The sequence below is a fragment of the Paenibacillus sp. PastF-3 genome (assembly GCF_029893135.1).
Lineage (GTDB): Bacteria > Bacillota > Bacilli > Paenibacillales > Paenibacillaceae > Paenibacillus_AQ > Paenibacillus_AQ nitricinens.
The window spans coordinates 1-43,979 of record NZ_JARXWM010000032.1 but is presented as its reverse complement, the minus strand read 5'-3'; the positions used below and the strand labels follow the sequence as shown (position 1 = coordinate 43,979).

The window sequence follows — 43,979 nt, the reverse complement described above, 5'->3', positions numbered from 1 at the left end:
CCACGCGTACCCATCCCGAACACGACCGTTAAGCCCTCCAGCGCCGATGGTACTTGGACCGAAGGGTCCTGGGAGAGTAGGACGTTGCCAAGCACGCAAGACCACTGTTGAGTCATCGACAGTGGTCTTTTTGTTGTATTATTGAAGAATTCATTAGGGTTTATTTTGAGATACTACATTAGAGATAGGTGTAAGCATTGGTGATGGGTATGGTGGACTGTATAATTTCACCACTAAATGTCCACTCTGTGCGGACAATAGTCCAATAATTCGCTTACGCGGGAGTCGTTTTTTGAATACCTACTCTGATGATGTAATGTTCTTGACAGTCCAAATGCCCTTTGCTAAGATGGCAATAATATATTTTTGGATAAGCATCTCAAACCTAAATTGAAGATATGAACTTGTTCAACTTCCAGATGTACAGAGTTGTCTGTCGTGAATGGACTTAAAGTCGAAGGTTCTTCTTTTATAAAGTTTGTAGGCGGGTATAATTTAAAAACAACCGAGGAGGAATGACCCAGGTGTGGAAAGATAAGTTTGGTAAAGAAGGTCTGACTTTTGATGATGTGCTGTTGGTTCCGCGTAAATCTGAGGTACTGCCGAAGGAAGTAGATTTGACTACAGTTCTAAGTAAGAATGTGAAGTTGAACATCCCGCTTATGAGTGCAGGTATGGACACAGTCACAGAAGCGGCTATGGCCATTGCTATTGCTCGTGAGGGTGGTATCGGGATTATTCACAAGAATATGCCTGTAGAGCAGCAAGCGGAAGAAGTGGATCGTGTAAAACGTTCCGAGAGCGGAGTTATTACTAACCCATTCTCTCTTTCAGCAGAACATCTGGTATCCGATGCTGAACTGCTGATGGGTAAATATCGTATTTCCGGAGTACCGATTGTAGACAGTGACAACAAACTGGTCGGTATTCTAACTAATAGAGATTTACGTTTTATTCATGACTTTAATATTCCAATCAAAGAAGTTATGACACATGAGAATCTCGTGACTGCTGCTGTAGGTACGACACTTCAAGAAGCAGAAGGCATCTTACAACGTCATAAAATTGAGAAATTGCCGCTGGTGGACGAGAATAACGTTCTTAAGGGCCTAATCACAATTAAAGATATCGAGAAGGCGATTCAGTTCCCTAACGGAGCGAAAGATGCACAGGGTCGCTTACTAGTTGGAGCAGCTGTTGGTATCTCTAAAGATACATTCGAGCGTACTGCAGCGTTAGTGAAATCAGGTGTCGATTTGATCGTCGTCGATTCTGCACATGGTCACCACATTAATATTATTGAAGCGGTTCGCCAAATTCGTGAGTTGTATCCTGATCTTACGATTGTTGCTGGTAATGTGGCTACAGGTGAAGCAACCCGTGAACTTATTGAAGCTGGAGCTTCTGTAGTTAAAGTAGGTATTGGACCTGGATCTATCTGTACAACACGAGTTATCGCTGGTATCGGTGTGCCGCAGGTTACAGCCATTTATGATTGTGCAACGGTTGCTCGTGAGTACGGAGTTCCTGTCATCGCTGACGGTGGAATCAAGTACTCCGGTGAAATCACTAAGGCTATTGCCGCTGGTGCTCATGCAGTAATGATGGGAAGTATGTTTGCGGGCACAGAAGAGAGCCCAGGAGAATCGGAGCTTTATCAAGGCCGTAAATTTAAAGTATATCGTGGTATGGGCAGTATGAGCGCCATGAAACAAGGCAGTAAAGACCGTTATTTTCAAGATGACGATAAAAAGCTTGTTCCTGAAGGAATTGAGGGACGTATTGCATTTAAAGGACCTCTTTCGGATACAGTTCATCAATTGATCGGGGGATTGCGCTCGGGTATGGGTTATTGTGGTACGAAGTCTTTGGAAGAACTTCGCAATGATACTTCTTTCATTCGCATCACAAGTGCTGGACTTCGTGAAAGCCACCCACATGATGTGCAAATTACGAAAGAAGCGCCAAACTATTCCGTATAATGGACTAACCGTACTATTTTTTGGACAGACAGGACTATTTCGTCCTGTCTGTCTTTTTTTGCGTGTACCCCTGTGTTAGAATAGAACAAGCTATTGATATGAGGTTTAAAAGGAGAGTAGTAATCATTGAAGCACAAGCAGAAATTTAACGGTAAGCAATTTATGATTAAGACAGCGACAGTAGGTCTGCTTTTAAATATGTTAGTTTCCACTCCACTTCCGGCATTCGCAGAGGAAGGTACGACTACGACCATACAAGCCGGAACTGCAACTCAGACGACTCAGAAAGCAGTAAAGATCCCTTCTGTGGAATCACTGGGGCTAAATTTGAAATCAGCGGTTCTAATCGAACCAACAACAGGTGAAATTCTTCTATCTATGAATGCAGATGAGGCTTTGCCTCCAGCAAGTATGACTAAGATGATGACAGAGTATCTTGTAGCAGAAGCGGTGAAGACTGGACAGATTTCATGGGATCAAAAAGTCATAGTAGGGGAAAATGCGTCTAAACAGGTTGGCTCACGTATTTTTCTAGCGGAAAAAGACGAGCATACGGTTGAAGAGCTCTACATAGCAATGGCTGTCGGATCTGCAAATGATGCTACAGTCGCTTTGGCAGAACTAGTATCCGGGTCAGAATTGGAATTCGTAGAGCTAATGAATCAGACTGCCCAGAAGATGGGTATGAAAACTGCCTATTTTGTTAATTCTACTGGACTAGACAAAGCTGACATGCCTAAGAAGTACCGCTCAACTGATAAGAAAGAAAACGTAATGTCAGCGATGGATGCTGCTATTCTAGCCAAATATATTGTTACTGATCATCCTGATTTTAATAGATTTACAACGGTTCAGTCTTATAAGTTCCGTGAACGCGATACTGCTCCAATGATTAACTTTAACTGGATGTTGGAATCGAATAAGAATATACAGAATTTTAAGGCTTATGCTTATGAGGGACTGGATGGTTTGAAAACAGGCCATACCGCTAGAGCTAAATATTGTTTTGCAGGTACAGCTGAACGTGATGGTATGCGTCTGATCAGTGTAGTAATGGGGGCTAATACAGAGCCACACCGTTTTACAGAGACGAAGAAAGTACTTGATTTCGGATTTAATAATTTTGAAATTAAACAGGTTGTAGCGCCTAAAGCAGTGTTAGCCGGCAACGAAACCGTGCCAGTTCTTAAAGGGAAAAATAAAAAGGTGTCTGTAGTTACGGATGAAGCTGTTTCGTTTATCGTCCCTAAGGGAACAACCTCTCCTCAAATTAAAACAACCGTTGAAATCAATGATCCAGCAACCTTAGTTGCTCCTATAGAACAATCTGCTAAAGTGGGTAAGGTTACTTATTCCTACCAAGTTGAAGGCATGTCTGATGTTCAGCAGAAGACAGTTAATCTGATTACTGCCGAAGAAGCGGAAAAAGCCGGTTGGTTCAGTTTATTCCTTAGAGCCATTGGAGATTTCTTCGGCGATTTATTTACAGGGATCAAGAACTTGTTCTAATGAATATAGCATTGAAATTGCGTTAATCCGAGTAAGTGGATTGTATATTTCCCTTCATTGGGGTAAAATTACAAGTTAGATTAAGATAGATCATTCGGGGGGCTAGGACATGGAAACTGGAACATCGCGCGTTAAAAGAGGCATGGCAGAAATGCAAAAAGGCGGCGTCATTATGGACGTCATGAATGCAGAACAAGCAAAAATTGCTGAGGCTGCGGGTGCAGTAGCTGTTATGGCATTGGAACGCGTGCCTTCTGATATTCGCGCAGCTGGCGGTGTAGCACGGATGGCCGATCCTACAATTGTAGAAGAAGTTATCAAAGTGGTAAGTATCCCTGTTATGGCTAAGGCTCGTATTGGCCATTACGTAGAAGCAAAGGTTTTGGAATCCTTGGGTGTTGACTATTTGGATGAGAGTGAAGTTCTTACTCCTGCTGATGAAGTCTTCCATATTAATAAACGTGAGTTCACTGTTCCGTTCGTATGTGGAGCTAAAGACTTGGGTGAAGCCTTGAGACGTATTAATGAAGGTGCATCCATGATCCGTACGAAAGGTGAACCAGGAACAGGCAACATTGTTGAAGCAGTGCGTCATATGCGCTTTATCAATAGTCAAATCCGCAAAGTAACTAATTTGTCCAAGGATGAGCTATATAATGAAGCTAAGAACCTGGGAGTTGCTTACGAGCTACTGCTTGAAGTGCATGAGCTTGGTAAGCTGCCGGTTGTTAACTTTGCTGCTGGCGGTGTAGCAACTCCTGCCGATGCTGCCCTAATGATGCATCTAGGTGCGGATGGTGTGTTTGTAGGCTCAGGTATTTTTAAATCGGACAACCCTGAGAAATTTGCCCGTGCGATCGTTGAAGCCACTACACACTATACGGATTACAAACTGATTGCAGAAGTATCTAAGAACCTTGGCGCACCCATGAAGGGGATTGATATTGCAACTCTAACCCCGGCTGAACGTATGTCGGAGCGTGGCCGTTAATAGAGAGAAGGTTGCCGGATGAAAATAGGAGTGCTGGCGCTTCAAGGCGCAGTTACGGAGCATATTGTTAGTATAGAGAAGACCGGAGCAGTGGGCGTACCTATCAAGCGGGTAGAGCAGCTTGAGGAGGTTGATGGCCTAATTATTCCTGGTGGTGAGAGTACAACGATCGGTAAACTGATGCGAAAATATGGCTTCATCGAAGCCATACGTAATTTCTCCAATCAGGGCAAGCCGATTTTTGGAACATGCGCGGGTATGATTGTTCTGGCCAAACAAATTGCCGGCGGCGAACCAGGGCATTTGGAGCTAATGGACATTACGGTGGCTCGGAATGCATTCGGTCGTCAACGGGAAAGCTTTGAATGTGATCTGGAGGTTAAAGGAATTGATGAGCCAGTTCGTGCTGTTTTTATACGTGCACCGCTTATCAACGAGGTAGGCCCGGGTGTAGATGTACTTACAGTCTATAATGATGAGATTGTAACTGCACGGGAGGGTAACCTGCTGGTGTCTTCCTTTCATCCAGAATTGACCGATGATTTCAGACTGCATCAATATTTTGCTGATATGGTAGAGGCTACTAGGCAAGTGCAACAACAGAATCGCATATAAGAACATCCTGACTCTTTCAAAGCTGTAAGCAGCAATTTGAAAGAGTTTAGGCTGTTTTCAGGAGGGAAACTTTGTGTTAGACGTAAAAGTATTACGCAGTGATTACGCTCGAGTTGAACAAGCTTTAGAGAAACGGGGTAAATCACTGGATTTAATTGCTGATTTTCCACAACTTGATCTACGCAGACGTGAATTACTGCAAGAAACAGAAGGTCTTAAGAACCGTCGTAATACGGTGTCTGGTGAAGTAGCTAAGAAGAAAAAGATTGGTGAGCCTGCAGATGACCTAATTGCAGAAATGCGTACGGTATCTGACCGCATTAAAGAGCTTGATGACGAAGTGCGTGAATTGGAAGTTCAGATTGCTGAACTTACTATGAGTATTCCGAATATTCCGCATGATTCAGTTCCAGTTGGTAAATCTGAGGATGATAACGTAGAATTGCGTCGCTGGTCGGAGCCAAAAGAATTCGGATTTACTCCGAAATCACATTGGGAGCTTGCGCAGCAGCTCGATATTATTGATTTTGAAGCTGCAGCGAAGGTTACGGGATCACGGTTTGTTTTTTATAAAGGACTGGGAGCACGTTTAGAGCGGGCGCTTATTAACTTTATGATGGATCTGCACAGCGGGGAGCATAACTATGAAGAAATGCTGCCGCCTTACATTGTGAATAAAGACAGCTTGTACGGAACGGGACAACTTCCTAAGTTTGAGGAAGATCTGTTTAAGTTACGTGACACTGAATACTATTTGATTCCGACAGCGGAAGTACCTGTAACCAACTACTATCGCGAAGAGATTTTGACTGCAGCAGATCTACCTAAGTATCATGTAGCATACAGCTCTTGTTTCCGTTCTGAGGCGGGTTCGGCTGGCCGTGATACTCGCGGTCTGATCCGTCAGCATCAATTCAACAAAGTAGAGCTGGTAAAACTTACTACACCTGAATCCTCTTATGAGGAGTTAGAGAAAATGACAGCAGATGCTGAGCGCGTCCTGCAGCTTCTTGGATTGCCTTATCGCGTACTTGGGCTATGTACAGCTGATATGGGCTTTACATCGGCTAAGACGTATGATTTGGAAGTATGGCTGCCTGAGAGTGGAATGTACCGTGAAATCTCTTCTTGCTCGAATACAGAGGACTTCCAAGCGCGTCGGGCAAATATTCGTTTCCGTAAAGATCCGAAATCTAAACCTGAATTTGTTCATACACTGAACGGATCTGCTTTGGCTGTTGGGCGTACTGTTGCAGCGATTCTTGAGAATTATCAGCAAGAGGATGGCAGTGTTCTGATTCCAGAATGTCTACAACCGTATATGCGCAATGTGAAATCGATCCAACCTAAAAATATTTAAGAGAACAGTTGCTTTTAATCGCACTCTAGGTTACAATTACTAATGCATGTGAAATTTATATGCATTTGGAGAGGTACCGAAGCGGTCATAACGGGGCGGTCTTGAAAACCGTTAGAGTGCAAGCTCACGTGGGTTCGAATCCCACCCTCTCCGCCATTCCTTTATGAAAATATAAGAAATAAGCAGATAGAAGCCGTCTCCTTTGGAGGCGGTTTTTTGTTGTGCTTGAAATGGTGCAGTTTCAGGCATTGTTTGATGAACCTAGTTCCATTGAGAATAAAAAGATTGATTTCTCCGCAATGTATTAGGGAAGGAGGATGATCATAATTATGGACAGACAATTGGAAGTAGATCAGCATAATCTTGTCTCGGCCTGGCAAGAACGCCTGCCTGCGTTAATGGAGGATGGGGACAGTTTCAATGTACTAGCGGATGAAGGTGATCCGAATAGTCTGCTTATTCATTTTAATGCTGCGGGACGTCAAGGGTACTCACTTGATTTTCGCTGCAGATATGTAGATAGCAGGGAGGTCGCTGTTGATCTGCTTGATGTGGAGCAGAGTGGAATTCATATTGATGAGCACAATGATGCAGTACAGCTATTAGCACAACAGTATTCACGACAAATTCACGAGTGTGCTCAGGCGCTACAGAGTATAACTAATCCTTAGGAGGAATGAACAATGTCAAAGCCGAAAAGTATTCCAGTTCCCGGGGCACAGCCTAACGATGGCGAGCGCAGAAAGGAGCATAATTCTTCTGCACCAGAGCCACTTTCTGGCTCTAAAAAGGTGAAGCAGGCTAATCATGTTGACCATCATAATCCGCAAGGATAATAAATAAAAACAATAACAATTATAAAGAAGTGTTTCTTGATTTTTACAAATAGTTTATCATAAGGGGGGGAGATTTTTTTTACATGGGAGAGGAGAAAAATAATGAACAAAAAATGGGGTTTATCCGCCGCGGCACTGTTGCTTACAGCAGCGGTAATTCTGCCGGGATGTGGAAGTAAACAGGAGGCGCCAAAAGAGGCCTTAAAATCAGCCGCTACAAAAGCGACTGCGATGTCTTCATATGAAATGAAGAGTAAATTCTCGATCAACGATCTAACCATCGAGACCGCTGACGCTGAATCTGCTGCAATGACCACACAGGTACTCAGCATGCTTAAGAACGCTGATATAACTATTGACGGTGTTTACCAGGCTGATCCAATGCAGACAGAGCTAACTATGGTTCTGAATCTTAAGGGAGATATGAGCATGAGCTTCAATGTCCCTATGGTGATGACCACTGAGAAGCTGTATGTTAAGATTCCATCGATTCCGTTCTTTCCGATTCCGGAGACCATCGTCAATAAATTTGTAGAAGTGGATCTAAAGGCGTTGGCAGAGCAAGAGGGTGCTGAGTTTAATCCCAGCTCTCTTGATACACAGAAAATGCAAAAGTTCTCTAATGAAGTAATGGACACTGTATTAGCGGAATATGATGAAGGAAAATATTTTAATGAGCTTAGTCCAAAGGATGCAAATTTACCAGAGGGTGTAGAAGCTAAACAGGTCGTTCAGTTCCAAGTGACGAACGATAATGTTAAAGAAGCAATCACTATCTTCGTGAATAATGCCCTGCCTAAAATCATTGATATTGTGAGCAAGGAAGAGTACAAGGATATGCTGCAAATTAATGATGCGGATCTGGCTAAGGCTAAAGAAGAGATCACATCGAGTGAGACTAGAACTGAATTCGATAAGAGCTTGGCTGATCTTGATAAGTATCTTACGATCAATCAGTTCCATTACAATACGGCGATCAATAAAGACGGATTTGCTGTGTATCAGGATTTATTGATGGACATTAAAGTAAATGATCCGGAAGATGGTACGAACGTAGCCTTCTCTATAAACGGAACAGGTCAATATGACAAGATTAACGAGAAGCCAGTGTTTAAGATTGGCATTCCTCAAGGTGATGATGTAATTACAATGGATCAACTAGAGGAACAATTCGGTAGCTTGGGGACTTATTAATTAAGAAGTTACGAGAGAAAGACCCGCATGCCAGCGTATGATTTACGCCCATGCGGGTCTTTTTTTATTAGAACAATAAGATTATTAATCTTGAACGGGTCAGTAGAAAGTTATTTGTGTTCATCCGGCAGCATATCTTCGGCTAATATTGCGTAGGTTTGATGATCCTGCCAATGGCCGTTTATTTTGAGATACTGGCGGGCGATACCTTCAGGTTTAAATCCGCTCTTCTCCAGCACCCTCCGAGAAGCCTCATTATGCAATAAGACGGCTGCCTGAACCCTATGAAGACCTAAGGCTCGAAAAGCGTAGCCTAGAACTAATCCGACTGCAGCGGTCATGTAACCTTTTGCCTGCATCCGATGATCCATTAGATAGCCTAAATCAGCATACTGTGCTACACCTCTTGAGACATTAGACAGCGTGATTTGACCTATTAATTGTCCATCAAGCAGATAGACACCGAACATATAGGCTCTGTCCTCCAGAGCATCCTCCAGACGCTGATTAATGATCCGTTGTTGACTCTCCAAAGTGTAGAATTGCTCATCGCGTTGTGGTTCAAATGGTTCATGTGTTACCCGATTATTCAAACGCAGCTCCAGTAAGTCCTCTGTATCCTTTAGCTCTAGTGGAGAAATATAGATGCCATGTGAGGTATGATATAAAGTAAGGGTCATTTCAGGTCTCTCCTTTGTCTTCCTTCGATGGTTTTTGACGTAAACGGCGAAAGAATGAGGTTAGTAGGTCTGCACAATCTTCTTGTAAAATCCCCTGAATCACTTCGGTGCGATGGTTAAAACGCGGTTCTTCTAACAGATTCATGAGGGTCCCAGCACATCCAGCCTTAGGATCAGGCGTGCCATACACAGTGAGTGGTACTCTTGATTGTACAATCGCTCCTGCACACATCGGACAAGGCTCTAAAGTAACATACAGCTGGCAATCCAATAGACGCCACGAGTTCATGACATTGCTGGCCTCACGAATGGCAACCATTTCTGCATGAGCTGTAGAATCCATTGTAGTTTCTCTTAAATTGTATCCGCGTCCGATAATTTCACCATGCCGTACGATCACTGCCCCAATGGGAACCTCCCCTAATGCTTCAGCTTTGCGGGCTTCTGCTATCGCCTGCCTCATCCAATGTTCATGAACCGCTCGCATATCATCTAGCGATTCACCTGCTTTAATATTCAAGATCATCTTCCCTTCCTTTATATCCATTGTACAACGAACAAATATTCGTTCTTAACAAAATGTGCATAACTCTGTGGATAACCGCCTACTTATGCACATTTTTGTACACATCGTTTTATAATAAAATGTTTATATGTGCATAAGTTGTGGATGGTTTCTTAGACGCTTTCTATTCTTATTAGGACGCCGAAGGCATTTATATTTGTATATTGTAGAGAAAGACCTTTTAAATTTCAATATTTCTTGAATTGTAACGCTTCATTGAAATGTCTTTTCAAATGTGAGGGCAAAAGGTATGATGTTTATTGTAGGCCCCGCAAGGATTTACCAGTGGATAAGAGGTGAACAAACAGTTTGTCCATAAAGACAAAACTATCTGCTATTATTTTTGGGGCGGTGTTGCTAATTTTAGCACTGAACCTGACATTTAACCTTTATGCCGCCCAAAACAATCTACGGAATGAAAGCATTAATAATATGCAACTAACCGCTATGCAAATGGCCGTTTCTGTAGAACAAAGTAACTATAGCTCTAACTATGTAGAATATCAAATTGCGCATAATTTAAGGATGGCGGCTATCTTTGCCTCCGAGGAGCTGGATCCCGATTATAAGAATATCACGAATGAAGAACTTAAGGTCCTAACTTCCAAGGTGGGCGTGTCTAATATTTCAATTCTGGTAAAGACTGATAACGATATTGTAATAGCAAGGTCTTCGGTGCCTGGTGATATTGGGGTGTCCACAAAGGACTGGGGGTACTGGCACCTGGCCTTTTTGGAGTTGTTCGATAATCAGGAGGTATCCGTGGGTCAGGGGCAGGCCTTGGACCATTTTTGGTCAGGCCCATTTGATTATTCAACCTACAATCTCGATTTCATTGAGAAGTGGGGATATTATCATGATGAAGCAAGTAACTACATCATAAACCCTGTTATCCTCAATAATGCAGCCAGCGACTATGTCAAAATTACCAATCCTGATCAAATTGCAGCGCTGACCAAAGAAGCTAATCCAGGGATCTTAGAACTCACAGGATTTAACCCAGTGACATTTGGTTCGGCGAGTATGAAGGCTGACGGAAGTGACGCATTGAATAAGAATCTTGGTAACCGCCCCATTAAGTATGGTACTTATACTTATGGTAATCTGGAGCGGGATAGAGCGGCGATTCTATTAGCTCAAGAGAAGCAGAAGCCGGTTACACTTGAGATGAAGGTACATGGGGAAAGAGTGCTCAAAAGCTATATCCCTATCGAATCTCCTGGACTGAAGGCTTATGTGATTGGAGTCGTATTGGATTACTCCGTAATTTCATCAGTGGTTCATGAACAATTAATTAATAATCTGACAACATCTCTGTTATTACTTACATTATTCTTGTTATGCAGTTACATACTGTCTGGATTTGTTACTCGTCCGATTCAGGCGATACTTGCCAAAGTGAACGATGTGGCCAAAGGGAAATTCGAGCCTCCACTCAAGGTAACTAGCCGGGATGAGTTAGGGCAATTGGCACTACGAATCAACGCTATGACAGCTCATCTCATGCAGCGCACCAATCGGCTCAAACAGACACTGGAAGAGAACCGAGCAGTTAAGGAACATTTGGAATCCGTCATTAATGGGACCTCTGATGCGATACATACAATCGATATGGACGGCCGAATTACTAGTACGAACAGAGCCTTCGAAGAACTGTATGGATGGAGTGCCAAAGAGGTGCTAGGGAATAAGCCTTACCTTGTGCCTGCGACAGCGCTTAAGCAGGAGGAAGAGCGGCTTGATGCGTTAAAGAGTGGTGCGGTTCTACCACCAATTGAAACCGTAAGACTTAAACGGGATGGAACAATTGTTGAAGTTAGTGTTAGTACCTCAGTGATCCGTGATGAAGACGGGTATCCACATTCCTTTATTCACGTCTCACGTGATATGACGGAACGTAACCGTATGGAAGAACTGCTTAGACGCTCTGAGAAACTGACTACAGTAGGCCAATTAGCCGCTGGAGTTGCACATGAGATCAGAAATCCACTTACAACGCTAAAAGGATTTCTGCAGCTTCAACAAGAAAAGCAGATTTTGGTCCCCCTCCATATTGAACTGATGTTGTCTGAGCTCGAGCGGATTAATCTGATCGTAAGTGAATTTTTGATTTTGGCCAAGCCTCAAGCTGTTCATTTTCAGGAAAAAGATGTACGGGATATCCTTGGGGATGTGGTTTCTCTTTTAGACAGTCAAGCTCATTTGTTTGGGATTCAGTTTAGTACTACGTTCTCTGAATACCCATCTACCGTACATTGTGAAGTGAACCAGCTCAAGCAGGTGTTTATTAACATCGTCAAAAATGCTATTGAAGCCATGCCTGATGGTGGTGTGATTTCAATGGAGTTAAGAAATACCCTGGATTCTGTTTTCATTCTTATTTCAGATCAAGGCGAAGGAATTCCTAAGGATATGCTGCCTAAGCTGGGTGAGCCCTTCTTCACCAATAAGGAATCGGGAACAGGCTTAGGGCTAATGATTAGTCAACGTATTATTCAGGCTCATAAGGGTCATTTGGAAATACAAAGTGAAGTGGGTCAAGGGACAACTGTTATGATCAAGCTGCCTGCAGCTGGTACGGATACCTCTTGGCTTAATATTAAGGATGAACGGAGTGAAGGACAACGTGAGAATCAATAAATTCATCAGTGAGACAGGATACTGTTCACGCCGTGAAGCAGATAAGCTGGTGGAAGGTGGTAGAGTTACGATCAACGGACAACCTGCTGTGCTTGGCAGTCAGGCCGTTCCAGGCGATGATGTAAGAATAGATGGTGTTGCGCTTGAAACATCAAGCCAGACGGTTTACATTGCGTTAAACAAGCCAGTGGGTATCACTTCAACTACAGAACAGCATATTAAGGGTAATATTGTTGATTTTGTAGGTCATCATGAGCGAATCTTCCCGATTGGGCGGCTCGATAAGGATTCAGAAGGCTTAATTCTGCTTACCAACGATGGGGATATCGTTAATAAGATTTTGCGGGCTGAAGGTCGGCATGAAAAAGAGTATGTTGTTACTGTAGACAGACCGATCACGCCATCATTTATTACCGGTATGTCCAGTGGCGTAAAGATATTGGGTGAAAAGACGCTACCTTGTGAGGTTACTCGTATTACAGAGCGTGTATTCCGTATTATTTTGACGGAGGGTAAGAATCGGCAGATCCGCCGTATGTGTAGCGCTTTTGGCTACGAGGTTAGAAAGCTGCAACGCATTCGGATTATGAATATTCGTCTAGGGGCATTACAAACAGGAGAATGGCGTGAGTTGTCTGCTGAAGAGAAGCAAGAACTTGGGGCTACATTGAACTACCAACTTCTATAGCTTAAAAGATCCTAGATTTGAATAAGATTTTGTCAAAAAAGAGCTGCTCCATCGGTCTAAGACCTTGGGGCAGCTCTTTATGCTTTGTGTTAAGGCAACCATTATTCATCAGTAGGAGCTATACCTGAGAACTCTTTGGTTTCTTGATATTTACGAATAATGGATACTTCAACCCGGCGGTTCTTACTTCTTCCAACAGCTGTAGTATTTTCAGAAATCGGGTGGTATTCTCCGTATCCAATCGCACTGAATTTCCGTGGATTCAGGTTCGTATTTGTTAGCAAGATCTTCATGAACTGAAGGGCGCGATCGGCGCTCAGGTCCCAGTTGGAAGAATAGTCGCTATTAGAGATAGGGATATTATCAGTATGCCCTTGCACGACAACATCATAATCCGGGAATTGCTGCAGCATGGTTGAGATGGACTTTGCTAATTGCCGAGAATCATCTTTAACTACAGCCTGTCCGGAAGCGAACAACGCGTTATCGCTTATCGTAATCATAAGCTGAGACTGATTGAGCTTAGTACTGAGAAGATCGGTTAGACCGTTCTTGCTGATATATTGATCAAACTGCTTTTTAAGCTTCTCTAAATCCTCTTGTTCCTTTTGCCGCAGCTTAGCCATTTCTGTTTGTTCGGTTTTCTTGGCTACTGATTTATCCATTTGATCATTTTTTCCTAAATCCTCTTGAGTCTTAGATGGCATTGCCGCCCGCTCTTCAAGAATACCTGTACCGCCATTAAGAGCGGAACTGAAGGCTTGACTCATCTCTTCGAATTTTTTGGCATCCGTTGCACTCATAGAATACATTACGATGAACAAGGCTACCAGAAGGGTCATGAGATCAGAATAAGGCAGTAGCCACGATTCATCGGCGTGTTCTTCATGCTCTTCGTGTCGTCTAGTCTTTTTGCTCACCCGATCCACTCTCCTTCTCAGCATTTAACTTAGCTCGTTCCGAAGGTGTTAGGAAGACAGCAAGCTTCTGATTGATGGCAATAGTGGATACACCGGATTGTATGGACAAAAGACCTTCGACCATCATCATTCGAACTTCAATTTCACGTTTGGAAAGTCGTTTTAGCTTATTGGCAATAGGATGCCATAATACGTAACCTGTAAAGATACCGAGTAGTGTTGCGATGAAGGCAGCCCCGATTGCTGCAGCCAATTTGTTCATATCACTCATATCAGCCAGAGCGGCGATAAGTCCGATAACGGCCCCGAGTACGCCAAGTGTAGGAGCATACATACCTGCTTGTGAGAAAATGAGTGCGCCTGCTTTATGTCTATCCTCTGTGGCGTGGATGTCCTCCATAAGAACATCGCGGACAAAATCCTGATCATTTCCATCAATAATCATCCGCATGCCATTTCTGAGGAAGTTATCTTCTATTTCATCGACTTTCGACTCAAGAGCCAGCAGACCTTCACGCCGTGTAATAGAAGCCCACTCCATGAACATAGTAATTAATTCGGGTTTACTGATTAATTTCTTTTTGACAAAAATCATTTTAAACAGACTTGGAATCTTCTTGACCTCTGAGAACGGAAAGGCCATAAAGATGGAAGCTGCCGTACCCACTAAGATAATAACGTAAGCAGCAGGTGTGGCTAAAGCGTGAAGAGGAGCGTGCTTGAGGATCATACCCCAAATAACTGCAACTAGACCAAAAATTAAACCAAGTATTGTTGAAATTTCCATTATGCACCTCGTCCATGAGATTATAAGATGTGTTCCGACAAAGCCGCGTATATCATCCTTGAAACAGCGGCAAGGCACTCTGTGCGAAACCGAATAACGTATATTCTTATTTATCGACATCATTCCGTTTTTTGTGAAGTCATTTTTTCGGCTATAATGGATAAGGTAAGTAATTATTCATCTGTGGAGAAAACGGAGTGATACATGTGGGTGTAAAGCATGGTAGAGATTACGGTGAAATCCTAACGGATTTGACTGAGGCTGTCGGCAGAATTTCCGATGGGTACTTATTTTTTGAAATGGATCCGGAAGAGTGGCAAGAATTGCCGCAGGAATCCAAGATGGAGGTATGGGAGGCACTGGCTGAGGATCTTTTCTTCGCGCTGGGTAATGAACCTATGATTGAGGTGGGGAGCGGCGTTATCATTTATGATAAGGACACGCACCGCATTAATATTTTAGTCGGAGAAGAGGATTTAGCCTCTGTTGTTTTGATTTAAGAAGAGGGGGCGACGGGGCGTAATTTGCCCGTAGTTAGTAGCCCGTGTTAAAATTGGTGTAGCCGAGTTATAATCGCTGGGATTCTTGAATACATTTAATCGAAAATATTGCCTTTATCCTGGCACATCCCTTGGACCTCAGAAGCTAAGGGATGTTTTGTTTAACGAATAAGACGAGTAATGGGACCTGCGGATTTTACTGCAATTTTTAGTAAGGGAGGAAATGAATTGTTATTTACGGAAGAAGAACTGCGTGAGCAGATCAGCAAGCTGGAAGGTTGGAAGCTGGAAGAGAATACCATGGTGCGAAAATATATGTTCAGCCAATATATGAAGGGTATTGCTTTCGTTGATGAAGTAGCCACCATTTCAGAAGCCTTTGATCACCATCCACATATTACAATTGATTATAAGACAGTGACTTTACGGCTGAAATCAAATGAGGAAGACGGTATTACAGCTCTAGATATTCGAGAGGCACATGAATTTAATGAAGCCTTTGAGAAAAATCGTTAGTGTCACCCAAACTCATAAATAAACGCCCGTGCGCAGATAGTGAACTATCTTCAGGCACGGGCGTTTTTAGTTGCTTTGGTAGTTACTTTTTCTCTGCGAGCCAGAGGGCGACGTTTGCAATCTCCTCAGGGGCTAGCTTTTCTTTAAAGGAAGGCATTTGACCGCGTCCTTTAGTTACAATACTGTAGATTGCTTCAGCATCATGTTGACCGCCTTCGTTTTGAAGACTGGGTCCAACTCCACCTTGAAGCTGATCGCCGTGACAGGTAATACAGCTGGCTTTCACGGTTGCTTCCGCCTTTGCTGCATCCAATTGGACTTCCGGCATCGTCGGCTTATTCTGTTCAGCTACCTCTTCTTTACCTGGAAGTGTAAACATAAGTACTACCGCAAAGGCACAGGCGGCAAAAAACAAACCGCTCATGATCCATTTCTGCATCCCAGTTCGTCCCTTCTATGTAAGCTGCTCCCTACATTATAGCTCAAGGTGAAGCGTTATCATAGGGTTTGTGACAAAAAAATGAACGACAATGCCATCAAATCATTGAAAAATATGGAATTTAATATTATTTGTCATAGACCATGCAATAAAAAGGTTTGTTTCCTGTGGGGGTTAGGCGCTCATACGTATCGGTAATCGTAAATCCACACTTTTGGTAAGTTCGGATCGCCCGCTGGTTCCAGGTCAATACCTCTAGATCAATCTCACGCTCAGGATAACGAATTAAGGCTGCTTGCACGATTGCATCCATGAATGTTTTGCCTAGACCTTGACCGCATAGATCAGGGCGCATGCCAATTCCCAAGCGAACAACACCTTCCATTGGAAACAACTGCGCGAATCCACATAAAATCCCTTGCCCATTTAATATGGAGACATATTGCTCATTACGTAGCTGAGGGTCACCGAACTCGATTCCAAGAGCCTGCATTTGCTCCCATGGCATCCAGCCGTAAATATTATAAGGGGCAGTGTAATCCCAGTTGCAAATCTCTTCCGCGTGACTGGTCTCCATAGGCGCTACATGAAACGTAACAGAGGAATTTATCATAAGGTTAAGGACCTCCTTTCACGGGGGTTGCTTTAAAATATAAGAAAGTATACTAATTATATACAAAAATAGGCTTGGTCGACTCAGAAATTTATGAGATTATTGTTTTACAAATTCTGAGAGGGGTAAATACTAAATAAGACAAAAAACAAGCTCTTCCCCAAGAATCAACATCTTGGAAAAGAGCCTATGTACGATTTACTTATTGAACATCATCATTATCTTCTGTCTCAGAAGCAACAGAATGATAAGCATCCGTGCTCATAATGCGTTTAGCGCCGATGTAGCGTTTCACGTAGTAGCTATCACTCAGGGAGCTAATCGTTACACCGCGTGAGGAAGATGCGTGTGCAAACTTGCCTTCACCGACATAAATACCGACATGGGAGACACCCTTGCCACTTGTATTGAAGAATACAAGATCTCCAGATCTTAAATCATCTTGGGAGATAGCAGTACCCATTTGAAACTGGGAACCTGATTGGTGTGGTAGGTTAATACCAATTTTATCAAATACATACATTGTAAATCCGGAGCAATCAAATCCATTTGTGGAGATGCCGCCGGATACGTACTTAGTTCCGATGGTCTTGTCGATCACTTTATCCATTTTGGAATCCGCGAAAGCGCTTCCTGCTCCAATGGTGAAAATAATGGAAAAGCTAAGTACTGCTGCTGCTAGCTTCTTCTTCAAAAGTTTATACCCCTTCCGGATGCCTACGAGGTTAGCTTAAGGGTTCGGTTGAAGGTCCCCTATGACCCCTCTAAAAATGGAGGTCAATTCACCCAAAGTTGGTTCCCCCGTTTTCCTAATAGTCAGGAAACTCGGCTGATACTGTTGATTAGGAATAGCTTGTAATCAATACATGACAAAACCTTTGTAAATAACAACTTAATGATTACAAAAATGTTACTAAAATCTTACTGCAGTTATTGTAACAAACAGAGTGCCGCTTGGCAATCGTTTTTAACATAATCATGCAGAAAAATTCGTTTTTTTAAAGACAAAATGCATATGTAAGCGATAATATTAAACTAATTTTTATATTTATTGAAATTTTTATCAAATAAAATTGTTTAAAGTCTGTTCTAGAGGTGTAAAGAATATAATGAGGCAAAAGAAAACCTGGATTCGATTAAGTCAATAATCAAACCCAGGTCCTATATAATGTAATTGTGTGGTTTAGTTGTGGCGAAGTATTAATCGTAGGCTACAGCTTGATATGAGGAAGTACTCATTACTCTTTTAGCACCAACGTAGCGATTGGCCCAGTAGGACTGGCTAAGTGAAGTGATGGTTACGCCATATGAAGATGATGATTGTGCGAATTTTCCGTTTCCAACATAAATGCCGACATGGGATACGCCGTTGCCCAATGTGTTAAAGAAAACTAGGTCACCTGAACGCAACTTGCTTTTGGCTACAGGAGTTCCAACATTATATTGAGCTTTTGAAGTACGGGGCAAAGAAAGACCCACCTTCTTGAATACATACGTAGTAAATCCAGAACAGTCAAACCCGGCAGTGCTAGTGCCTCCGGTTTTATAGGCAACTCCAATTGTCTTTGAAATAACACTGTCCATCTTAGAATCTGCAAAGGCACTTCCTCCACCAATAGAGAACGCCATCACAAGTCCTAGCGCCGCAGCGACGCATGCTTTTCTTAAATTCTTCAAAAAAATTGTACCCCTTCCAATGCCTGTGAGGTTAGCTTAAGGATTCGGTAGAAGTTTCCCTATGATCCCTGCAAAGCGAGATCAATTCACCCAAAATATGGTTCCCCCACTTCCTGGTGCCAGGAATTCGGCGTTTTATGCACCAGATAGTGACTTATCGACAAAACTACGATAAATACATGAAGTTATGTAGAAATCGTTTCAAATGATTACAAACTTGTTACCAATGGAACAGGACTTATTGTAACAAAGTCTTTATGATTTTGCAAATCGACATAATTTTCTATAACGCGAAAGAGTCCCGGCTCCTGATTGAGGAACCGGGACTCTTATATTATGTGCTGTAAGACCTTGAATTATTGTGGGAATGCTTTACTGTGCCATAGATGATATTGTGCTGAGATTCCCCACATTTTGAAGAGTGTAGAAGGCAGGGGTGAGATTTGACGGATAATCAGCGCCGGTAGGCCAGGGCAGAAGAGACCCGTTAGTCCGCATATTAGCAAAAGAACCAGACCTGCTGCACCAAGTAGGATTGAAATGCCTATTGCTGGAATCAGCGACTTCAAGCAAATGAATAGGGAGGAGAACATCCCCGTGCCGCTGGTATAACCAAACTGCATATATAGAAGGAACAGGCGTACGATAAAGATGTATATAAGCCATGCCAATACGTATGGAATTAGATGAAGTAACAAAGAGTAGTTCAAAAAGGAGGACAAGAATAGCCCGTACATTTTTGGAGCGAGCCAGTATAACGGAAGTAGTGCGAGCACCCATTCGATTAGACTGAAGATAAACACAGGAAATCCATAAAGCTTCATACCGGGAAAAAAGAACAGGCCACGCTCTCCTTTTCGCTCCTGATGGAGTTCATGCAGTAATCCTGACCTTATGAAGGGGGAGAGCAGAAGTCGAAAGACAACAAGTCCTAGGAACATCCATAACCAAGTACGTATCGCAGGATCTGTGTTCAAGCTGAACTGTCCTTCGACATAATAGAGTAGTCTGCCCATTCCGCTGCCTCCAGCGTCTTTATCTGGATAGCGCAGCAGAATAGGAACGATAGCAGACCGGATGAAGCCGTACATAAAGTAGCCCCAGAGCAGTCGGTAGATGAAGAGCAGAATCAGAATATAAAATTGCTCCTTCATGCTTTGCCAGCCGCGGGTTATCGATGTTCTCACAATCATTCACCTCACCAGACAAGAGTTCCGAGCACGGTTTCAACTAGTTTAGTTACACTTAATGTCCAGCGGGAGAGTGTTTTGGGCTCTATTTCCGCCAGTCTGAAGTTGTTCAGATGTTTGCTTTCTAAAAGAACGGTATGCTCAGGATCAACCTCAGCAGAGAGGAGAAGCTTATCGCTTAACAATTGGAATGTAGTCTCTGCCCCTTCACCGCTCCAGACCCGCTCTGTCGCAGAGCCATCGTCGAATGTGAATTTAATGGGAACGTCAACATAATGGCTCCCTTTGTTTGTAATCTTTACTATGGATTCATAGCTCTGAGCATCGCTGTTGCCATTCTTTTTAATCGTAATCGTATCTACTGAGAAATCAGGAGCACCACCACCATAAATATAATCTTCGAAATAAGGCTGCCATGATTTTTTGGTTATCTTCTCAACGACTTTTTGAAAATCAGATGTAGTGGGGTGCTGGAAACGGAATTTACGTGCGTAAGTGGACATGATGCTGTTCATTGCTTTAGTGCCTACTTGGCGTTCAATATCCTTGAGTACTAGCTTTCCGCGAATATACACATTCCGGCTATAGGATTCTGCCCCGGCGTATTTCCATGTCTCTAAATTTAGCGGCTCTGATTTGGTCACCAGGCTGGACTGAAGAGGGAGATTCGTTTTGATGCCATATTCTTGCTCCATGAGTCTGTCTTCAGCATAAGAAGTAAAGCTTTCGTCTAACCAAGCCTCCTCGAATTCATTGCTGGCCACCATACCGTAGAAGTATTGATGGCCAATCTCATGAACGACGGTTCTTTCAAGTGAGGTGTCAGGAGAAGAGTCTGTCGCTCCAAACGCTGTAACGAGTGTTGGATACTCCATTCCTCCAGCTCCATTGCCCTCCTTAGGCGGAACGACAATAGATAGCGTCGAGTAGGGATAAGGACCATACCATTTGCTGAAGTAGGTCAGAGCAGCCTTAGCGGCCTGAAGGTATCGTTCCTTTAAGTCTTTGTGTAATGGATCGAGATACACCTTAATCCGTACACCAGGCACTTCTGGCGTAGAGAAGGCTTCTTCGGCTACTGTAAAATCAGGAGATGCCGCCCAAGCAAAGTCATGGACATCGTCAGCGTAGAACTGATATATTTTTTGATCTTGCTTTAGCTTGGCACTCTTCACAGGAAATCCGGTCGCAGCTACCGTGTAGTCGGAAGGAACCGCAATCGTTACATTAAAGATGCCAAAATCGCTGTAAAACTCAGAGGTGCCGTGATACTGATGCAAATCCCAGCCTTCCTCCTTAACCCCACGTGTGCCCATAGGCTCGTATACACTAAGTTTAGGGAACCATTGCCCAGCCATCACGAAATTGCCTGATGCGCCCATACGGGCAAATATTTTGGGGAGCTGGACCTCGTACCGGAGTTTAAGCGTGACACTTTCTCCACCATTAACCGGCTGTGGGAGATGTACCTTTAGGAGTGTCTTATCGTTGACGTTACCATCATCGGGCTGTACAAATTGCACTCTTTGCATTAGAGAAGTTCCTTCTGTTGTGCGCAAATCGGTTAAAGTCATATTTCCGAAGCCGTTCTCTGGCATGGTGTCACTTCGGAGCGTTCCTCCGGACTCCTTCATAAAGGTAGTATCTGGTGAAGAAAAAGCATTAGGATACATATGAAAATATAGATCACTTACCGGTTTTACACCGGGGTGTGTCCAGGTTACCGTCTCAGAAGCAATTAAGGTTTCTGTATCAGGAACAAGCTGAACATCGATGTGATACTCGACAACTCGTTGACTTAATGCCTCTTCTGCTGGAACGGGGGCGCTATCAGGCAGTGTCTGCTGTGGTGCAGCTGCAGGAGCTGTGCCGCTTGAGGACTTGGCCTCTTTTGAAACAAAGCTAGTAACAGAAGATGTAGAGTTATCCCCCGAATTGACCCATATGCCTCCTAAAAGCACGAGGGTGGCCAGGGTCGCAAAGATGATGATGTACCTTAATGACAGTGACTTCATAGTGTGATTCCTCCCGTGACAAGCATCTACGGGATGTATATGTTTGCAATCGCCGCATTATTAGCTAAAATTAAATTATTCGTAAGAGGAAGGGTGTGCACTGGTGGACAACATACAACCGGAGGGCAAGAAACAGATTGCCTTAAATATTGTGAATGCCAAAAGTAAACATAAAGGCTTTGGAGCAGGCTCTATAGAGCTCAATAACGTATCACCTGTCATTATTGATGGCGGTGAAGCAGTCATTGATATTGGTGCCATGCATGCCAAGAGTAAGGTTGAAAAGGGAATTAAATTCTCCATGAACCGTGAAGATGTACCTAATGGTAGACAGGTTTGGGTGGTATGGGTAGCCGTGGATCGTACACAGGATAGTCAATTTTATGGTGGAATAACGGCCTGCGAAATGTGGATCGATACGGAAGCGCGTCGCGGTTGGAAAATTCTCGCCGAGCATGTCAATAAGTTGGATGCTGCTCTAAAACGCAAAATCGATGTGGGAGGACTTGGCGCAGTTGAAAAAAACGCCCTAAAATCCCTCTTGATCTCTCATAATGAGACATGGTGGACTGCGTCCTCTGATGAGCTTAAGGCTGCACTGACTGAGTAGGAACGAATTACCCGGTCAAGGTTACCTGATACAGAAAAAAGGCTTCGACATCCTGAAATAGGAGAGTCGAAGCTTTTTTGAATTGAACACAATGAATTAGTTTACGATTTGCCTGCCGTACTAAGTTTGCGTTTGAGTTGACTTACTCTGGCTTGACTGATCCCAAGAATTTCAGCAAGCTCTTTCTGATTGGCATATGGATGTTCTTCTATGGCCCGCTCCAGGCGTTGGCACATATCCTCTGTCTTCGTCTTCCGGATCGTGCTGCTGTGCTCTGACACTTCGCTTGCAAAATCTTGGCGTGTCTCAGGCACTTGAGACATGCGTTCAGGGTCGGCAATTTCTTTTAGACAGCTACTGCAAATAAATTGCTCTTTATAGTAGGTGACATGGTCGTGGCTTCTGCAAAATGTACATTCTGTCGAGGTGTACTTCCTGAGTATGATGGTGTTATCGTTTAGTATAAAAAATTCGATAGGATCACCAATGTCGATATTACGAGTCATACGGATTTCTGCGGGAACCACAATTCTCCCAAGACTGTCTAAACTCCGGATCATGCCTGTATCCTTCATCCCATGTCCCTCATTTACATCTTTATATTTTGGTTGCTACTAACTATTATAGCAGTAATTGTGAGTTAAGAGAATGGGGTGAATATAATTAATGAAGCGGTTACATCCTTTGCGGGAGAAGTGAAAATCGAGTTTGGCCATCCTATGGATTCTACAATAAATAAGTAATAAAAAAGAAAAACCTCTTCAATGAATGAAGAGGTTAATTCAACCACCAGCGTTTAATATTGTTCCACAGGGAACGACTTTCTTCAGCAGGATCTACTTTGCTTTGTACATCATCTTCAGCGGGCCCTTTGCCGTGTTGATCACAGTATTCGGTGGGCTCAGTTCCGCTAATGAAAGTCTCCAGTTCTTTTTCGGGACAGGCTGCTGTAGCGAGCTTACCGGACTGCGGATTGATGTATACACTGATTACGCCATCTGGAATGGGAAAAATCTTAGGCGGGATATTTTCCAACGCTTTTTCAGTAAACTCCGCGAAAATTGGAGCTGCCCGTCGACCGTCGGTAGTTGTGATATCGCGCCCCTTATCATATCCAACCCAAACTGCAGTGGATAGCTCGGGGGTGAAGCCTACCATCCAGCCGTCTGTATCCGTAGTTCCAGTCTTGCCGGCTACCGGACGTTTGATTATAGAAGCAACGCGATTTCCTGTCCCCCCTGTCTCAAATACCCCCTCCATTAAACGGGTCAATACATAGGCGGCAGAAGGCTCTACAATGGCTTCACCCTTTGGCTGTGGTGCTTCATACAGCACCATTCCATTAGAATCCGTTATTTTTAGAATGGCTGTGATTGGCATTTTTTGACCACTGTTTCCAATAACAGCGAATGCCGCAGCCATTTCTAGCGGACTGATCGGTGAGGTACCGAGTGCCAGTGACGGCACGCTTTGAAGCGGACTGTTAATGCCCATCTTGGCTGCCATCTCGCTCACCTTATCCGCGCCGATCTTCATGATCGTATTCACAGCATAGATATTGTCGGATGCTGCAATGGCTTGTCGCATATTGATTTCGCCCAGATACTTATCCCCGAAGTTCCGAGGCTGGTAGGTTTTGCGATTATTATCATAATGGAACATCGTTGGCTGGCTTTTGAAAACGGAAAGACCAGTCATCTCTTTAGAAGAGAGTGCTGCTAAATACATGATCGGCTTAAAGGATGAGCCAGGCTGACGTGTGGTGGCTAGAGCATGATTGTATTGGTTGGTACGATAATTTTTCCCGCCGACCATAGCTTTAATGTAACCAGTGCGAGGATCAATGGAAACAAGAGCAGTCTCCAGATCACTCTTTTGATCCATCTCTTTGTCGACTGCTTGTTCTGCGGCATGCTGCATGTCAGGGTCAAGGGTAGTGTACACATTTAGCCCCCCTTGTTCCAGCTCATCACTGCTGATGTGAAGAGATTCTGTGGCCAGATTGCGGATATAATCTCTGAAATAAGGTGCAACCACAGTGGTATCCTTCTGGCCTTGTGGTTTTAAGTTCAAGTTCTCCTGAACAGCCTTTCCTGCTTCTTCTTGTGTGATTTCTCCTAAATTGGTCATGACAGTCAAAATAATTTTTTGGCGTTTTTTAGCGTTGTCTAAATGATTGTAAGGCGAATAATTGGTTGGTCCTTTTGGGATTCCAGCTAGCATGGTACTCTCAGCCAAGTCTAAATCCACTGCAGATTTACCAAAATACATTTGAGAGGCTGCTTCAATGCCATAGGCACCATGACCATAGTAGATGTTATTTAAATACATGTTCAAGATTTCATCTTTGCTGTATTTCATCTCGAGCTGCATCGTATACAAGGCTTCTTTAGCTTTGCGCGTCCATGTCTTCTCGTGGGATAGATAAAGATTTCTCGCGAGCTGCTGAGTTAGCGTGCTAGCCCCTTGCGTTCGGTTTCCCTCTTCCAGATTGACGAGCACGGCCCGAGCCATTCCCTTCATATCAAATCCGGAATGCTCGTAAAACTTACGGTCCTCGACGGCTAATGTGGCTTCAATGAGCAGGGGAGAAATTTGACTTAATTTGACCGGTTCACGGCTACGTCCGTCTGAGGTAAAGGTGGCAAGAATATTGCCCCTGGAGTCGAGTAGCTTGGAGCGCACATCGTCACCAATGGGGGGGAGATCTTTTTGATATAGGTAACCGAGCAGAGCTCCCGTAGTCAGTAGAAACAATATAATCATGGCTACCAGCAGCCGGAATAAACGGCGGAAGCGGCTTTTTCGTTTGGGTGGACTCGTTGATTCACGTGACATGGTACCAGACTCCCTTCTCTTTGTATTATGGGAAAGGAACTGGAAGGATATTCATTGTATAACTAGGTGATCTGTTAAAGGGACTATCGCCGGAGGAGATTTAAATAGGAGATGACAAACTGTTTCCATTTTGTGACTATTCAATGGTGGATCATGCGTGCTTCAGGAGGTATAAAAGAGTAGAGATTGAAAGCAAGGGTATATATACATTAGGAGGTGTCACTATGAACTGGACGAGAAAGATTCTCAGAACGACAATAACCGCCCTTTCGGCGACGCTAATAATGGTTTCAGGGTGGGGTGCATCAGCTTCTTCTGTACATGCTGCGGCATCGGTCACGCCTGCGGCCTGCGGCACTGGAGATCATGGGCTACTACAGTCTCTGCAAAACAAGCACTCAGGAGACGTATCCACACCGCTTACCTTTTCTGATGTTCAGTTTTTGAATGGAGATATCGGACGGGCAGCAGGCAATGGATTTATGATTGGCACTTCTAATGGAGGCTGCAATTTTCAAGAAATTTATGAAGGCCAATGGAGCTTTAAACAGATTGATTTTCCCGATAACGTGCATGGTTTTGCCCTTGCTTCTGTAGAAGACGGTCAAGCCCGATATTTAATCAGCACCTCTAATGGCGGCTCAGAATGGAAAAGACTTTCGAATAAACCAGTTAGCTTTGAAAGAATCGATTTTATCGACAGTAGGATTGGTTTCGGGTATAACAGGGCATCAACGTATTACACCAAGGACGGGGGACTTAGCTGGAGTAAGATTTCAACCCCATCCAATACACGCGGTGCTTATTTCAGTGATCGTAATACCGGCTGGGCCGTTGTAACTATGCCGGCAACCGGCTACCGGGTAATGAAGACCACAGATGGCGGGAAAACTTGGAGTCAATCTTTAAAGGTAGCCTTTCCCGATCCAGAGTATGGGCAAATCACTGCAAAGGGAGATCAAGTTGATGTGGTTCTATTTGGCGGCTCAGGGATGAGTCAAACCTCATACTCCCTATATACAAGTACGAATAAGGGGAAAAGCTGGAATAGAGTGATCGCTCAGGAAACTGCTGGCGGGGGGCCTGCTCCGGGTAGTGGAAAAGCTGTAGTGAATAAAGGGCCTGCGGCTGGCAGACCGGGAAATATGGAGCTGATAGGGAACAATACAACCTTCTTGGTGGGTTATTCCGACGCAGCAGAGAAAGTAGCGGTAGGACGCACATATAACGGTGGCAAGCAGTGGGCCAATCTTCCGGCGATTGCTGGGTATGAAGGGGTAATCTCGTTCACTAGTAATAAAGAAGGCTGGCTAGCCGTTCGCGAACGCGATTATTCATCGTTATATGTAACTAAAGATGGCGGCGCTTCTTGGCAACTTAGATTTTCGTTGAAAATTTTGTCCTTGTAATCCGTGTTTAGTAAAAGTAGTGAGCATAGCTTTTAGTTTTCTAAACGGTTCCTAAGGGAACCGTTTTTTTGTGATTATGAAGTTGGTTGCACTTGTGTACAGTTTTACTACATGTTCCAAGTGTGCTTTTATCCATTGATATGGTAAAATTTTATGAGCTAAGCTAGATCTAATGGATTCTGAAATTGAAATGCTTCTTTGAACTGGATATAGTGTACAATGGGAAAGCGAATAGGCCTTTGAATGAATATAAAAATGTTTAAGTTTTACGACAGGCGTTTTTCTTATGCAGAATGCAGAGGCTTGCAGAATGGAGGAACGTGTGATGCCCGAACTACAGTCTAACAAATATGATGTCTCTATTACGCTCGTGAGCCTTCAAGATGGTCAGCGGAATGTTATGAAAGCGAATGGAGAGGTAGTATCCAAAGGACCGCATCTATATATTCAATATGAAGAGTTAGAGCAAGGCCCTCGAGGAGAGGAAATTTCTGTTCGTACAACCATAAAGATTGCAGGCAATCAGCTAAAACTAATCCGCCACGGTGGGATACAGTCGGAACAGAGCTTTCAATCCGGACGGCGTTTGCCGGGATTCTATCGTTCGCCATATACACAGTTTAATCTTTCAACAGAAACGAACAAGCTGGACGTGGTGCGCGAAGGGCGCTCCCTAACGGTTTCATGGGAATATGATTTGTACGTATACGAGGAATTGTCAGGAAAGTTTGCTATTAGTTTGCATATACAGGAGGAACCGAAATTATGACACAGAGAAAGAATCCGTTGGAGCTAGTGAATGAACGGGTAAAAGAAGCCATTGCCGATGCAATTGTGAATGCAGGAATTGTTGCACCGGAAGAGGTTCCGGATATCGTACTGGAAGTACCAAGAGATAAGGCACACGGTGATTTGGCTACGAACGCTGCTATGCAGCTTACCAAAATCGCAAAACGTAACCCGCGCCAGATTGCTGAGGCAATTATAGAACATTTGGATACTAGCAGCGCTTCTATTGAAAAAGCTGAGATTGCCGGACCAGGCTTTATTAACTTTACGTTGTCCAAGAATTATTTGTACCCAATTATCAGCCTTGTTGCCGAGCAGGGCGATGATTATGGCCGTATTAACATCGGTCAAGGTCAGAAGGTTGAAATGGAATTCGTCAGCGCCAATCCAACGGGCAGCCTTCATTTAGGACATGCACGTGGTGCTGCTGTCGGCGATGCGCTTTGCAACGTACTCGATTATGCAGGCTATCAGGTGACACGGGAATATTATATTAATGATGCCGGTAACCAAGTGGTCAACCTGTGCAAATCCATTGAAACTCGTTACCTGCAGGAGCTGGGTCAAGAAGCAGAAATGCCTGAAGACGGTTACCATGGCGAGGACATTAAGGGATTTGCTAAAGAGCTTGTGGCTGAAAAGGGTGATACACTACTCGAAATGAGCCCAAGTGACCGTGCAGCTTTTTTCCGGACTTATGGACTGAATAAAGAGCTCGATAAAATTAAACGTGATCTGGGACTATTCCGCGTAAACTTCGATATCTGGTTCAGTGAGACTTCGCTGTACGAGAACGGAGAAGTGTTACGCTCACTGGACGAGCTTCGTGATCGTGGAGAAGTTTATGAGCAGGATGGGGCAACCTGGCTGCAAACGACTAAGTATGGCGATGATAAAGACCGCGTTCTGATTAAGAACGATGGCACATACACCTACCTTACACCGGACATTGCTTATCACAGCGATAAGTATGGCCGCGGTTACGATAAAATGATTAACATTTGGGGTGCGGATCATCATGGCTATATTCCGCGGATGAAAGCAGCGATGTCAGCACTTGGCAATGATCCTGAGAAGCTAGTGGTTCTGATTGCTCAGATGGTCAGCCTGTTCCAGAATGGTGAAAAGGTTAAAATGTCGAAACGTACCGGCAAAGCGGTCACGATGGAAGATTTGATGGAGGAAGTAGGAATCGATGCGATTCGTTATTTCTTCACCATGCGTAGCATGGATTCCCATCTCGATTTCGATATGGACTTGGCGATCTCTACTTCTAATGAGAACCCTGTATTCTACGTTCAATATGCGCATGCGCGTATCTGCAGCATCTTCCGTCAGGCAGAGGAGCAAGGGATCTCCATTCCTGATTACGCTGAGATTGACTTCTCCAAGCTGACAGCAGTGCATGAATATGATCTGCTGCGCAAAATTGGTGAGCTACCAGCAGAAATTGCTGTTGCCGCTGAAGGTTATGCTCCACATCGCCTCATCCGTTATGTATATGAGCTGGCTGCGATGTTCCACAGTTATTACAAAGCTGAACGTGTAATCACTGAGGATGCCGCTCAAACCGTGGCACGTCTCGCACTGCTTGGTGCTGCGCGTACCACGATTGCTAATGTCCTGCGTCTTGTCGGTGTTTCTGCACCGGACCGCATGTAATTGAGGCATCAAACGACAAAAAATCCGCCTTCCGGTTCCCCGGGGGGCGGATTTTACTTTGTACCGTTCTTCGCACCGGCACAAGCTGCGCTCACGTCAGAGTGACCCACCCGGTGCCCGGGCAGGTTCTATACGTTCGCGGAGACCGACCGCTTGGCCCTCACTCCTGCTTTCAGCAGGCGTAGGGCATCGGCAGCGCCGCCGCCAAGAGATGCGCGTCGCTGCCCCTTGCGCAGCCGCACCGGGGACGCGGTGCGGCGCAAGAGCAGCTTCAGCTCCCTTGGGGAGAGCCCCGGTCGCACCGCGAGCAGCAGTGCAGCGGCTCCCGTGACATGCGAGGTCGCCATGGAGGTGCCGCTCATCTCTTTATAGCCCTCCTTCAGCCAGCAGGAGGACACACCTTCGCCGGGGCCGTATACATCGATATAAGAACCGCGGTTGCTGAAGCTGGCAACACGATGTCTTTTATCGATGGCGCCCACGGCAATCGTCTCAGGATAACGTGCCGGATAGTCCCCGCCACGTTTGCCGTCATTCCCGGAGGAGGCAATGATAGCGATTCCGGCTCGGTACGCTTTAATCACCACATTGTGAAGCGCTTTGCTTCGAGTTTTCATTCCGAAACTCATATTGATGATATCAATTTTGTTCTGTACGCACCAATCGATACCCAGTACAATGTCCGACACATAGGCGGATCCGCTATGATCAAAGGCCTTTACTGGATATAGCAGCGCTCGCGGAGCCACTCCCATCATACCTCGTGTTCCTCCTGCCGCAGCTAGGGTGCCGGCGATGTGAGTCCCGTGTCCATTATCATCCAGCGGTAACATTCCGCGGTGTAGTAGATTTACCCCAGCGGCTAAGGAATGCTTCAGATCAGGATGGCGGTAATCAGCGCCTGTGTCGATTACGCCGATTTTGACGTGGACTCCGGTTGACTTGGACCATGCCTGAGGAGCATGAATGGCTTTCACCCCCCAAGGGAGTGTTGCGGTACCGCTCTTTTCGTTAGCTATAGAATGGATTTGTATTTGTAGATCCTCTTCGACATTTAGGAGATCTGCAAAGCGGTTCATTAGTTTTCTGGCTCCGGCAGCAGGCACAAAAAAGGCCCGAATCAACGGAGATACCTGCACTTGCCGCAGTTCAGGCTGCTTCGCCTTCAGCGCCTTCCATTGTGTAAATGCTCCGGCATACTGGCGGGGATCATTGAAGGTAAGAATACGCCGCTCACCATTGTTGGGGGCAACCGATATTTCTTCAAGAAGCATGTTCCAAAATTTGTAATAGTCCATAGGTTTCGCTGTCCCCTCCTCGGTGCCCTGCTGCCATATTGTATGAGTGGAAGAGGGGGTCCGAATGGGAACTTGCCCTTTTTTAACGAAATGGGCTGCCCATCGTGTCAAAAGACGGCGCTTTACATAAAATAGACAGAAGAGATTAACACTCTCTTTGTAACATCACGTAAGGAGCCGATCCTTGGCGTGGATACAGTCATGAGCGGAGGGTTCCCTCCGCCTTTTTTTAATTAAAAGGAATTATAAGTTTCACACGGGTACATATGTTTTGGGTTTAATCTTCTTCAAGATGGAGACAGGTTTCTGCTAAGGATAACAGCCTGAGGGCTCTTTCTGTTCGCTGTTACCGCTTTTGACTTGCAATTTGTTGTCAAATAGGTTTTACTTAGTTTTGTTAATGGATATTATTGAAATAAACCGTAATGTGAACAATGCGTGAGAGGAAGTGTCCTTTAGTGAGTACGCCACTCAATTTAAAGCTAGACCCTGAGAAAGTTAAAGAAATGCCGATGGTGGATTTGGCCTTTCTAGTGCTTAAGGCAGCCAATACACCGTATTATTACCGTGATCTGATGGTCGAGGTAGCCAAGTTGCGCGGTATGACCGATCAACAAAGCCAAGATACTATTGCCCAGTTATATACCGAGATTAACATTGATGGGCGTTTTGCCTGTGTCGGAACCAACCTTTGGGGATTGAAACGCTGGTATCCTCTAGAGCGCTCTGATGATCCGGTTGGTAACACCAAACGCGTGCGTATCATCAACGATGAAGACGATGATTTGGAAGATGACGACTTTGCTGAAGAAGAAGAAAACTACGCTGCTGAAGAAGAGGATTTCGACGCTATCGATGAAGATCGCGACGACCTCTATTCCGACGACGACAGCGAAGAAGAAGTCGACGAAGATGTCGTGATCGATGAAGATGACATAGACGAAGATGACTCAGATGAAGACGATGCAGAAGATGACTCAGATGAAGATGCCGAAGCTGACAAGTAAGATAAATAATTTCAAAGCGTCTTGCTGATGGTATAATTCCTCCCTTGACAGTGGGGGAACGTCAGAGTAAACTATTGCATGGGCTTATCATGTAAGTTAATAAACGCGTTTTTTAAAATAAAAAGTGCCCCGGTTCTACGGGTGTCACTTTTTTGTTTTTTTAGATGCAAAGTAGCTGTAGTTTTATGTAATTTGCGGGACGACGCTTTATGTTTTCCCCGGTGAATCAAACTTTTGATTTCCCCTGTTTTGATGATAGTAAAACGGGTTACGATAAACACCATGCGCCGCTTTTATGTCTGGACTTTATTTAGGAGGGTTTTACAGTGACAAAGTATATTTTTGTAACGGGTGGCGTTGTGTCTTCCCTGGGCAAGGGCATTACCGCCGCTTCGCTGGGCAGGCTGCTCAAAAACAGAGGTCTAAAGGTAACGATTCAGAAATTTGATCCGTATCTTAACGTAGATCCTGGAACGATGAGTCCTTATCAGCACGGTGAAGTATTCGTAACCGATGACGGTGCGGAGACTGACCTTGACCTTGGACACTATGAACGGTTTATTGATATTAATCTGTCAAAGAACAACAATGTGACGACAGGTAAGATCTATTCATCCGTAATTAGCAAGGAACGTCGTGGAGAGTACTTGGGCGGAACTGTACAAGTTATCCCACATATTACGAATGAGATCAAAGAACGCGTGTTCCGCGCAGGCCGCGAGACCAACTCGGATGTTGTAATCACAGAGATTGGTGGAACCGTAGGTGATATTGAGAGTCTTCCGTTCCTGGAAGCTATTCGCCAAATCAAGAGTGATATTGGTCGGGAAAATGTAATGTATATCCATGTAACCTTGATTCCTTATATCAAGGCTGCTGGAGAAGTGAAGACAAAACCGACACAACACAGTGTTAAAGAGCTGCGCAGCATCGGTATTCAACCGAATGTCATCGTATGCCGTACGGAATATGAGCTTTCCGAAGACATGAAAGCGAAGATCGCACTCTTTTGCGATATTGATGCTAATGCTGTTGTGGAATGCCGTGATGCTTCAACGTTGTATGAAGTTCCATTGAATCTTCGTGATGAAGGATTGGACGAGATTGTTGTTAATCATTTGAAGCTTACAACTCCTGCGCCAGATATGCGTGAATGGGAAAGTATGCTTGAGCGGATTCAGAAGCTAGAGAAAACAGTGGAAATTGCGATTGTAGGGAAGTATGTAGCTCTGCATGATGCTTATTTGAGTGTTGTGGAATCTTTATCACACGCAGGTTTTGCCTCCAATGCAGAAGTTAAAGTACGCTGGGTAAATGCAGAGGAAATCACAGATGAGAACGCGGACGAAATGCTGCGCGGTGTTGGTGGTATTCTAGTTCCAGGTGGTTTCGGTGATCGGGGAATTGAAGGTAAAATCTCCGCAATTCGTTATGCCCGTGAGAAATTGATACCTTTCTTCGGAATTTGCTTAGGTATGCAAGTTTCCGTAATCGAATATGGCCGTTCTATTCTAGGTTTACAAGGTGCAAATAGCTCCGAAATCGATCCAAACACACCATATCCACTGATTGATCTGCTTCCTGAGCAGAAGGATATTGAAGATATGGGCGGTACTATGCGTCTTGGCTTGTATCCTTGTAAGATTGCTGAGGGTTCCCTGGCAATGTCTTGCTACGATGATGAACTGGTTTATGAGCGTCACCGTCACCGTTATGAGTTCAATAATACGTACCGTGATGAGATTGAAAAAGCAGGTCTGGTCATTTCCGGAACTTCCCCAGATGGCCGTTTAGTTGAGATCGTAGAGCTTCCGGGACATCCTTGGTTCTTGTCGGTTCAATTTCATCCGGAATTCACTTCACGTCCGAACCGTCCACAACCGTTGTTCCGTGATTTCGTCAAAGCTTCTTTGACTCATTCCGAACAGCAGTAATTTTGTGAATATAATCGGAACCTACGGGTTCTATATCAAACTTGAAGAGCCTCCTATTGGAGGCTCTTTTTTTGTAACTATTCGAAAGTATAAGTTGTTCACCTGTCCTTCATGTCCCGAATTTCTCGCTTAAACGCTATAAGGACGCCGAAGGTGTTTATACCTGTTTGTCCATTTTGAAGAGCTCCGTAAATGACATCACTGTAATTCAGACTCTTTATTTACCCATTTTATCCAATTAGCAGGATTTGAGCAGTGAAGCACGAATAATAGGTTTCGTATGGGTTAGTTTCTGAAGGGGCCGTTAGCTGTGGAGAGCGCGGTATAGTCAATCTGGCTTAATCTCTGGGAGGGTATTATATGGAAAAAAAGAAAGTGTTAATTGTCGATGATCAGAACGGGATTCGGATTCTTCTTATGGAAGTGTTCAATAGCGAAGGATATACGACATTTCAAGCAGCTAACGGAAAATTAGCCTTAGACATTGTTCGCAGTGAGTCTCCTGACTTGGTTTTGCTCGATATGAAAATACCGGGAATGGATGGACTTGAGATTTTGAAGCATCTGAAGGAACTAAATCCGTCCATTAAGGTCATAATGATGACCGCTTATGGGGAGCTGGATATGATTAAGGAAGCAACCAAGCTAGGCGCATTGATGCATTTCACAAAGCCATTTGACATCGATGAAATGCGGGTAGCGGTCAATATGCATCTTCATAATAAGTCTGTAGATCAATGCAGTTAAAATGATATTTTCTGTATCGATTCTATTTGGGTATGGTGATTATAAACAGGTTGAGTGTAATTGCTATACAGGCTGGATAAAAATCGTCCCACCGGGACATTTTTTTGTTTATCCTATTTAGTATTTGACTCAGGTTGTGTTATAATAAGCCTGTATGTGATGTCGGTTTAAAAACATAGCCAACCAACATTCTTAGGAGGATGAAACCATGCCATTAGTATCTATGACAGACATGTTGAACAAAGCACTTGAAGGAAAATACGCAGTAGGTCAGTACAACATTAACAACTTGGAGTGGACACAAGCTATTCTTGGTGCCGCTGAACAAGAGAAATCACCAGTAATCCTTGGTGTATCCGAAGGCGCAGCACGTCACATGGGCGGCTTCACTACTGTTGTTAAGATGGTAGAAGGTCTAATTATCGATATGAATATCACAGTTCCTGTAGCGATCCACCTTGACCATGGATCTAGCTTTGATAAATGTAAAGCAGCAATTGATGCTGGATTTACATCCGTAATGATCGACGGTTCCCACCACCCAATCGATGAGAACATTGATATGACTAAAAAAGTCGTTGAATATGCTCACGCTAAAGGTGTTTCTGTAGAAGCAGAAGTAGGTACTGTTGGTGGACAAGAAGACGACGTTATCGGCGGCATCATGTATGCTAAGCTTGATGAGTGCGTACGTATTGTTAAAGAAACAGGTATCGACACTTTGGCTCCTGCACTAGGTTCCGTTCATGGACCTTACCATGGCGAGCCTAACCTCGGATTTAAAGAAATGGAAGAAATCCGCGATGCTACTAACATCCCAATGGTTCTTCATGGTGGTACAGGTATTCCTGAACATGACATCAAGAAAGCTATCTCCTTGGGTACTTCCAAAATCAACGTAAACACTGAGAACCAAATCGTGTTCGCAAAAGTTGTTCGCGAAGTTCTAGCTGCTAAACCTGATGCTTACGATCCACGTACATTTATCGCACCAGGTCGCGATGCGATCAAAGAAACCGTTATTGGTAAAATCCGCGAATTTGGATCCAACAACAAAGCCTAATCATTGTTAGCTTCCGCCACTGGTGGACAAGCAATTTGTAAAGGGCAGGGTGTAGCTCTGCCCAGTTGAATAGTTTGATGAGGAAAGCACACCGCTTAGCCGGTGTCTTTCCATTTTCATCACTAAAAGTCCACAGCACGTATTGCCCACACAGCTGCAATACACGTAGGGGGAAATTGATAAATCTATGGAAAAATTAATGATTGGCGGTGGACGTCCGCTAGAGGGCGTTGTAACCATCAGTGGAGCAAAGAATAGTGCTATTGCACTTATTCCTGCGGCGATTTTGGCCGAATCTGAAGTTGTTCTTGATAATTTACCGTCCCTTAGTGATGTAGCCGTTTACTCCGAAATCTTGCAAGAGCTTGGCGCAAGTGTATCTTGGTCAGGCAACCAGATGAAAATTGATCCTTCGCGTATTGTATCTATACCTATGCCTAATGGTCCGGTTAAGAAACTTCGAGCTTCGTACTATATGATGGGAGCTCTACTTGGAAGATTCAAAGAAGCGACAATAGGTCTTCCTGGTGGTTGTAACTTCGAACCTCGTCCAATCGATCAGCATATCAAAGGATTCGAGGCACTGGGAGCGACAGTTACCAACGAACATGGTTCTATCCACTTATATGCTAAAGAACTACGCGGTGCGAAAATTTATTTAGACGTATCAAGCGTAGGTGCCACTATTAACATCATGCTGGCGGCTTCACGTGCCAAAGGCTCCACAATTATTGAAAATGCGGCTAAAGAGCCTGAGATTATAGATGTAGCAACCCTATTGAATTCTATGGGCGCTGTTATTAAAGGCGCTGGTACAGAAACCATCAGAATCGAAGGGGTATCAGAGATGCACGGTTGCCGTCACTCCATTATTCCCGATCGGATTCAAGCTGGAACTTATATGATTGCCGCTGCGGCTACGCGTGGTAATGTGTTGATAGATAACGTAATTCCTAAGCATTTGGAAGCTTTAACGGCCAAGCTTTTAGAGATGGGCGTTGATATTGAAGAGCTTGATGAAAGTATTCGCGTTATAGGTAGAGCTAAATATGAGCACGCAGATGTCAAAGCGTTGACCTATCCTGGCTTTCCTACAGATTTACAATCTCCTATGACAAGTATGTTGACACAGGCGGAAGGCGTTAGTGTGCTTAGCGATTTCGTCTACAGCAACCGTTTTAAACATGTGCCAGAATTGGTACGAATGGGCGCGAAAATTCGCGTTGAAGGCCGTTCTGCAATTATTGAGGGTGGTAAGCTTAACGCTGCAAAGGTGAAAGCGACTGATTTACGGGCAGGCGCTGCTCTTGTCATTGCTGGATTGACGGTAGGGGATGGGATCACCGAGGTGACCGGCGTAGAATATATTGACCGTGGTTATGATAATTTAGTGAGCAACCTTCGACAACTTGGTGCTCATGTTTGGCGTGAGAACGAATAAAATTAGGATATCCCGTTTGGAAGGAGGGTTATTTGCTTACTTACCGCATATATCCTTCCAAATTGGGTATTAATATCCTAATGGGCATTTTAATAGACTCATCATTTTGCCTAGTAGATAGACTAGGGCGAACTCATTTAAAAATTGAATAGGTGGTTATTACATGGATCTTCAAATTTCCGATTTGGAAGAAATGAAGCTGACCGAGTTGTATAAGCTGGCCAAGAAATACCAGATCCCTTATTACGGACAGCTGAAGAAACGGGAACTGATCTTTGCGATCCTTCGGGCACAGGCAGAGCAAAGCGGTCTTATGTTTATGGAAGGCGTACTGGAAATTCTACCCGAGGGCTATGGATTTCTAAGGCCGATTAACTATTTGCCTAGTGCTGAAGATATTTATATCTCAGCCTCACAAATTCGGAAGTTTGATCTCAGAAGCGGAGATCTTGTATCTGGGAAATGCCGGACGCCGAAAGAAAATGAACGATATTTTGGCCTGCTTCAAGTCAATGCCGTTAATGGTGAGAACCCTGCTAGCGCAGCGGAGCGACTACATTTTCCAGCATTAACACCACTTTATCCGCAAGACAAGCTACCGCTTGAAACATCCCCTACTCATTTGTCTACCCGAATAATGGATTTGCTCGCTCCTGTAGGTTTGGGGCAGCGGGGTTTGATTGTAGCACCTCCTAAAGCAGGAAAAACGCTCCTCTTGAAAGAAATTGCCAATAGTATTTCCACTAATAATCCTGAGATTGAACTCTTTGTATTGCTAATAGATGAGCGTCCCGAAGAAGTAACCGATATGCAGCGTTCAGTAAAAGGCGAAGTGGTTGCATCGACATTTGATGAGCTCCCAGAGAATCATATTAAAGTGGCCGAACTTGTGTTGCAAAGAGCTCTTCGTTTAGTTGAGCACAAGAAGGATGTAGTTATTCTTTTAGATAGCATTACCCGTCTTGCACGTGCGTATAATCTTGTGGTTCCACCATCTGGACGCACACTTAGCGGGGGGATTGACCCGGCAGCCTTTCATCGGCCGAAACGGTTTTTTGGTTCTGCACGGAATGTAGAAGAGGGCGGTTCACTGACTATTTTAGCAACTGCTTTAATTGATACCGGATCACGTATGGATGATATTATTTATGAAGAGTTTAAGGGTACTGGTAATATGGAGCTTCATTTGGATCGCAAATTGGCGGAACGCCGTATATTCCCTGCTATTGATATTCGTCGTTCAGGTACACGTCGTGAAGAAGTGCTCTTGAGCAAAGAAGAGCTTGATACGATCTGGGCGATTCGCAAAAATATGAATGAATCCTACGATTTTGTGGAGGGATTCATCAAAAAGCTGCGTGATACAAAGACTAATGCTGAATTCTTAGCATCATTTGACGTTGCGGGAGCTAAACAATCGCCAAATGGAACTGCAAGTAGCGGAGGAACTTCCAACAGTGGTACGGCTGCTCGTCGCACAACACGGGCAAAGACTTCTTCAGTACCTACAACTTGAGAATTGATAATAAGAGGAGACTAACATGTATTTGGTATATGCCGACGGGCAAGGAAACGTATATGATCATCCAGAACTGTACGGGCTAGCCCGTAGTGGGGATATGATCGTTGAAATGTTGGAGGAAGAGTTGATTCCGCTGCCTGAAGGCGCCACTCTTGTGGGCTTGCCTAGTACGCGGGCGGTGGGTATGGATCCAGAGACAGGTGAAATGATGGCGTTGCCGGATGGCTCACAGGCTGTAGGCGCGCTGCTGCCTCAGGGCTATACTCGCTTGTGTCTTCCTGGGTATGTAAAGACAGATAAGTCTTACAAGCTTCCTCTGTTTGGGTATTCGGCTGTAGTGTGGAAGGATGGCGGGTTCTATGTTGCGGCGGATCCAACCGATAATCCGGAGAAATGGAACCCGCTGAACTGTGATAAACAGGATCTCGAGGTAAGCGTTGGCGAGTTGACTGCCAAATATCCTGATAACCGCCTCTATGAACATCTTTCTAACTGTGCGCTTGGTTATGAATGCTTGACTTCCTCCAACACCTTCTTAGGGCGCTGGGAGGGCGGTGTGCCTGTCTCTTATTCATGTAATGCTGGTTGTTTTGGCTGTATTTCTGAGCAACCTGATGATAGTGGTTTTGTGTCTCCGCAGACTCGGATGAATTTCCGACCAACGGTCAATGAAATTTCACAAGTTATGTTGGAGCACTTGAAGACGCCTGAGTCGATTATCAGTTTTGGACAAGGTTGCGAAGGTGAACCTTCTACGCAGGCAAAACTTATTATAGAAGCAATCCGTGAAGTGCGCTCGATTACTGACATGGGCTATATTAATATCAACACCAATGCTGGCTTAAGCGATCATATTCGTGGAATCGTCGATGCTGGGCTGGATTTGATGCGTGTCAGCACGATCAGTGCTCTAGATGATCATTATAATGCTTATTACAAACCACGTGGCTACACATTGGCTAACGTAGAGAAGTCTTTGAAATATGCTGCCTCGCAGGGCGTTTACACATCGATCAACTATCTGATTTTCCCTGGAGTAACTGACCGTGAAGAAGAGATTGAGGCGATGGTGGAGTTTGTAAGACGTACGGATCTGAAGCTTATTCAGATGCGTAACCTGAACATTGATCCAGAGAGTTATCTGGAGTTAATTCCTCCTGCTAAGGGTGAAATTCTCGGTATGAAGACAATGCTGGAAATTTTCCGTGACGAATTGCCGGATGTTGTTATTGGTTCTTACACCCATGTACCGCCAGTAAATATGGCTCGGCTAAAGCAACGGCAACTTAACATTTAATAGAGCAAATATACCAATGAATTACCAATGAAACATATTGATCAATTGAATTTTTCGTGCTAAAATACCACAGTGTAATCATATAACTCTGGGTCCGCATGAGGCTTAGGGCATGAGAGGTGAAATTCAAAATGCAAGCAGCAATTCAACCAAAGTATAACTTAACTAAGGTAACCTGCGCATGTGGCAACTCTTTCGAAGCTGGCTCTGTTAAACAAGAGCTTCGTGTTGAAATTTGCTCCAGCTGCCATCCTTTCTTCACTGGCAAGCAGAAGTTCCTGGATGCCGGCGGTCGCGTTGATAAATTTAAGAAGAAATACGGTATCTAATTGGAATAGCCGCTTAGCGGCTTAATGGTTAGATCGAGCTCCCAGCTTTCTCGCTGGGGGCTCATTTTATGTCTTGGAGTTGATTTTTATCCGAGCGTGAGCTATACTTATCTTCGCCGTGCTAGACGGGGAGGTAGCGGTGCCCTGTAACTCGCAATCCGCTGTAGCGAGGTTGAATTCCTGTTAGAGGTGCTATCGATGTGAGGCCTTGGTTCCTACGGGCTGTGTTGACGGTTGGGTCCTCCGCAATGAGTGCTTATGAACCTGGTCAGGTCCGGAAGGAAGCAGCCATAAGTAAGTTTACTCTTGTGCCGGAGGGTGGCCTAGCCCGAGCAGTCATGTAGGGTTGCCGCTTGGATCGTAGTCATCAATAACAGGTGCACGGTTTATAATTCTGTTTATAACAGCATCTTTGCCACAAGCAAAGATGCTTTTTGTTTTTGGTCAATAGCCGATGAATATAGTATAATAAATTTGCGACAAATGCCGGGAAAGAGGCAGCCTAAGAGAGGGTAATGCATAGTGGAACATATCGCGCTGTACCGTGCTTGGCGGCCGCAGTCGTTTCAAGACATGGTTGGACAACAGCACATTATCCAAACGCTGCAGAACGCAATTCGTGAACAGCGGGTTTCGCATGCCTATCTGTTCAGTGGTCCGCGGGGAACTGGTAAGACAAGTGCTGCTAAAGTCTTAGCGAAAGCGGTCAATTGTGAACGTGGGCCAGGTCCGGAGCCTTGCAACGAGTGTCCTTCCTGCTTGCGAATCACTGCGGGTAATGTGATGGATGTGCAGGAAATAGACGCGGCATCCAACCGGGGCGTAGAAGAGATTCGCGACCTCCGGGACAAGGTGAAATATGCACCTACCGAGGTGCGCCGTAAAGTGTATATTATTGATGAAGTGCATATGCTGACAACAGAAGCATTTAATGCGCTATTAAAGACATTGGAAGAACCACCGTCACATGCAATGTTCATCCTTGCAACTACGGAACCTCATAAATTGCCAGCGACGATCATCTCTCGTTGTCAGCGGTTTGACTTCCGTAGAGTAGCTTTGGAAGAACAGACGGCACATCTAAGTGCTATCTGTGAGAAGGAAGGGATTACAGCCGATGTTAACGCATTGCAGTATATTGCCCGCCTTTCTGATGGGGGTATGCGCGATGCAGTAAGCTTGCTGGATCAGATTTCATCTTTTACAGATGGCAAAGTTACGTACGAACAAGTGCTAGGGATGACCGGAGGGATACCCTCTGAGCAATTTGCACGTCTTGCCACTGCCATATTGGAAGGTGATATGGGTCTTCTGCTGGAGCTTGTTGAACAGCTTATGCATGAAGGTAAAAGTGCTGATAAATGTCTAGAGAATCTTATGTATTATTTTCGTGATTTATTGATGATTAAGATGGTACCCGGGGCCGATCAACTGACGGAGCGAGTACTTAATCCTGCCGAATTTAAGGATATGGCCACCGCATTTTCCCGGGAGCGTCTGTTTCAGATCGTAGATACACTTAATAAGTACCTAGGTGAAATGAGGTATGCTACTCATCCGCAGACGTTGTTTGAAGTCGCGCTGATGAAGCTTTGTAGCTTGCAGCAAGAGGGAAGTGAGACCGCATCAGCTGCTCCGTTAGGCGCATTACAGGCTGGATCAGGGGTGAATGCTCCTGCGGTTCACTCTGGTGAACTGGATCTGCTCAAGAGACAGATTACTGCGCTGGAGAAAAAGCTGGAACAAGCATTGCAGTCTGGTGGTATTTCCGGAGGTGGGCGAGATGGTGCTTCTTCTGCGAAATCGAATCCGACTCCAAGTTCTGCGCCTAGAATCTCTGCTGCCTCCAAAATGCCTCCAAATGTTGATAAGTTTATTGCTGGTAAGGATAGTCCTGATTTTGCAGCTATCTACAAACAGTGGAGTCTTGTCTTGCAAGGGGTAAAAGAGGAGAAGGTAACGGTTCATGCGTGGTTTGTAGACGGAGAACCTGTATCCGTAATGGACGATGCTGTGCTTGTTGCATTCAAGAACACGATTCATCGTGATACAACGGAGAAACCGGCAAATAGACAGGTCATTGAGAATGTGCTTGCAGCGCGTCTTGGTAAACCTTATAGACTGGTAACTATTATGCAGCGCGATTGGAACGAAGCCGCTCAGAAGCAGGTGGGACAGCCTAGCAAAGAGGAGTTACGGTTAGAGCATGAACATGATACTGCAGATGCCAAATCTGAACCTTGGATTGATGAGGCTATCCAGCTTTTTGGAGAAGACCTTGTTGTCATAAAAGAGTAATGTAAGCATACTAGCGCAAATAGCGCATTCCAAAGGAGAGATGATGTATGAATAATATGAACCAAATGATGAAGCAAGTGAAGAAAATGCAGGAGCAAATGCTTAAAGCTCAAGAAGAATTGGGTGGCAAGGTTATTGAAGGCACATCAGGTGGCGGTGTAGTTACAGTTCAAGTTAATGGCCACAAAAAATTGCTTTCTATTCAAATCAAGCCAGAAGCTGTTGATCCGGAAGATGTTGAAATGCTACAGGATTTAGTAATCACTGCGGTTAATGATGCTTTGACTCAAGCTGAAGAGCTTGCGAACAATGATATGGGTAAATTTACTGGTGGAATGAAGATCCCAGGCTTGTTCTAATTCACTCACTCCACTTTCGTCTAAAGGAGAATTATTAATTTGTATTATCCCGAACCGCTAGCCAAGCTGATCGATGCTTTTACGCGCTTACCCGGGATTGGGCCGAAGACAGCCGCCCGGTTAGCTTTTCATGTGCTTAACATGAAAGAGGACGATGTCATTGATTTTGCTAAAGCGCTAGTAAGTGTCAAACGTAATCTTCATTATTGCTCCGTCTGCTGTAATATTACGGATACGGATCCGTGTAAGATATGTCAGGACAAAACTAGAGACCCTTCAGTAATCTGTGTGATCCAAGACTCCAAGGATTTGGTGGCAATAGAACGAACCAAAGAGTTTAATGGGTATTATCACGTTCTTCAGGGTGCGATTTCACCTATGGAAGGTATAGGCCCTGATGATATACGCTTGAAGGAATTATTGACTCGTTTGAGTGATGAAAGAGTGAGTGAGCTTATCATGGCGACCAACCCCAACATTGAGGGTGAGGCAACGGCGATGTATATTTCTCGTCTAGTTCGTCCTTTTGAGATTAAAATCACCAGAATAGCCCATGGCTTGCCTGTTGGTGGCGATCTTGAGTATGCCGACGAGGTTACCTTGTCCAAAGCGTTGGAAGGTCGTCGTGAGCTATTCTAGTAGCTCTAAAGTCGTGTTTTTTAAAAGGAGGCCCCCTGGGCCTCCTTTTTTTGTTCTAAGTTTGTCCCTATCCCGATATGAATGAGAATAACGAGATGTGATTTTGCATCGAAATTATTCTGAGGAGGAATGGGAAATGGGATGGTGGAGCTCATTGTGGCGGGGAGCAGATGAAGAACAGGGTAGAAAAGATACGGAGGGCTGGGAAACGTTGCTGGAAGTTCGTAAGGCACAATCCGAGTGGGAGAGAGCGTACCTAATGTTTGATGAAGCGCTGGGTCAAGATCAAATTGATTATGCTATTTATATTTTAGAGGCAGCAGAGCGCAAGTATCAGATACATCTCAAACATGCAAAGAGCATTGGATTAAATAGCAGTCAGATGTAGCCGCTAGCCAAATGAAAATATAGGAGGGATCAACATGCTAAGAATGTTAGCTATAGGAGTACTGGTCATATCAGTTGTGTTGTTAAGTGTAATTGTATTCCGGAAAAAGCTTGGCTTTGGATGGCTTAGTCTGTTCGGAGCTCATTTGGTACTGGCTGCGCTCGCGATATATGTAGTGAATTTCTCGGGTTTAATCACACAAGTTCATATTCCCCTGAATCCTGCAACCATAGGCGCAGTAACGGTTCTTGGCCTTCCAGGCGTTGTAATGTTAATAGGATTAAGAATTATTTTGTTTTAATGCTTGACGTGAGTTTGAAAAATATGATACATTAAGTCTCGCCCCTTTGGACAAGATGTTGATTAACAACTTGCTGAAACGGTAAGCGAAAAAAAGAAATTAAAAAAACGCTTGACGAAAACAAAGGTGCTGTGATATATTATAAAGGTCGCTGCTGACAAGCAACGACGACGAAAGATGAGACATTGATCTTTGAAAACTGAACAACGAGTGAGTAGGAAATCACGAAAGTGAAATCCAAAATTAGAGAATTAATTTTCTCGTCAGATGTTTCAAAATGAGCATATCGCTCTTTTCAATACTAATTGGAGAGTTTGATCCTGGCTCAGGA

The 43,979-nt window shown here is 44.3% G+C and carries 42 protein-coding genes, 1 tRNA gene, 1 rRNA gene, 1 other RNA gene and 2 riboswitches; of the genes, 32 read left to right on the top strand and 13 right to left on the bottom strand.

The window, feature by feature from the left end; translation table 11 throughout:
- The 10 genes from rrf to M2444_RS32765 all read left to right on the top strand — a co-directional run.
- Window positions 1-93, top strand: a 5S ribosomal RNA gene (rrf, locus tag M2444_RS32810); the annotation flags it as partial.
- 431 nt (window positions 94-524) lie between these two features.
- Window positions 525-1,982: an IMP dehydrogenase gene (guaB, locus tag M2444_RS32805; RefSeq protein ID WP_094873282.1), complete on the top strand. Its 1,458-nt coding sequence runs from the start codon at window positions 525-527 to the stop codon at window positions 1,980-1,982.
- A 162-nt stretch (window positions 1,983-2,144) separates the two neighbouring features.
- Window positions 2,145-3,491: a D-alanyl-D-alanine carboxypeptidase family protein gene (locus M2444_RS32800; protein WP_094873287.1), complete on the top strand. Its 1,347-nt coding sequence runs from the start codon at window positions 2,145-2,147 to the stop codon at window positions 3,489-3,491.
- A gap of 109 nt (window positions 3,492-3,600) precedes the next feature.
- Window positions 3,601-4,482 (top strand): pyridoxal 5'-phosphate synthase lyase subunit PdxS, encoded by an 882-nt coding sequence (gene pdxS / locus M2444_RS32795; protein ID WP_280789058.1) that lies wholly within the window; start codon window positions 3,601-3,603, stop codon window positions 4,480-4,482.
- A gap of 18 nt (window positions 4,483-4,500) precedes the next feature.
- Window positions 4,501-5,097, top strand: coding sequence for a pyridoxal 5'-phosphate synthase glutaminase subunit PdxT (gene pdxT / locus M2444_RS32790; RefSeq protein ID WP_280789057.1), 597 nt, complete (start codon window positions 4,501-4,503; stop codon window positions 5,095-5,097).
- Between the two features lie 73 nt (window positions 5,098-5,170).
- A complete protein-coding gene (gene serS, locus M2444_RS32785) occupies window positions 5,171-6,457 on the top strand; it encodes a serine--tRNA ligase (protein ID WP_280789056.1) in 1,287 nt (428 codons plus the stop codon).
- Between the two features lie 67 nt (window positions 6,458-6,524).
- Window positions 6,525-6,613, top strand: a tRNA-Ser gene (locus M2444_RS32780).
- A gap of 173 nt (window positions 6,614-6,786) precedes the next feature.
- Window positions 6,787-7,128 carry a hypothetical protein gene (locus tag M2444_RS32775; RefSeq protein WP_094873278.1) on the top strand — a complete coding sequence of 114 codons (342 nt, stop codon included), beginning with the start codon at window positions 6,787-6,789 and terminating at the stop codon, window positions 7,126-7,128.
- 12 nt (window positions 7,129-7,140) lie between these two features.
- Window positions 7,141-7,293, top strand: a complete 153-nt coding sequence (locus M2444_RS32770) for a small acid-soluble spore protein P (protein WP_060623882.1) — start codon at window positions 7,141-7,143, stop codon at window positions 7,291-7,293.
- A gap of 102 nt (window positions 7,294-7,395) precedes the next feature.
- Window positions 7,396-8,487 carry a hypothetical protein gene (locus M2444_RS32765; protein ID WP_094873276.1) on the top strand — a complete coding sequence of 364 codons (1,092 nt, stop codon included), beginning with the start codon at window positions 7,396-7,398 and terminating at the stop codon, window positions 8,485-8,487.
- Between the two features lie 110 nt (window positions 8,488-8,597).
- On the opposite strand, the gene M2444_RS32760 is transcribed toward M2444_RS32765, so the two are convergent.
- Window positions 8,598-9,167, bottom strand: coding sequence for a GNAT family N-acetyltransferase (locus M2444_RS32760; protein WP_094873274.1), 570 nt, complete (start codon window positions 9,165-9,167; stop codon window positions 8,598-8,600).
- Between the two features lies 1 nt (window position 9,168).
- A complete protein-coding gene (gene tadA / locus M2444_RS32755; protein ID WP_256989982.1) occupies window positions 9,169-9,654 on the bottom strand; it encodes a tRNA adenosine(34) deaminase TadA in 486 nt (161 codons plus the stop codon).
- A gap of 387 nt (window positions 9,655-10,041) precedes the next feature.
- Between tadA and M2444_RS32750 the strand changes: the two genes are divergently transcribed.
- Together M2444_RS32750 and rluF are read left to right on the top strand one after the other, a co-directional pair.
- Window positions 10,042-12,372 carry a sensor histidine kinase gene (locus tag M2444_RS32750; RefSeq protein ID WP_280789055.1) on the top strand — a complete coding sequence of 777 codons (2,331 nt, stop codon included), beginning with the start codon at window positions 10,042-10,044 and terminating at the stop codon, window positions 12,370-12,372.
- Window positions 12,359-13,060, top strand: a complete 702-nt coding sequence (gene rluF, locus M2444_RS32745) for a 23S rRNA pseudouridine(2604) synthase RluF (RefSeq protein WP_094873285.1) — start codon at window positions 12,359-12,361, stop codon at window positions 13,058-13,060. Before M2444_RS32750 ends, rluF begins: the two co-directional genes overlap by 14 nt.
- A gap of 101 nt (window positions 13,061-13,161) precedes the next feature.
- On the opposite strand, the gene motB is transcribed toward rluF, so the two are convergent.
- Together motB and motA are read right to left on the bottom strand one after the other, a co-directional pair.
- Window positions 13,162-13,980, bottom strand: coding sequence for a flagellar motor protein MotB (gene motB, locus M2444_RS32740; RefSeq protein WP_094873270.1), 819 nt, complete (start codon window positions 13,978-13,980; stop codon window positions 13,162-13,164).
- The gene (motA, locus tag M2444_RS32735) at window positions 13,964-14,767 is read right to left on the bottom strand and encodes a flagellar motor stator protein MotA (RefSeq protein WP_094873268.1); all 804 of its coding nucleotides are present in this window, start codon (window positions 14,765-14,767) and stop codon (window positions 13,964-13,966) included. The genes motB and motA overlap by 17 nt, the downstream gene beginning before the upstream one ends.
- A gap of 206 nt (window positions 14,768-14,973) precedes the next feature.
- On the opposite strand from motA, the gene M2444_RS32730 reads away from it, so the two are divergent.
- Both M2444_RS32730 and M2444_RS32725 read left to right on the top strand, forming a co-directional pair.
- Window positions 14,974-15,267 (top strand): hypothetical protein, encoded by a 294-nt coding sequence (locus M2444_RS32730; RefSeq protein WP_042131745.1) that lies wholly within the window; start codon window positions 14,974-14,976, stop codon window positions 15,265-15,267.
- Between the two features lie 228 nt (window positions 15,268-15,495).
- Window positions 15,496-15,783: a 4a-hydroxytetrahydrobiopterin dehydratase gene (locus M2444_RS32725; RefSeq protein ID WP_042123209.1), complete on the top strand. Its 288-nt coding sequence runs from the start codon at window positions 15,496-15,498 to the stop codon at window positions 15,781-15,783.
- Between the two features lie 82 nt (window positions 15,784-15,865).
- On the opposite strand, the gene M2444_RS32720 is transcribed toward M2444_RS32725, so the two are convergent.
- The 6 genes from M2444_RS32720 to M2444_RS32695 all read right to left on the bottom strand — a co-directional run bounded on the left by M2444_RS32720 (window position 15,866) and on the right by M2444_RS32695 (window position 21,717).
- The gene (locus M2444_RS32720; protein WP_094873267.1) at window positions 15,866-16,222 is read right to left on the bottom strand and encodes a c-type cytochrome; all 357 of its coding nucleotides are present in this window, start codon (window positions 16,220-16,222) and stop codon (window positions 15,866-15,868) included.
- Between the two features lie 127 nt (window positions 16,223-16,349).
- Complete coding sequence (locus tag M2444_RS32715) at window positions 16,350-16,835, bottom strand: GNAT family N-acetyltransferase (protein ID WP_094873265.1); 486 nt, start codon at window positions 16,833-16,835, stop codon at window positions 16,350-16,352.
- 202 nt (window positions 16,836-17,037) lie between these two features.
- A complete protein-coding gene (locus tag M2444_RS32710) occupies window positions 17,038-17,529 on the bottom strand; it encodes a C40 family peptidase (RefSeq protein WP_094873263.1) in 492 nt (163 codons plus the stop codon).
- Window positions 17,530-17,534: 5 nt separating this feature from the next.
- A riboswitch (cyclic di-AMP (ydaO/yuaA leader) is annotated at window positions 17,535-17,676 on the bottom strand.
- Between the two features lie 359 nt (window positions 17,677-18,035).
- On the bottom strand, window positions 18,036-18,464 hold the full coding sequence (locus tag M2444_RS32705) for a C40 family peptidase (protein WP_042131746.1): 429 nt from the start codon (window positions 18,462-18,464) through the stop codon (window positions 18,036-18,038).
- A 53-nt stretch (window positions 18,465-18,517) separates the two neighbouring features.
- Window positions 18,518-18,655, bottom strand: a riboswitch (cyclic di-AMP (ydaO/yuaA leader).
- 213 nt (window positions 18,656-18,868) lie between these two features.
- Complete coding sequence (locus tag M2444_RS32700; protein WP_143812435.1) at window positions 18,869-19,699, bottom strand: hypothetical protein; 831 nt, start codon at window positions 19,697-19,699, stop codon at window positions 18,869-18,871.
- Between the two features lie 11 nt (window positions 19,700-19,710).
- Complete coding sequence (locus M2444_RS32695; protein ID WP_094873260.1) at window positions 19,711-21,717, bottom strand: M1 family metallopeptidase; 2,007 nt, start codon at window positions 21,715-21,717, stop codon at window positions 19,711-19,713.
- 103 nt (window positions 21,718-21,820) lie between these two features.
- Between M2444_RS32695 and M2444_RS32690 the strand changes: the two genes are divergently transcribed.
- Window positions 21,821-22,327: a YwhD family protein gene (locus tag M2444_RS32690; protein ID WP_094873258.1), complete on the top strand. Its 507-nt coding sequence runs from the start codon at window positions 21,821-21,823 to the stop codon at window positions 22,325-22,327.
- 101 nt (window positions 22,328-22,428) lie between these two features.
- On the opposite strand, the gene M2444_RS32685 is transcribed toward M2444_RS32690, so the two are convergent.
- The gene (locus M2444_RS32685; RefSeq protein ID WP_094873257.1) at window positions 22,429-22,902 is read right to left on the bottom strand and encodes an AbrB/MazE/SpoVT family DNA-binding domain-containing protein; all 474 of its coding nucleotides are present in this window, start codon (window positions 22,900-22,902) and stop codon (window positions 22,429-22,431) included.
- A 202-nt stretch (window positions 22,903-23,104) separates the two neighbouring features.
- The gene (locus tag M2444_RS32680) at window positions 23,105-25,165 is read right to left on the bottom strand and encodes a transglycosylase domain-containing protein (RefSeq protein WP_280789054.1); all 2,061 of its coding nucleotides are present in this window, start codon (window positions 25,163-25,165) and stop codon (window positions 23,105-23,107) included.
- Window positions 25,166-25,389: 224 nt separating this feature from the next.
- Between M2444_RS32680 and M2444_RS32675 the strand changes: the two genes are divergently transcribed.
- The 3 genes from M2444_RS32675 (at window position 25,390) to argS (ending at window position 29,025) form a co-directional block, all read left to right on the top strand.
- The gene (locus M2444_RS32675) at window positions 25,390-26,574 is read left to right on the top strand and encodes a hypothetical protein (protein WP_280789053.1); all 1,185 of its coding nucleotides are present in this window, start codon (window positions 25,390-25,392) and stop codon (window positions 26,572-26,574) included.
- Between the two features lie 325 nt (window positions 26,575-26,899).
- Window positions 26,900-27,343 (top strand): YwiB family protein, encoded by a 444-nt coding sequence (locus M2444_RS32670; RefSeq protein WP_280789059.1) that lies wholly within the window; start codon window positions 26,900-26,902, stop codon window positions 27,341-27,343.
- The gene (gene argS / locus M2444_RS32665; RefSeq protein WP_076121339.1) at window positions 27,340-29,025 is read left to right on the top strand and encodes an arginine--tRNA ligase; all 1,686 of its coding nucleotides are present in this window, start codon (window positions 27,340-27,342) and stop codon (window positions 29,023-29,025) included. The genes M2444_RS32670 and argS overlap by 4 nt, the downstream gene beginning before the upstream one ends.
- 128 nt (window positions 29,026-29,153) lie before the next feature.
- Here the strand turns inward: argS and M2444_RS32660 are convergent, their stop codons facing one another.
- On the bottom strand, window positions 29,154-30,323 hold the full coding sequence (locus M2444_RS32660; RefSeq protein WP_094877826.1) for a S8 family peptidase: 1,170 nt from the start codon (window positions 30,321-30,323) through the stop codon (window positions 29,154-29,156).
- Window positions 30,324-30,781: 458 nt separating this feature from the next.
- On the opposite strand from M2444_RS32660, the gene rpoE reads away from it, so the two are divergent.
- From rpoE to M2444_RS32590, 14 genes are all read left to right on the top strand, one after another.
- Window positions 30,782-31,330: a DNA-directed RNA polymerase subunit delta gene (gene rpoE, locus M2444_RS32655; protein WP_094873249.1), complete on the top strand. Its 549-nt coding sequence runs from the start codon at window positions 30,782-30,784 to the stop codon at window positions 31,328-31,330.
- A gap of 326 nt (window positions 31,331-31,656) precedes the next feature.
- Window positions 31,657-33,264 (top strand): CTP synthase, encoded by a 1,608-nt coding sequence (locus M2444_RS32650; RefSeq protein ID WP_280789052.1) that lies wholly within the window; start codon window positions 31,657-31,659, stop codon window positions 33,262-33,264.
- A gap of 360 nt (window positions 33,265-33,624) precedes the next feature.
- Window positions 33,625-34,011 (top strand): response regulator, encoded by a 387-nt coding sequence (locus M2444_RS32645; protein ID WP_042123230.1) that lies wholly within the window; start codon window positions 33,625-33,627, stop codon window positions 34,009-34,011.
- A gap of 208 nt (window positions 34,012-34,219) precedes the next feature.
- Complete coding sequence (gene fba, locus M2444_RS32640) at window positions 34,220-35,074, top strand: class II fructose-1,6-bisphosphate aldolase (protein WP_036679934.1); 855 nt, start codon at window positions 34,220-34,222, stop codon at window positions 35,072-35,074.
- 187 nt (window positions 35,075-35,261) lie between these two features.
- On the top strand, window positions 35,262-36,515 hold the full coding sequence (locus M2444_RS32635; RefSeq protein WP_060623903.1) for a UDP-N-acetylglucosamine 1-carboxyvinyltransferase: 1,254 nt from the start codon (window positions 35,262-35,264) through the stop codon (window positions 36,513-36,515).
- 163 nt (window positions 36,516-36,678) lie between these two features.
- Complete coding sequence (gene rho / locus M2444_RS32630) at window positions 36,679-38,031, top strand: transcription termination factor Rho (RefSeq protein ID WP_042123234.1); 1,353 nt, start codon at window positions 36,679-36,681, stop codon at window positions 38,029-38,031.
- Between the two features lie 25 nt (window positions 38,032-38,056).
- On the top strand, window positions 38,057-39,334 hold the full coding sequence (locus M2444_RS32625; protein WP_280789051.1) for a radical SAM family protein: 1,278 nt from the start codon (window positions 38,057-38,059) through the stop codon (window positions 39,332-39,334).
- Window positions 39,335-39,465: 131 nt separating this feature from the next.
- On the top strand, window positions 39,466-39,663 hold the full coding sequence (gene rpmE / locus M2444_RS32620; RefSeq protein ID WP_042123239.1) for a 50S ribosomal protein L31: 198 nt from the start codon (window positions 39,466-39,468) through the stop codon (window positions 39,661-39,663).
- A gap of 116 nt (window positions 39,664-39,779) precedes the next feature.
- Window positions 39,780-40,048: signal recognition particle sRNA large type (gene ffs, locus M2444_RS32615), an RNA gene on the top strand.
- Between the two features lie 137 nt (window positions 40,049-40,185).
- A complete protein-coding gene (dnaX, locus tag M2444_RS32610) occupies window positions 40,186-41,961 on the top strand; it encodes a DNA polymerase III subunit gamma/tau (RefSeq protein ID WP_280789050.1) in 1,776 nt (591 codons plus the stop codon).
- Window positions 41,962-42,008: 47 nt separating this feature from the next.
- Window positions 42,009-42,320 (top strand): YbaB/EbfC family nucleoid-associated protein, encoded by a 312-nt coding sequence (locus M2444_RS32605; RefSeq protein ID WP_094873243.1) that lies wholly within the window; start codon window positions 42,009-42,011, stop codon window positions 42,318-42,320.
- A 39-nt stretch (window positions 42,321-42,359) separates the two neighbouring features.
- Window positions 42,360-42,959, top strand: a complete 600-nt coding sequence (gene recR / locus M2444_RS32600) for a recombination mediator RecR (protein WP_042123249.1) — start codon at window positions 42,360-42,362, stop codon at window positions 42,957-42,959.
- A gap of 136 nt (window positions 42,960-43,095) precedes the next feature.
- A complete protein-coding gene (locus tag M2444_RS32595) occupies window positions 43,096-43,347 on the top strand; it encodes a DUF2508 family protein (RefSeq protein WP_094873241.1) in 252 nt (83 codons plus the stop codon).
- 43 nt (window positions 43,348-43,390) lie between these two features.
- The gene (locus tag M2444_RS32590; RefSeq protein WP_371915754.1) at window positions 43,391-43,648 is read left to right on the top strand and encodes a pro-sigmaK processing inhibitor BofA family protein; all 258 of its coding nucleotides are present in this window, start codon (window positions 43,391-43,393) and stop codon (window positions 43,646-43,648) included.
- Window positions 43,649-43,979 lie beyond the last annotated feature (331 nt).

Excerpts from the sequence above, each read along its gene's own strand:
- rpmE (WP_042123239.1), top strand. The coding sequence starts at position 39,466 with ATGCAAGCAGCAATTCAACCAAAGTATAACTTAACTAAGGTAACCTGC.
- M2444_RS32625 (WP_280789051.1), top strand. The coding sequence starts at position 38,057 with ATGTATTTGGTATATGCCGACGGGCAAGGAAACGTATATGATCATCCA.
- rho (WP_042123234.1), top strand. The coding sequence starts at position 36,679 with ATGGATCTTCAAATTTCCGATTTGGAAGAAATGAAGCTGACCGAGTTG.
- M2444_RS32680 (WP_280789054.1), bottom strand. The coding sequence starts at position 25,165 with ATGTCACGTGAATCAACGAGTCCACCCAAACGAAAAAGCCGCTTCCGC.
- M2444_RS32760 (WP_094873274.1), bottom strand. The coding sequence starts at position 9,167 with ATGACCCTTACTTTATATCATACCTCACATGGCATCTATATTTCTCCA.
- M2444_RS32685 (WP_094873257.1), bottom strand. The coding sequence starts at position 22,902 with ATGAAGGATACAGGCATGATCCGGAGTTTAGACAGTCTTGGGAGAATT.
- M2444_RS32605 (WP_094873243.1), top strand. The coding sequence starts at position 42,009 with ATGAATAATATGAACCAAATGATGAAGCAAGTGAAGAAAATGCAGGAG.
- M2444_RS32765 (WP_094873276.1), top strand. The coding sequence starts at position 7,396 with ATGAACAAAAAATGGGGTTTATCCGCCGCGGCACTGTTGCTTACAGCA.
- M2444_RS32595 (WP_094873241.1), top strand. The coding sequence starts at position 43,096 with ATGGGATGGTGGAGCTCATTGTGGCGGGGAGCAGATGAAGAACAGGGT.
- argS (WP_076121339.1), top strand. The coding sequence starts at position 27,340 with ATGACACAGAGAAAGAATCCGTTGGAGCTAGTGAATGAACGGGTAAAA.
- M2444_RS32800 (WP_094873287.1), top strand. The coding sequence starts at position 2,145 with ATGATTAAGACAGCGACAGTAGGTCTGCTTTTAAATATGTTAGTTTCC.
- M2444_RS32695 (WP_094873260.1), bottom strand. The coding sequence starts at position 21,717 with ATGAAGTCACTGTCATTAAGGTACATCATCATCTTTGCGACCCTGGCC.
- M2444_RS32715 (WP_094873265.1), bottom strand. The coding sequence starts at position 16,835 with ATGATAAATTCCTCTGTTACGTTTCATGTAGCGCCTATGGAGACCAGT.
- pdxT (WP_280789057.1), top strand. The coding sequence starts at position 4,501 with ATGAAAATAGGAGTGCTGGCGCTTCAAGGCGCAGTTACGGAGCATATT.
- M2444_RS32670 (WP_280789059.1), top strand. The coding sequence starts at position 26,900 with ATGCCCGAACTACAGTCTAACAAATATGATGTCTCTATTACGCTCGTG.
- M2444_RS32775 (WP_094873278.1), top strand. The coding sequence starts at position 6,787 with ATGGACAGACAATTGGAAGTAGATCAGCATAATCTTGTCTCGGCCTGG.
- fba (WP_036679934.1), top strand. The coding sequence starts at position 34,220 with ATGCCATTAGTATCTATGACAGACATGTTGAACAAAGCACTTGAAGGA.
- M2444_RS32660 (WP_094877826.1), bottom strand. The coding sequence starts at position 30,323 with ATGGACTATTACAAATTTTGGAACATGCTTCTTGAAGAAATATCGGTT.
- pdxS (WP_280789058.1), top strand. The coding sequence starts at position 3,601 with ATGGAAACTGGAACATCGCGCGTTAAAAGAGGCATGGCAGAAATGCAA.
- M2444_RS32705 (WP_042131746.1), bottom strand. The coding sequence starts at position 18,464 with ATGGCGTTCTCTATTGGTGGAGGAAGTGCCTTTGCAGATTCTAAGATG.
- M2444_RS32720 (WP_094873267.1), bottom strand. The coding sequence starts at position 16,222 with ATGCAGAAATGGATCATGAGCGGTTTGTTTTTTGCCGCCTGTGCCTTT.
- M2444_RS32590 (WP_371915754.1), top strand. The coding sequence starts at position 43,391 with ATGTTAGCTATAGGAGTACTGGTCATATCAGTTGTGTTGTTAAGTGTA.
- M2444_RS32645 (WP_042123230.1), top strand. The coding sequence starts at position 33,625 with ATGGAAAAAAAGAAAGTGTTAATTGTCGATGATCAGAACGGGATTCGG.
- motA (WP_094873268.1), bottom strand. The coding sequence starts at position 14,767 with ATGGAAATTTCAACAATACTTGGTTTAATTTTTGGTCTAGTTGCAGTT.
- M2444_RS32635 (WP_060623903.1), top strand. The coding sequence starts at position 35,262 with ATGGAAAAATTAATGATTGGCGGTGGACGTCCGCTAGAGGGCGTTGTA.
- M2444_RS32770 (WP_060623882.1), top strand. The coding sequence starts at position 7,141 with ATGTCAAAGCCGAAAAGTATTCCAGTTCCCGGGGCACAGCCTAACGAT.
- tadA (WP_256989982.1), bottom strand. The coding sequence starts at position 9,654 with ATGCGAGCGGTTCATGAACATTGGATGAGGCAGGCGATAGCAGAAGCC.
- M2444_RS32675 (WP_280789053.1), top strand. The coding sequence starts at position 25,390 with ATGAACTGGACGAGAAAGATTCTCAGAACGACAATAACCGCCCTTTCG.